The sequence below is a fragment of the Bartonella eidoli genome (assembly GCF_036576145.1).
Lineage (GTDB): Bacteria > Pseudomonadota > Alphaproteobacteria > Rhizobiales > Rhizobiaceae > Bartonella.
The window spans coordinates 1-57,671 of sequence record NZ_JBAFWX010000004.1; the positions used below are offsets into that span (position 1 = coordinate 1).

The 57,671-nt window shown below is 36.1% G+C and carries 47 protein-coding genes and 3 pseudogenes (1 of these 50 running past the window's edge); 31 read left to right on the plus strand and 19 right to left on the minus strand.

What is annotated here, in order from left to right; genetic code table 11:
• The first annotated feature begins 390 nt into the window (after positions 1-390).
• From V5N68_RS03620 to V5N68_RS03685, 14 genes are all read left to right on the plus strand, one after another.
• Positions 391-987, plus strand: a complete 597-nt coding sequence (locus V5N68_RS03620) for an invasion associated locus B family protein (protein WP_332065826.1) — start codon at positions 391-393, stop codon at positions 985-987.
• Positions 988-2,525: 1,538 nt separating this feature from the next.
• Positions 2,526-3,251 (plus strand): RlmE family RNA methyltransferase, encoded by a 726-nt coding sequence (locus tag V5N68_RS03625; protein WP_332065827.1) that lies wholly within the window; start codon positions 2,526-2,528, stop codon positions 3,249-3,251.
• 160 nt (positions 3,252-3,411) lie between these two features.
• Positions 3,412-4,425 (plus strand): GTPase ObgE, encoded by a 1,014-nt coding sequence (gene obgE / locus V5N68_RS03630; protein WP_332065828.1) that lies wholly within the window; start codon positions 3,412-3,414, stop codon positions 4,423-4,425.
• 11 nt (positions 4,426-4,436) lie between these two features.
• Positions 4,437-5,576: a glutamate 5-kinase gene (gene proB, locus V5N68_RS03635; protein ID WP_332065829.1), complete on the plus strand. Its 1,140-nt coding sequence runs from the start codon at positions 4,437-4,439 to the stop codon at positions 5,574-5,576.
• A gap of 39 nt (positions 5,577-5,615) precedes the next feature.
• Positions 5,616-6,872 carry a glutamate-5-semialdehyde dehydrogenase gene (locus V5N68_RS03640; RefSeq protein ID WP_332065830.1) on the plus strand — a complete coding sequence of 419 codons (1,257 nt, stop codon included), beginning with the start codon at positions 5,616-5,618 and terminating at the stop codon, positions 6,870-6,872.
• Between the two features lie 35 nt (positions 6,873-6,907).
• Complete coding sequence (locus tag V5N68_RS03645; protein ID WP_332065831.1) at positions 6,908-7,501, plus strand: nicotinate-nucleotide adenylyltransferase; 594 nt, start codon at positions 6,908-6,910, stop codon at positions 7,499-7,501.
• Between the two features lie 62 nt (positions 7,502-7,563).
• Positions 7,564-8,007, plus strand: a complete 444-nt coding sequence (rsfS, locus tag V5N68_RS03650; protein ID WP_332065832.1) for a ribosome silencing factor — start codon at positions 7,564-7,566, stop codon at positions 8,005-8,007.
• Between the two features lies 1 nt (position 8,008).
• Positions 8,009-8,491 carry a 23S rRNA (pseudouridine(1915)-N(3))-methyltransferase RlmH gene (gene rlmH / locus V5N68_RS03655; protein ID WP_332065833.1) on the plus strand — a complete coding sequence of 161 codons (483 nt, stop codon included), beginning with the start codon at positions 8,009-8,011 and terminating at the stop codon, positions 8,489-8,491.
• A 156-nt stretch (positions 8,492-8,647) separates the two neighbouring features.
• Positions 8,648-9,868, plus strand: a complete 1,221-nt coding sequence (locus V5N68_RS03660; protein ID WP_332065834.1) for a murein hydrolase activator EnvC family protein — start codon at positions 8,648-8,650, stop codon at positions 9,866-9,868.
• Positions 9,858-11,168, plus strand: coding sequence for a S41 family peptidase (locus V5N68_RS03665; protein WP_332065835.1), 1,311 nt, complete (start codon positions 9,858-9,860; stop codon positions 11,166-11,168). The genes V5N68_RS03660 and V5N68_RS03665 overlap by 11 nt, the downstream gene beginning before the upstream one ends.
• 40 nt (positions 11,169-11,208) lie before the next feature.
• Positions 11,209-11,730 (plus strand): RNA pyrophosphohydrolase, encoded by a 522-nt coding sequence (locus V5N68_RS03670; protein WP_332065836.1) that lies wholly within the window; start codon positions 11,209-11,211, stop codon positions 11,728-11,730.
• 108 nt (positions 11,731-11,838) lie between these two features.
• Positions 11,839-12,405: an invasion associated locus B family protein gene (locus V5N68_RS03675; protein WP_332065837.1), complete on the plus strand. Its 567-nt coding sequence runs from the start codon at positions 11,839-11,841 to the stop codon at positions 12,403-12,405.
• Between the two features lie 348 nt (positions 12,406-12,753).
• Complete coding sequence (locus V5N68_RS03680) at positions 12,754-13,047, plus strand: YggT family protein (RefSeq protein WP_332065838.1); 294 nt, start codon at positions 12,754-12,756, stop codon at positions 13,045-13,047.
• 23 nt (positions 13,048-13,070) lie between these two features.
• On the plus strand, positions 13,071-13,400 hold the full coding sequence (locus V5N68_RS03685; RefSeq protein WP_332065839.1) for a DUF167 domain-containing protein: 330 nt from the start codon (positions 13,071-13,073) through the stop codon (positions 13,398-13,400).
• Here V5N68_RS03685 and ppa read toward each other — a convergent pair whose 3' ends face one another.
• The 3 genes from ppa to mgtE form a co-directional block, all read right to left on the minus strand.
• The gene (gene ppa / locus V5N68_RS03690; protein WP_332065840.1) at positions 13,401-13,931 is read right to left on the minus strand and encodes an inorganic diphosphatase; all 531 of its coding nucleotides are present in this window, start codon (positions 13,929-13,931) and stop codon (positions 13,401-13,403) included.
• A gap of 63 nt (positions 13,932-13,994) precedes the next feature.
• Entirely contained in the window at positions 13,995-15,821 is a 1,827-nt protein-coding gene (gene typA, locus V5N68_RS03695; protein WP_332065841.1) for a translational GTPase TypA, read from the minus strand.
• Positions 15,822-16,106: 285 nt separating this feature from the next.
• Positions 16,107-17,483 carry a magnesium transporter gene (mgtE, locus tag V5N68_RS03700; RefSeq protein ID WP_332065842.1) on the minus strand — a complete coding sequence of 459 codons (1,377 nt, stop codon included), beginning with the start codon at positions 17,481-17,483 and terminating at the stop codon, positions 16,107-16,109.
• Positions 17,484-17,826: 343 nt separating this feature from the next.
• On the opposite strand from mgtE, the gene V5N68_RS03705 reads away from it, so the two are divergent.
• The gene (locus V5N68_RS03705; RefSeq protein WP_332065843.1) at positions 17,827-19,854 is read left to right on the plus strand and encodes a M3 family metallopeptidase; all 2,028 of its coding nucleotides are present in this window, start codon (positions 17,827-17,829) and stop codon (positions 19,852-19,854) included.
• A gap of 146 nt (positions 19,855-20,000) precedes the next feature.
• Here V5N68_RS03705 and V5N68_RS03710 read toward each other — a convergent pair.
• A pseudogene (locus V5N68_RS03710) lies at positions 20,001-21,021 on the minus strand (SGNH/GDSL hydrolase family protein).
• Between the two features lie 15 nt (positions 21,022-21,036).
• The gene (locus tag V5N68_RS03715; RefSeq protein WP_332065844.1) at positions 21,037-22,293 is read right to left on the minus strand and encodes a lytic murein transglycosylase; all 1,257 of its coding nucleotides are present in this window, start codon (positions 22,291-22,293) and stop codon (positions 21,037-21,039) included.
• Positions 22,294-22,525: 232 nt separating this feature from the next.
• On the opposite strand from V5N68_RS03715, the gene galU reads away from it, so the two are divergent.
• Both galU and V5N68_RS03725 read left to right on the plus strand, forming a co-directional pair.
• Positions 22,526-23,416 (plus strand): UTP--glucose-1-phosphate uridylyltransferase GalU, encoded by an 891-nt coding sequence (galU, locus tag V5N68_RS03720; protein ID WP_332065845.1) that lies wholly within the window; start codon positions 22,526-22,528, stop codon positions 23,414-23,416.
• Positions 23,417-23,455: 39 nt separating this feature from the next.
• Positions 23,456-24,457, plus strand: a complete 1,002-nt coding sequence (locus V5N68_RS03725; protein WP_332065846.1) for a KpsF/GutQ family sugar-phosphate isomerase — start codon at positions 23,456-23,458, stop codon at positions 24,455-24,457.
• Positions 24,458-24,601: 144 nt separating this feature from the next.
• On the opposite strand, the gene omp10 is transcribed toward V5N68_RS03725, so the two are convergent.
• Positions 24,602-24,961 (minus strand): outer membrane lipoprotein Omp10, encoded by a 360-nt coding sequence (gene omp10, locus V5N68_RS03730; RefSeq protein ID WP_332065847.1) that lies wholly within the window; start codon positions 24,959-24,961, stop codon positions 24,602-24,604.
• Positions 24,962-25,200: 239 nt separating this feature from the next.
• On the opposite strand from omp10, the gene V5N68_RS03735 reads away from it, so the two are divergent.
• The 3 genes and pseudogenes from V5N68_RS03735 to guaB all read left to right on the plus strand — a co-directional run bounded on the left by V5N68_RS03735 (position 25,201) and on the right by guaB (position 30,197).
• On the plus strand, positions 25,201-26,583 hold the full coding sequence (locus V5N68_RS03735) for a sigma-54-dependent transcriptional regulator (RefSeq protein WP_332065848.1): 1,383 nt from the start codon (positions 25,201-25,203) through the stop codon (positions 26,581-26,583).
• Positions 26,584-26,980: 397 nt separating this feature from the next.
• A pseudogene (locus tag V5N68_RS03740) lies at positions 26,981-28,551 on the plus strand (phospholipase D family protein).
• Positions 28,552-28,697: 146 nt separating this feature from the next.
• A complete protein-coding gene (gene guaB / locus V5N68_RS03745; protein WP_332065849.1) occupies positions 28,698-30,197 on the plus strand; it encodes an IMP dehydrogenase in 1,500 nt (499 codons plus the stop codon).
• 159 nt (positions 30,198-30,356) lie between these two features.
• Here the strand turns inward: guaB and V5N68_RS03750 are convergent, their stop codons facing one another.
• A complete protein-coding gene (locus V5N68_RS03750) occupies positions 30,357-30,506 on the minus strand; it encodes a hypothetical protein (protein ID WP_332065850.1) in 150 nt (49 codons plus the stop codon).
• A gap of 489 nt (positions 30,507-30,995) precedes the next feature.
• Here V5N68_RS03750 and V5N68_RS03755 point away from each other — a divergent pair, with 489 nt between their 5' ends.
• From V5N68_RS03755 to V5N68_RS03765, 3 genes are all read left to right on the plus strand, one after another.
• Positions 30,996-32,282: an RsmB/NOP family class I SAM-dependent RNA methyltransferase gene (locus V5N68_RS03755; RefSeq protein WP_332065851.1), complete on the plus strand. Its 1,287-nt coding sequence runs from the start codon at positions 30,996-30,998 to the stop codon at positions 32,280-32,282.
• A 132-nt stretch (positions 32,283-32,414) separates the two neighbouring features.
• Positions 32,415-33,971: a glutamine-hydrolyzing GMP synthase gene (guaA, locus tag V5N68_RS03760; RefSeq protein WP_332065937.1), complete on the plus strand. Its 1,557-nt coding sequence runs from the start codon at positions 32,415-32,417 to the stop codon at positions 33,969-33,971.
• A 995-nt stretch (positions 33,972-34,966) separates the two neighbouring features.
• Positions 34,967-35,689, plus strand: a complete 723-nt coding sequence (locus tag V5N68_RS03765) for a glycerophosphodiester phosphodiesterase (RefSeq protein ID WP_332065852.1) — start codon at positions 34,967-34,969, stop codon at positions 35,687-35,689.
• Between the two features lie 122 nt (positions 35,690-35,811).
• On the opposite strand, the gene V5N68_RS03770 is transcribed toward V5N68_RS03765, so the two are convergent.
• The 7 genes from V5N68_RS03770 to V5N68_RS03800 all read right to left on the minus strand — a co-directional run bounded on the left by V5N68_RS03770 (position 35,812) and on the right by V5N68_RS03800 (position 42,971).
• Positions 35,812-36,849, minus strand: coding sequence for a sn-glycerol-3-phosphate import ATP-binding protein UgpC (locus tag V5N68_RS03770; RefSeq protein ID WP_332065853.1), 1,038 nt, complete (start codon positions 36,847-36,849; stop codon positions 35,812-35,814).
• Between the two features lie 2 nt (positions 36,850-36,851).
• Positions 36,852-37,703, minus strand: coding sequence for a sn-glycerol-3-phosphate ABC transporter permease UgpE (gene ugpE / locus V5N68_RS03775; RefSeq protein WP_332065854.1), 852 nt, complete (start codon positions 37,701-37,703; stop codon positions 36,852-36,854).
• A gap of 10 nt (positions 37,704-37,713) precedes the next feature.
• Positions 37,714-38,598 (minus strand): sn-glycerol-3-phosphate ABC transporter permease UgpA, encoded by an 885-nt coding sequence (gene ugpA, locus V5N68_RS03780; RefSeq protein WP_332065855.1) that lies wholly within the window; start codon positions 38,596-38,598, stop codon positions 37,714-37,716.
• A gap of 104 nt (positions 38,599-38,702) precedes the next feature.
• Positions 38,703-40,028 carry a sn-glycerol-3-phosphate ABC transporter substrate-binding protein UgpB gene (gene ugpB / locus V5N68_RS03785; RefSeq protein ID WP_332065856.1) on the minus strand — a complete coding sequence of 442 codons (1,326 nt, stop codon included), beginning with the start codon at positions 40,026-40,028 and terminating at the stop codon, positions 38,703-38,705.
• A 389-nt stretch (positions 40,029-40,417) separates the two neighbouring features.
• Positions 40,418-41,332: a metal ABC transporter solute-binding protein, Zn/Mn family gene (locus V5N68_RS03790; RefSeq protein ID WP_332065857.1), complete on the minus strand. Its 915-nt coding sequence runs from the start codon at positions 41,330-41,332 to the stop codon at positions 40,418-40,420.
• A 1-nt stretch (position 41,333) separates the two neighbouring features.
• Positions 41,334-42,173 carry a metal ABC transporter permease gene (locus V5N68_RS03795; protein ID WP_442879690.1) on the minus strand — a complete coding sequence of 280 codons (840 nt, stop codon included), beginning with the start codon at positions 42,171-42,173 and terminating at the stop codon, positions 41,334-41,336.
• Positions 42,174-42,218: 45 nt separating this feature from the next.
• The gene (locus V5N68_RS03800) at positions 42,219-42,971 is read right to left on the minus strand and encodes an ABC transporter ATP-binding protein (protein WP_332065859.1); all 753 of its coding nucleotides are present in this window, start codon (positions 42,969-42,971) and stop codon (positions 42,219-42,221) included.
• A gap of 660 nt (positions 42,972-43,631) precedes the next feature.
• Between V5N68_RS03800 and nrdH the strand changes: the two genes are divergently transcribed.
• From nrdH to nrdF, 4 genes are read left to right on the plus strand one after another with little or no spacing between them, the layout of a single operon-like run.
• A complete protein-coding gene (gene nrdH / locus V5N68_RS03805) occupies positions 43,632-43,856 on the plus strand; it encodes a glutaredoxin-like protein NrdH (protein ID WP_332065860.1) in 225 nt (74 codons plus the stop codon).
• On the plus strand, positions 43,856-44,254 hold the full coding sequence (gene nrdI / locus V5N68_RS03810) for a class Ib ribonucleoside-diphosphate reductase assembly flavoprotein NrdI (RefSeq protein ID WP_332065861.1): 399 nt from the start codon (positions 43,856-43,858) through the stop codon (positions 44,252-44,254). Before nrdH ends, nrdI begins: the two co-directional genes overlap by 1 nt.
• A complete protein-coding gene (nrdE, locus tag V5N68_RS03815; protein ID WP_332065862.1) occupies positions 44,236-46,386 on the plus strand; it encodes a class 1b ribonucleoside-diphosphate reductase subunit alpha in 2,151 nt (716 codons plus the stop codon). The genes nrdI and nrdE overlap by 19 nt, the downstream gene beginning before the upstream one ends.
• Before the next feature lie 11 nt (positions 46,387-46,397).
• Positions 46,398-47,372: a class 1b ribonucleoside-diphosphate reductase subunit beta gene (gene nrdF / locus V5N68_RS03820; RefSeq protein WP_332065863.1), complete on the plus strand. Its 975-nt coding sequence runs from the start codon at positions 46,398-46,400 to the stop codon at positions 47,370-47,372.
• Here the strand turns inward: nrdF and prmC are convergent.
• The 4 genes and pseudogenes from prmC to secA all read right to left on the minus strand — a co-directional run bounded on the left by prmC (position 47,369) and on the right by secA (position 52,635).
• Positions 47,369-48,235, minus strand: coding sequence for a peptide chain release factor N(5)-glutamine methyltransferase (prmC, locus tag V5N68_RS03825; RefSeq protein ID WP_332065864.1), 867 nt, complete (start codon positions 48,233-48,235; stop codon positions 47,369-47,371). The two genes, nrdF and prmC, sit on opposite strands and share 4 nt — an antisense overlap.
• A 3-nt stretch (positions 48,236-48,238) precedes the next feature.
• Positions 48,239-49,312: a peptide chain release factor 1 gene (gene prfA / locus V5N68_RS03830; protein WP_332065865.1), complete on the minus strand. Its 1,074-nt coding sequence runs from the start codon at positions 49,310-49,312 to the stop codon at positions 48,239-48,241.
• Between the two features lie 176 nt (positions 49,313-49,488).
• Positions 49,489-49,982 (minus strand): annotated as a pseudogene (locus V5N68_RS03835) (Fur family transcriptional regulator).
• Positions 49,921-52,635, minus strand: coding sequence for a preprotein translocase subunit SecA (gene secA / locus V5N68_RS03840; protein WP_332065866.1), 2,715 nt, complete (start codon positions 52,633-52,635; stop codon positions 49,921-49,923). The pseudogene V5N68_RS03835 and the gene secA overlap by 62 nt, the downstream one beginning before the upstream one ends.
• Before the next feature lie 385 nt (positions 52,636-53,020).
• Between secA and V5N68_RS03845 the strand changes: the two genes are divergently transcribed.
• The 4 genes from V5N68_RS03845 to V5N68_RS03860 all read left to right on the plus strand — a co-directional run bounded on the left by V5N68_RS03845 (position 53,021) and on the right by V5N68_RS03860 (position 57,591).
• Positions 53,021-53,977 carry a peptidylprolyl isomerase gene (locus tag V5N68_RS03845; RefSeq protein WP_332065867.1) on the plus strand — a complete coding sequence of 319 codons (957 nt, stop codon included), beginning with the start codon at positions 53,021-53,023 and terminating at the stop codon, positions 53,975-53,977.
• Positions 53,978-54,088: 111 nt separating this feature from the next.
• Positions 54,089-55,327, plus strand: a complete 1,239-nt coding sequence (gene argJ / locus V5N68_RS03850) for a bifunctional glutamate N-acetyltransferase/amino-acid acetyltransferase ArgJ (protein ID WP_332065868.1) — start codon at positions 54,089-54,091, stop codon at positions 55,325-55,327.
• Between the two features lie 130 nt (positions 55,328-55,457).
• Positions 55,458-55,871: an 8-oxo-dGTP diphosphatase MutT gene (mutT, locus tag V5N68_RS03855; protein ID WP_332065938.1), complete on the plus strand. Its 414-nt coding sequence runs from the start codon at positions 55,458-55,460 to the stop codon at positions 55,869-55,871.
• Positions 55,872-56,235: 364 nt separating this feature from the next.
• Complete coding sequence (locus V5N68_RS03860; protein WP_332065869.1) at positions 56,236-57,591, plus strand: L-cystine transporter; 1,356 nt, start codon at positions 56,236-56,238, stop codon at positions 57,589-57,591.
• 14 nt (positions 57,592-57,605) lie between these two features.
• Here the strand turns inward: V5N68_RS03860 and V5N68_RS03865 are convergent, their stop codons facing one another.
• Positions 57,606-57,671, minus strand: the 3' portion of a protein-coding gene (locus tag V5N68_RS03865; protein WP_332065870.1) for a methyltransferase domain-containing protein. It continues 819 nt past the right edge of the window; 66 of the gene's 885 nt are visible here — the last part of the coding sequence; the start codon falls outside the window, past its right edge; its stop codon occupies positions 57,606-57,608.

The window sequence follows — 57,671 nt, forward strand, 5'->3', positions numbered from 1 at the left end:
TAGTATGGTTGATGAATATTTATATGTAGAGAGAAATAAATTTCTCTAGAAATAATTAATTATAAATTAAATAATAATACTTAGATATAGATAAAATAAATATAAATATTTTTTATGGTATAAAAATTATATATAAAATAATTATATATGTAATATTTAATTTTAATAATGTATTTACATCTTATATAGAATTAATGTTGAAATAAAAATTTGCACTATATTTAGTAATAATATGAATTTAATTAAATAGTATCATTAATAATGATGGTTTTTTTATTAAATTAAATATAAGGATACTTATAAGTTATGATTAGTTTTGGTTGATTATACCAAAAGGTAGAAAATAGAGAGTTAAAATTCTATGGGAGCGGGAACTATCTTGAAACTAAAATGGCGATAAAAAGAGTTATTAAAGCTATAAAAAAAAGAAATTTTTTGGCAAAGGCTTTGTTTATCTTTATTCTTTTTTACATGAATGAAGGTTTTGCTAATGAAAAAAACAGTACTTATACGGTACACCCGCCACGATTATCTATTCCTAAAGGACCTCCTGGTGAGACACGTCGAATTATTATGCAATTTTATAATTGGACTTTAATTTGTGATGAAAAAGAATCACTTCACCAAGGCATATGTAATGTAACACAAACTGTTCATGATAAAGAGGATAATACTATTTTTAGTTGGTCTCTTGTTTCTACAAAAAGTGGTCAAGCTGTGATGCTTTTTCGAACACTACCAAAAGCTGATAAAAATGTTCCTATTAAAATATTTATGGATGGTATTAAAAAGCCTATCCTTATTCATTATACACAGTGTAATCAAAATATCTGCTTAGCACAACTTCCTGTAGGACCAGTTTTGAGTAAGCAAATAGAACAGAATAAAAATGTATGCATTTCTTATAAGGTTAAAGAGGGAAAAACATTTTCTTTTGTTGCACCATTTAAGGGGCTTAGTGCAGCACTTTATTCTTTACAAAGATAACATATAAACTTTAAAAACTATTATCTATCCCTGTATAAACAGGTTATCTTACTTCGATAAGATACTTTTATATTAGTTGTAAAATAATAATTTTAGATATTTTCTAAATATATTTCATTAGTGCTCGTAGTAGGTTTTTAGAGGGGTTGTCCCATCATAAAACAATTATTAGCACAAATGGCTAGTTTATAATGCTGGCTTTATAAATGAAATGCGCTACTGTTGTTGATAATTTCAACAATCAAGTTTTTGAATAAAATAGTTTAATTGATATTGGTAATTTGATACAGTATTTTGCGTTTCATTTTTTGTTTAAATGAAAAAGTGAGGGATAAGAATAAAAATTCTTTTTAATATGAAGCGCAAAATTTAGGAAAAGATATGATGCACACTATCAAAAAGTTATCATGTTTTGATTGTAATAATGCGATAAGTAATTGCTTTCATTGTTAAGAATTCTGAATATGCTCTCTATGCTCTCTATGCTCTCTATGCTCTCTATGCTCTCTATGCTCTCTATGCTCTCTATGCTCTCTATGCTCTCTATGCTCTCTATGCTCTCTATGCTCTCTATGCTCTCTATGCTCTCTATCCTTGAAACAAATAATGGTAAAAAGAGTTCTATAAAGAGGAGTAATTTTTTATTTATATTGAATATATTTTGTAGGTTTTTTATTAGAAAAGTAAATAAGTATTTTTTATTCTACGGTTTATTCAATTAAAATTTTTATATATGTGCGGTGTGTCCAGCTTTTGTTTAAAACTATTGTCCTTATTTAGCATTTTTTCAACTATATAATTGAAAGAAAGTGTGGTAGGTGATGGGAAGTCACTGCAGTTGTATGATTAAATAAAACGTCAGAGACTTGTTTTTTAAAACTAAAAAAGGCTATTTAGTGTTATTGTTTAACTACGATTAAATATTGCTGTTGTACCTATCATCTAAATAATAAATATTTTTCTCTCATTGAGAGTTAAATTGGTTGCTAAGTTAGAAGTCATTGATTGAAAAACATTTTGTTTGTAGCGAAGACTTTAATATAGTTTGTTTTTTATATAGAAGGTAGGCATAGAAATTGCTCTGTGCACTTAGTTAAATGCAGATTACAGTGTAAATTTTATTCTTTTAAAATCCTGTGGAGAAGTCATTATAGCTTAAATGATTTTAAAAAGACTAAAAGCGATGCGCCGGGAATAAAAGTAATTTTCTAAGACATCATGAATTGGAAAATAAAGCTTCTTTTTTATGATTTATATAAGTGATGTAGTTACTATATTTTATGCTGGAAGATTTATCATTACAGAGTGCAAAAAATACTAATCAGTTCTAGTAAGCATGTCAAAGGAACAGATTTAGTTTAAGTTAATTATACAATTGAGAAGTGTTGCTTGAGAATTTGTATATACTCAAGAAATTAGGGATTGTTGGTTGTAGAGTAAGACAAAGTTTTTTAGAGATAGTGTGTGATATCGTTGTAGAAACAAGAGGAAAGGTTTCAAGTATTGGTAGTTTCATAATGTGGAGTCAATAAATAATTATGAAAAAAAAAACAAGGTCACCAACTGGCGGATATGGTGGTGCGGGATCGCATGAATTATATCAGCGTGTGAAGAAAAAGGCAGGAACCATTAAGTCGTCGTCTCGTCGATGGTTAGAAAGACATTTGAATGATCCTTATGTTCATCAATCAAAAGCAGATGGTTATCGTTCACGTGCTGCTTATAAATTAATTGAAATCAATGAGCGCTACAAATTTCTGAAAAAGGGACAAAGAGTTATTGATTTAGGGGCAGCTCCTGGGGGTTGGTGTCAGGTAGTTGCTCCTATAGTAGGAACAAGTGATCGGAAGCCTAGTGTGGTTGGTATTGATTATTTACACGTTGATCCAATTCCTGGAGTCGTAGTGCTGGAAATGGATTTTTTGTGTGCAGAGGCGTCACAGAAATTGATCGATTCTTTGGGAGGAAAGCCAGATGTAATTCTTTCTGATATGGCTGCGCCAACAACGGGGCATCGGCAGACAGATCATTTAAGAACGATCCACTTATGTGAAGTTGCTGCTGATTTTGCTCTTTCAGTTCTTAAACCTGGAGGGCATTTTTTAGCAAAGGCTTTTCAAGGAGGTGCAGAAAATATTCTTCTTACTACATTGAAAAAGAACTTTACAACAGTTCATCATGTTAAGCCGCCTGCAAGTCGAGCAGAATCAGTTGAGCTTTATCTTTTAGCACGTGCGTTTAAGGGAAGAGCAGGACTTCAATGATAGCTTCTTCTTTTCAAAGGTTTGTATTTATGTCATAGGGCTATTTAAAAGCAATTTGGTAATATTATTGATGGCTTTCCTTTTGTAGATGATGAAAAATTGGTAAAATTGATGCATTATCTATAGAGGTAAAAGAGTTGATTCCTCAGAGAGTGTTCCCATGAAATTTTTAGATCAAGCTAAAGTCTATATTCGTTCCGGCAATGGCGGGGCAGGAGCAGTATCTTTTCGTCGTGAAAAGTTTGTTGAGTTTGGTGGACCAGATGGAGGCAATGGAGGGCGTGGTGGTGATGTTTGGGCGTTGGTTGTTGATGGGCTTAATACGCTTATTGATTATCGTTATCAGCAGCATTTTAGAGCAAAAACAGGCGAGAATGGTAAAGGACGTAATATGACGGGCGAAAAGGGTGATGATATCATTCTTAAAGTGCCGGTTGGAACACAGATTTTTGAAGAAGATAATAAAACTTTAATTTGTGATTTAACGGAAGTTGGACAACGTTACCGTCTTGCAAAGGGAGGTAATGGAGGTTTTGGAAATCTTCATTTTACAACATCTACAAATCGAGCTCCTCGTCGCAAAAATCCGGGTTTGTCTGGGGAGGATCGTACTCTTTGGTTGCGTTTAAAGTTAATTGCTGATGGAGGAGTTATTGGTTTACCAAATTCTGGGAAATCAACTTTTTTGGCATCAGTAACAGCTGCAAAACCAAAAATTGCAGATTATCCTTTTACAACTTTGTACCCTCATCTTGGGGTGGCATGCATTGATGATCGTGAGTTTGTTCTTGCTGATATCCCTGGTTTAATTGAAGGGGCTCATGAAGGTGTAGGGATTGGAGATCGTTTTTTAGGACATATAGAACGTTGCCGTGTTTTATTTCATCTCATTTCTGCTCAAGAAGAAGATGTAACAAAGGCATATCAGATTGTTCGTGATGAATTGAATGCATACGGAAATAATCTAAGTGAGAAGATTGAGATTGTTGCTTTAAGTCAGATAGATACTCTCACCAATGAAGAATGTGTAGCTAAACAAGCGGCTTTGGAGAGAGTAACTGGAAAATCTGTTATGATGTTTTCTGCGGTTAGCCGCAAAGGTTTAAAAAATGTTTTGCGCATCGGTGCACATATTATTGAAAGAGTACGTAAGGGGGAAAGCGATGGATATTAGAGTTAGGTGAGATGACAGTAGGACTGCAGAAACTTGCACATTACAAACGCATTGTTATCAAAGTTGGATCTGCACTTTTAGTCGATCCTCAAAAGGGTTTGCGAACTGAATGGCTGAATAGTTTGGTTAGTGATATTTCTCGGCTGTATCGAGACGGTGTTGAAGTTTTATTGGTGTCTTCAGGAGCTATTGCTTTAGGAAGAACATTATTACGTTTCCCTAAGGGTTCTTTAAAACTAGAGGAGAGTCAGGCATGTGCTGCTTTAGGACAAGTAGAGTTATCTAAAACATATGGTGATGCACTGGCTCAATACGGAATAAAGGTTGGTCAGGTTTTACTTACTTTATTTGATACGGAAGAGAGACGGCGTTATCTCAATGCGCGTGCTACAATGAATGCTCTTTTGCGCTTTGGAGTAGTGCCTGTTATCAATGAGAATGATACTGTTGCAACAAGCGAAATTCGCTATGGTGATAATGATCGTTTAGCGGCTCGTGTAGCAACGATGATGGGAGCAGATCTTTTAATACTTTTATCAGATATTGATGGTCTTTATACAAAATCTCCTCACCGTGATCCAACGGCTAAATTTATACCCTTCATTGCGTCAATTACAAGTGACATCGAAAAAATGGCAGATATTACTACTTCAGAGTTTTCTCGGGGAGGGATGAAGACTAAGCTTGATGCTGGAAAAATTGCTAATTCAGCTGGGACTGCTATGGTTATTACTTCAGGAAAGCGTATGAACCCTCTTTTTGCTCTCGATAGAGGGGAGCGTAACAGCTTTTTTGCAGCTAACGAAAAGCCTGTTAATGCTTGGAAAATTTGGATTTCTGGTCATTTAGGTCCATCTGGTATTTTAACAATTGATCAGGGAGCAGTTAAGGCTCTTGAATCTGGGAAATCATTATTAGCTGCAGGAGTTATGGCGGTTGAAGGGGTATTCCATCGTGGGGATACGGTTGCAATTATTGATGAAAATGGAACTGAAATTGCTCGTGGTCTTGTGAGTTATGGCAAAGATGAGGCTGTACGCATTATGGGGTGTAAAAGTGAAAAAATTGAATCTATTCTTGGGTATGAAGCACGTTCTGCTATGGTGCATCGGAATGATATGGTTTTACGCCGTCTGGTTGACTGTTCTTAAAAAAGTTATCGGAAACTTATTTATTGGAGTAGAGGTTACATGACTTTAGAAGAACAGATGAGGAATATGGGACGAAAGGCACGTCATGCAGCTTCAACGTTGTCTGTAGTTTCTTCTGAACAAAAAAATAAAGCATTAGAATTGATAGCTTTGAGTTTAGAAGATCAGTCAGATAAAATTTTACAAGCTAATCGTCAAGATTTAGAAAATGCCGAGAAAAATAATTTGAAGGCATCAATGATTGACCGGCTTAGGCTAGATGAATTGCGCTTGCGTGCAATCATAGATAGTGTCCGCCAAATTTCTTATTTGCCTGATCCTGTTGGAAAAGTAACAAGCGAATGGACTCGCCCTAATGGACTTCATATTAGCCGTGTTTGCACACCTCTTGGTGTAATTGGGATCATTTATGAAAGCCGACCAAATGTTACAATTGATGCAAGTGTTTTGTGTTTAAAAGCTGGAAATGCCGCAATTTTACGTGGTGGTTCGGATAGTTTTTATTCTGCACATGCGCTTCATTCAGCTTTAGTTATGGGACTGGAGAAGGCTGGATTTTCTAAAGATGTTATTCAAATGGTTGAAACGACAGATCGCGCCGCTGTTGGGGAAATGCTTAAGGGATTAGATGGAACAATTGATGTTATCATACCTCGTGGTGGAAAGAGTCTTGTTTCACGTATTCAGTCTGATGCACGTGTTCCCACCTTTTCTCATTTAGAGGGGTTATGCCATATTTATATTGATTGCTCGGCAGATTTGGATATGGCGCGTGATATTGTTTTGAATGCAAAACTAAGGCGGACAGGCGTGTGTGGTGCTGTTGAGACAGTTTTAATTGATCGCCAATCATTAAAAAAGTTTCTTCCTGTTTTGACTGCTTTACAGGAAAAGGGATGTGAAATTCGTGCGACAGAAGATATAGTTTTTCTTTTATCAAATGCTAAATTAGCCTCTGAAGAAGATTGGGCGTGTGAATATCTTGATGCAGTTCTTTCAGTCAAAACAGTTGATGGTATTGAAGGTGCTATTGCGCACATTAAGCGTTACTCATCTGGACACACTGAATCGATTATTGCTGAAGATATGAAGATAGTGAATACATTTTTTAATCGCTTAGATTCAGCTATTTTACTTCATAATGCGTCTACACAATTTGCTGATGGAGGTGAGTTTGGTTTTGGAGCAGAAATGGGTATAGCAACTGGGAAGATACATGCGCGTGGTCCCATTGGTGTGGAGCAATTGACGTCATTTCAATATCATATTAGAGGAAGTGGACAGGTTAGGTCTTGAAAAAAGTTGTATTTCCGCAAATATGGAAGAGTCGCATGCCGCTTGTTAAAAGATCTAATGTTGTAGGTCTTTTTGGTGGGTCTTTTAACCCACCGCATTCAGGGCATCTTATGATTGCAAAAGCCGCAATTCGGCGTTTGTATCTTGATCAGTTATGGTGGATGGTAACTCCTAGAAATCCTTTAAAGGATTGGGTTCATTTACCATCTTTAGATGAGAGAATGCAATTAAGCCTTGAGCTCGTTGATCATCCGAAGATTCGTATAACAGGTTTTGAGCAGACTATAGGGAGTACGGTGTCAGTAGATACTATTTCTTATATTCTTTCTCGTTACAGTGGTGTGCATTTTGTGTGGATTATGGGCGCAGATAGTCTTGCAACAATTCATCATTGGTATCGATGGCGTGATATTATATCCATGCTGCCTATTGCGGTTGTTGATAGACCTTCAATTGGGCTTCCAGCACTTTCTTCTCCTATGGCACATATTTACCGCTCCTTTCGTTTGGATGAAAAGGAAAGTGCACGATTACCTTTTATGAAGCCACCGGTTTGGACTTATTTACATGGGCCCTTATCTTTTCAATCTTCAACAAATCTCCGTCTTAAAGAGAATAATTTTTCTTGAATATTTTATAAGATTTTGCAAATCTCTTTTAAAGAGAAATTTCTCTTTTTTCTTTATTTAAAATGATAAGAAAGGATATTAATCTGAAAAACTCTTCACAAAAATGCTCTTATAGTACTGTCCCTTTAGCAGAAAAAAAGGTCTTTTCGGGAGATGAGATTCTTGAAATTATTCTCAAAAGTTTAGAGGCTATGAAGGCGGAAGATATCATTTCTATTGATCTCTATGGTAAGTCATCTTTAGTTGATTATGTGGTTATAGCTTCAGCGCATTCACAGCGTCATATTTCTGCTGTTTCTGAATATTTATTATCTGTTTTAAAGAATAATGGATGTTGTGGTGCAAGTGTAGAGGGACTTGCTAGAGGTGATTGGGTATTAATTGATACAGGTGATATTATTGTTCATCTTTTTCGTCCAGAAGTTCGTCTCTTTTATAATTTGGAAAAAATGTGGCTCACTCCGGATTTGGAAAATGCGCAGTCTGTTCTTTTCGGAGATTATTAATATGCAAATTTCTATTTTTGCTGTTGGCCGCATGAAAAAAGGGGCAGAACGTGAGTTGGTTCGTCATTATTTGGACCGTTTTTCTAAAATCTCTGGAGCCATCGGCTTTCATTTTAAAACATTGCAAGAAATACCAGAAAGTCGTGCTCAAACTGCATGTCAGCGTATGGAAGAAGAAGGGAAGAAACTTATTGAGTTTTTGCCTGAAAAGTGTCAATTAATTGTGTTAGATGAGCGTGGAGTATCTATTTCATCATCTGCTTTTACAAAAAAATTGATGTCTTATCGTGATGAATGTGTTCGTGATGTGATAATCGCTTTAGGAGGCGCTGATGGGCATAATGAACAGGTAAGAAGTCGTGCTGATTTTCTTTTGTCTTTTGGTTTTATGACGTGGCCGCATCAAATAGCACGTATACTGATTGTTGAACAACTTTATCGAGTCGTAACAATTGCAACTAACCATCCCTATCATCGTATTTGAACATTTTTGTACAATTTTTAGTACTTATTTATGCATTCATTAATATTGTTTTAGGCGACATCATTTAAAGCATGTCTAGTTTATACGTTTGGGCTTAATGGTTTTGCAATGAAGGCGCTTCTTCATAGAACGATGCAATATTTAAATGAGGAGTGCATGATGTTTATTGTACTCCTGCTAGGTATGGTGTTTGTTTTCTCTGTATCTCATGCAGAAGATACAGTTGGAAGTGCGGCGACGCATAAAGAGTTGGCAGAAATTCGCCAAAATATCTCTGTTTCGCGTGAACGTATTGCTTTTCTTGCTAGTCAAGTTGAGCATTTAAGAAAAGATCAATATATTTTGACTGATGAGTTAATAAAAGTTGCTAAAGCAGAGCGTATAATAGCAGACGAAATTGATGAAAAAGAAAAAAAACTTGAAAAAATGATAGAAAAACAAGAAAAAGTTTATCAAAACTTTAAAAGCCGTAGAGAAAAATTGGCAGAGATTCTTGCTCTTTTAGAACGTATTGGGTTGGAGCCGCCTCCTGCTCTTATGGTGCGGCCTGAAGATGTGTTATCTTCTATACGCAGTTCTGTTTTATTAGGGTCTATTACTTTTAAAATGAAAGAAAAAACACGGGTTTTGGCAGAGAGTTTAAAGGAATTAACTAACTTGAAAAACTCAATTGCAACAGAGTCTTCAGCTTTAAAGATTAAAATGCAAAATCAAGCAGAGAAGAGAAAGCATTTGGAACTTCTATTGGCCAAAAAAGCTGAATTACAAAAAAGATCAGAAGAAGAACTTACAGAGCAAAAGAAAAACAATATTGATCTTGCTAAAAAAGCTCATTCTTTGGAAGAATTGATTTTAGAACTTGATCGTCAGTCACAACTTAGCTCTAATGTACCGGTACAAATACAAAAAAAATTACAATTGTTAGACAAATATAGTTTTGAAAGTCGAAAAGGCTCTTTACTTTTTCCTGTTTTTGGAAAAAAAATTCGACGCATTAATAATAATTCCCATATAGCTCGCTTTGGTGAAATAGTTGAAACAGAATCGGAAGCTGTTGTTATAGCACCTTCTGATGCTTTTGTTGCTTTTGCTGGGCCATTTCGCTCTTATGGCCAGTTAATTATTCTTAATGTTGGGAGTGGTTATCATATTATTCTTATAGGGATGTCCAGGATTAATGTCGCTCAGGGACAATTTGTTCTTTCAGGTGAACCTCTTGGTATGATGGGGATGAAATTTATTGCAAACAGTGTTGCATTGGATATAGGAAAAAGTGCTCCAATGCTTTACATTGAGTTTCGAAAGCAGGGAAAATCTGTAAATCCAACCCCTTGGTGGCGAACAAAAAAATCGAGAAGGAACCAAAATGATTCGTAAAGTTATTCTTTTGGTCGCTGGGGCATTGCTCGGCGCCAGTTCAATGATTATGGTGCAGTCTGTTGCTGCAAATAATGAAAGTGATATTTATAAACAGCTGGCCATATTTGGCGATGTTTTTGAGCGGGTACGTGCGCAATACGTAACAGTTCCGGATGATAAAAAGCTGATTGAAAATGCTATCAATGGGATGCTGACATCGCTTGATCCGCATTCATCTTATATGAATGCTCAAGAAGCTAAGGATATGCGTGATTCTACTAAGGGAGAGTTTGGGGGTCTTGGTATTGAAGTGACTATGGAGAAAAATTTACTTAAAGTTGTTTCTCCGATGGATGATACACCCGCTTCAAAAGCAGGTATTTTAGCAGGCGACATCATTTCGAAAATTGATGGTGTCCAGATGAATGGGCAGACTTTGACTGAAGCTGTGAATAAGATGAGAGGAGCTGTTGGAACACCTATTACACTGACAATTCTTCGTTCTGGAGTTGATAAGCCACTTGAAATTAAGGTTATTCGTGATATCATTAAGGTGAAGGCGGTCAAATATCGCGTTGAAGGTGATATTGGGTATCTAAGACTCATTCAATTTTCAGAGCAGACTTTTGTGAATCTGCAGGCTGCAATTAAAGATATTCAGTCCAAAATTCCTCAGGATAAGTTAAAGGGGTACGTTCTTGATTTGCGGCTGAACCCTGGTGGTCTTTTAGATCAGGCGGTTAGCGTTTCTAGTGCTTTTCTTGATAAAGGTGAAATTGTATCAACTCGGGGGCGCAGAAAGAGCGATGTGATGAGATTCGATGCTAAGCCGGGTGATATTATTAATGGTAAACCTCTCATTGTTCTCATTAATGGTGGTTCTGCAAGTGCTTCTGAAATTGTTGCGGGTGCGTTGCAAGATCATCGTCGTGCTACAATTTTAGGGACACAGTCTTTTGGTAAAGGATCTGTTCAAACAATCATTCCCTTGGGGGAAAATGGGGCTTTACGTTTGACAACAGCACTTTATTACACACCAGCTGGCACTTCAATTCAAGGAACTGGTATTACACCAGATATCATCGTGGAACAGCCATTGCCTGAAAAATATAAGGGTTATGATATAAAGCTTGGTGAATCTGAGTTGAGAGGGCATATTAAAGGGAAGCGAGAAAGCAATAAAGGTTCAGGGTCAGCAGCTTTTGTTCCACAACATCCTAAGGATGATATTCAGTTAAACGAGGCTTATAAGCTTTTAAGGGGTGAAATGGCGCATGCTGCATTTCCACCAAATACCAATCAAGATATTTTAAAATAAAAAGGAGTTTGTAAAGCTTATGTTTTTGAGAGATAATTGAATGGATACAATTGTTAATTTAAAAGCTCTTCCTTATCGAAAAGGTGTCGGAATCCTTGTATTTAATCATGAAAGCAAGGTTTGGGTTGGGCGCCGTTTAGGGATAACATCTTATGCAAATACTGAAATGTCTAATTGTTGGCAGCTTCCTCAAGGAGGAATTGATGAAGATGAAGAGCCTTTAGATGCAGCACGTCGTGAACTTTATGAAGAAACAGGTATTCGATCTGTTAAGTTAATTAAGGAGGCAACGGATTGGTTCCATTATGATTTTCCACAAGAACTTGTTGGAGGCGTATTAAGCCGTAAATATCGTGGACAAATGCAAAAATGGTTTGCTTTTCAATTTACAGGGGAGCTCTCTGAAATCATGATCAATCCACCACCAGACGGAAATACAGCAGAGTTTGATCAATGGAAATGGGTTGATTTAGAAGTTTTACCTTCGATGATTATTTCTTTCAAGAAGAACGTTTATATAAAAGTCGTAAACGAATTTCGAGGTAGCCTTAAAAGTTTATAAAAGCTATATGATTATTAAAACCTATTTTTATTAAGATACTTTATCATTGTGTAATATAAGAGAATAATAAAAATAATTCTATTTTATGTAAAGAACTGGAAATGTAAAATGAAAAAGTTATTTAATTTAGTTATAATGTTTACTCTTTTGAGTATTTCTTCTACTGCATTTGCAGCTGTAGATTCAAAATCTACGGCAACGCCAAAACCAGCAGCAGCTACATTACCAAATGGTGCTTCTTCTTTAACGGAAACCTACGGTTTGTGGAGCATTAATTGTGGAATACAAGACGGAAAAAAGATTTGTTTTATGCACCGTCAGGAAGTAAACGATCAGAATCGCGTTGTGGTGGCTATGACCATTATCCTCAATTCTGATGGTAATATATCTGGCAGCTTGACGGTTCCTTTCGGTATGCTTGTTTCAAAGCCTGTTCATTTACAAGTTGATGAGGGAAAAACTGTGATGGATACCAGTATTCGTACTTGTATGCCATCAGGTTGTGCGGTGCCAGTGACTTTTGATAAAAACTTTGTAGCAGCTTTGCGTGCTGGAAAAAAATTGAAGTTGTCTATGACAATTGCTGCTCCAGATGAACCTGCTCTTAATGATTTATTTGTTCAGCTAAATGGTTTTAGTAATGCACTTAATCGTTTGACTGCGTTGCAAAAATAATTTCTACATAAAAATAGACGGCCTTTTTAGGCCGTTTTAATTTTTAGCAGCAGGCTTATATAGGTTTATAAGAGAAAGATTATTGTGTAAGGAATATTAACAATTTTAGATTGTTGATTGTTAATTCTATTTTGATTATTCATCTTTCATTTTAATATTTGTTTATGGAGAGTAGTTATTCATATGTATTTAGAGATGAAAGTTTAGGATGTTTTTATTTTCTATCTCATACTTATGAAAGACGAACAATGAATGTATCGGAGTGTAAATCATCATCCGGTAAATGGTTTTAAGAATGAGTTGTTTATATGTTATCTTCTATTCCATTAATTAAAAGAGGGATAAAAAATGGTTTACGCATTTTTGAAAGCGATAGATCTGATTTTCAATATTTATATTGATATTTTAGTTGCAAGTGTTATTTTTTCTTGGCTTTGTGCGTTTAATATTGTGAATACACGCAATCGCTTTGTTTTTTTAATAGGAGATTTTCTCTATCGTGTTACGGAACCAATTTTAGGTTATATCAGAAGATTTTTACCAAATCTTGGAGCAGTTGATATCTCACCCATTGTAGTATTTATAATCATATATTTTATTCGCATCTCTATGTGGCGCACTTATGCTTATATGTATTTATAAAACACTACGTTAGAAAAATGAAAATGTTTTATCAAGTTAATTCTAATGGTTTGATTTTATTTGTATATATAATCCCGAAAGCATCATTGAATAAAATCACAGGAATTGAATACAGGAACGACGGGAAGAAGCATTTGGTCATACGCCTTCAAGCTGTTCCTGAGGATGGAAAAGCAAATAAAGCATTAATTAAATTTTTGTCAAAGCAATGGAAAATCCCTTCTTCTTGTATTTTTCTTAAAAGCGGCACGACATCTCGCTATAAACAGCTTCATTTTTTTAAACATTTAGAAGAGCTTCAGAGCATATTACAATCTTTAGAAGAAAATTTTAACTTTGAAAAAATTAAATAGTTACATTCTTTTATTGCGGTCAATAGCTTGTTTAATTAAATCATGTGCAAAGTTTTTATCGCGCCAGCCTTCAATTTTTGCCCATTTCCCAGGTTCAAGGTCTTTGTAATGTTCAAAGAAATGTTCAATTTTCTTTAGTGTGATTTCAGGAATATCGGTATAGTCACGGATGTTAACATATTGTTTTGTTAACTTTGGAGTAGGGATAGCAATAATTTTTTCATCCTTACCGCCATCATCTTCCATAATTAGAGCACCAATTGGACAAACATTGATAACACAACCAGGAAGCAATGGACGTGTATTACAGATAAGAACATCAATTGGATCACCATCCTCAGAAAGAGTATGCGGTACAAAACCATAATTTCCAGGATAAACCATGGATGTATAAAGAAAGCGATCAACAAATAATACGCCAGATTTTTTATCCATCTCATATTTTACTGGCTGACCACCGAGAGGGACTTCGACAATAACATTGATATCTTCTGGAGGGATATTACCAATGGGTATTTCATTAATATTCATATCAAATATCCTTTTAAGAGTATATTGAAGTTTAATAGGTGAAACCTTTGATTAAGAATAAGGTTAGGTTAAAATTGGTGAGCGTGTTTTTTCAAAACGTTTTCGTTCATTCGGGTCTAGATAAAGTTTTCGTAAACGAATATTTTTAGGAGTGACTTCCACAAGTTCATCATCTTGTATCCATGATAGAGCACGCTCTAGTGTCATTTTAATTGGAGGAGTTAATTTTACAGATTCATCTTTTCCAGAAGCGCGCATATTTGTTAGCTTTTTTCCCTTTAGAACATTTACTTCTAAGTCATTATCTCGTGAATGGATACCAATAATCATACCCTGATAAACTTTAACACCAGCATCAATAATCATGGGGCCACGATCTTCAAGGTTAAAGAGAGCATAAGCAACAGACTCGCCATTATCATTGGATATCATCACACCATTAACACGACCACTGATATCTCCTTTATAAGGTTCATAGGCGTAAAAAAGGCGATTCATAATTGCTGTGCCACGTGTGTCAGTTAAAAGTTCAGATTGATAACCGATAAGCCCTCGGGTCGGTGCGTAAAAAACGAGGCGGACGCGATTACTTCCTGAAGGGCGTAGCTCAACCATTTCTCCTTTACGCTCGGACATTTTCTGGACGACAACTCCAGAATATTCTTCATCCACATCGATTACAACTTCTTCGATTGGCTCAAGAGTCGTTCCGTTTTCGTCTTTTTTCATCACAACACGTGGACGTGAAACACTAAGCTCAAATCCTTCACGGCGCATATTTTCAATAAGAACTGCAAGTTGTAATTCTCCTCGCCCTGAAACATAGAAAGAATCTTTATCTGCTGATTCTTCAATTTTAAGAGCTACATTACCCTCTGCTTCTTTTAATAAACGGTTACGAATGACACGGCTTGTAACTTTGTCTCCTTCGGTTCCAGCGAGAGGGCTATCATTAACTAGAAAGCTCATTGTAACAGTAGGAGGGTCAATTGGTTGAGCAGTAAGTGGTTGATTGACCGAAATATCGCAAAAAGTATCTGCAACGGTACCTTTTTGTAAACCAGCAATCGCTACAATGTCACCGGCAGTGCCTTCTTCAATGGATTGTCGTTCTAGTCCACGAAATGCCAAAATTTTTGAAATACGTCCAGTTTCTAAAAGTGTGCCATCTTGTCCAAGAACTTTGACACTTTGATTTGGTTTTATAGAGCCTGAATGAATACGGCCTGTAATAATTCTTCCCAAAAATGGATCTGCTTCAAGAATAGTTCCAATCATACGGAATGGCCCTTCTCCTACGATAGGAGAAGACACGTGGCGAGTTACAAGATCAAATAAAGGGCTTAATCCTTGATTTTTAGGTCCTTCAGGGGTTTCCGCCATCCACCCATCGCGGCCAGATCCATAAAGAATAGGAAAATCAAGCTGTTCATCAGTTGCATCTAAAGCAGCAAAAAGATCAAAAATTTCATTGATAACTTCATTAGCACGTGCATCAGGTCGATCAATTTTATTAACAGCAACAATAGGGCGTAACCCTACTTTTAGTGCTTTTCCAACAACAAATTTTGTTTGCGGCATTGGACCTTCAGCGGCATCAATCAGCACAATTGCTCCATCTACCATGTTCAAAATACGTTCAACTTCTCCACCAAAGTCAGCATGACCCGGTGTATCAACAATATTAATTCGGGTATCTTTCCAAACAACAGATGTCATTTTTGCTAGAATTGTGATTCCACGTTCTTTCTCGATATCATTTGAATCCATCATACGTTCACTGATGCGCTGATTATCACGGAAATTTCCTGATTGCTTGAGAAGTCCGTCTACAAGCGTCGTTTTTCCATGATCAACATGGGCAATGATGGCAATGTTGCGCAGTTGCATAAATTCTCTTCTTTTCTTTTAATGAAGCTCCATTTTAGGCAGAGCTTTTGTATCTCTTTATGTATCTACCAAAAAATCTTTTACACGTTTTTTGTAGTTTTGGAAGAGGAGTAAATGTTTTTACAAAAAATGTCTATAAAGGTTCTTAGTATTTTCTTGAATTGATAGAGTTGTACTTTCTCAAAAATTGATAATTTGAAGTGTTGATATGGATTAAGTAACACAATTTTTTCTTTTTATAAAAAATATTTCAGACTGCATAAAAATGTATTTTAGGTTAACCTTTTAAAGTAAAGTTCCAGATAAAATAAGAGAAGCCATAGAAAAATAAATTACAATACCCATGACATCTACTAAAGTTGCGACAAAGGGGGCAGAAGCACTTGCTGGATCAAATTTTAAAACTTTAAGAATAAAAGGAAGCATCGAGCCAGATAAAGAACCGAATGTGACGATTCCTACCAGGGTTGTGCCTACAGTTAGAGAAACAGCAACCCAATGTTCACCATAGTTATAGATACCTAACTGTTGCCAGATAAAAATACGCATAATTCCAATCATTCCAAGTAATATCCCAAGAGACAGTCCTGTTGGAATCTCCCTAATTATGACTTTCCACCAGTCTTTAAGTGTAAGCTCGCGTAAAGCTAATGCACGGATAATCAGCGATGTTGCTTGTGAGCCAGAATTTCCTCCTGAGCTCATAATAAGAGGAATAAATAGTGTGAGGATAATAGCTTTTTCAAGTTCTGTTTCAAAGTATTGCATGGCACTGGCTGTTAGCATTTCACCGACAAAAAGTAAGGCAAGCCATCCACCACGTTTTTTCATCATTTCAAAAAAATTGATTTGCATATATGGTTTACTGAGAGCTTCCATCCCACCAAACTTATAGGCATCTTCACTCATTTCATCGACCATAGTATCAAGGACATCGTCTACAGTTACAATGCCAATGACATGATTGCTTTCATCAACAACTGGAACAGAGAGCAGATCATGACGTTGAAAAAGACGAGCAATATCTTCATGATCAGTGAAAGGCGATATTGTAATAGGGGTATCACGTGTAGGGACATTAAGAATTTTCTCATCAGATGGAGCAAGAATGAGGTTACGAAGTGAAACAGCCTTGAGAAGAGTGCCCATTTGGGGATCAATAACATAGCTTGTGTAAACTGTTTCGCGTGTTCGTTCTACAGCACGAATGTAATTTAGAGTTTTTTTTACAGTCCAGTTTGCTGGAACTGCTATAAACTCAGTCGTCATTAATGCGCCTGCTGTGTGGTCAGGATAACTAGTGAGCTTTTTTAGTTCAGATCGAGTTAAAGGTTTGAGTAAAGCAAAAAGCCGTGTTCGAGTTTCTTTATTCATCTCTTGAAAGACATCTGCAGCAGCATCTGCAGACATACCATCAAGAATTTCAACAGAGCGATTTACAGGCAAAAGTTCAAGAATAGCTGCAGGTTGTTCGAGCTCTGGTTTATCAAAAAGTTCAATAGTATAATCAAGAGGTAGAAGACTAAGAACAGTTACGCGTTCCATAATATCGAGATCATTAATAATATCAATTGAATCGGCATAATGCCGTTTTTTTAACTCTTCAGAGAGAGCCTCAGGAGAAAAATTTTTGCAATCGAAGGCTGTTTTGATTTCAGTCATGATAAAGCACCTTCCGAAGGGTTTGAGAATTATAAATTCAGATATATGGATAAGATGAATAAAAACTATGGAAGGTTAAAAGTCCCTCCCACCTATGTTTCAAGTTAATATTTAAATAAAGTCAAGGATAAATCATAGGCTATAAACAGTTTCATGAATTAAACGAGTGGGAATTTTTATTTTCATTTATCTCCTTCATGGTAAAGCCTTAATATTTCTGATACGAGTATATGGGTGCAAAAGATTTTTTAGAGCATATTAAATAATTTCACAGTATTATCAATTTTTACCGTGAAGACAATTGTTAAGCCTTTAAATTTATTAATTGGAGATGTGTAGCATTATGACAAAAGAAGCAGTGCTGGACTGGAAGGGATTTTCAGGACTTCCTGATTTTTCTTCAATAAGTGATGATGATTTTAAACCCGCTTTTGAGCAAGCACTTCAGGAGGCGGAAGAGGAAATGGAAGCAATTGCAGCGGTAAAAGAATCGCCAACGCTTGAGAATTTTTTGCAACCTTTTGAACTTTCTGGAAAAGCATTGGATCGTGTATGTTCAGTATTTTTTTTACGTTCAGGTGCTCATAGTAATGCGTTGATTCAACAGCTAGAACAACAGTTTGTTGTGAAACTTTCGCGTCATTCTTCAAGAGTTATGATGGATGCTCGGATATTTGAGAAAATAGAAGTGCTCTACAAACAGTCGCAGCAAAATATATATGACAGTGAAACAACACGTGTACTTGAACTGTGGTGGAAAAAATTTATTCATAACGGTGCAAAACTTGATGACAAAGGTAAAAAGCGTTTTGCGGAAATTAATGAAAGGCTTGCTTTTTTAAGTGCTACGTTTGGGCAAAATGTTCTTAAGGATGAAGCCGAGTGGGTATTATTTTTAGAGAAAAAAGATTTGTCTGGTTTACCAGATGATCTTATTGCTTCAATGAATGAAATCGCTCGTGAAAGAGGAAATGAAAAAGCTTATGCACTCACGTTGGCACGTTCAATTGTAGAACCATTTTTAAAATTTTCTCATCGTCGCGATTTACGTAAAATAGCATTTCAAGCTTGGTCAAAGCGTGGTGAAAATAATAATGATAATGATAATCAGTCGATTATTGTAGAGATTATTCAACTTCGAAATGAACAGGCTAAGTTACTGGGATATAAGTCTTTTGCAGATTTGAAGCTTGATAATAATACTATGGCTAAGAGTGTAGATGCAGTTATGGATTTACTTCTGCCTGTATGGGAAAAGGCTAAAAGTAAGGCTGATAGAGAACAGATTGAATTACAAAATTTTGCGAACAATCAGGGAAGAAATGAGTCTTTAGAAGCTTGGGATAGGCGCTATTACACTGAAAAGCTGCGTGGTGAAAAAATTTCTTTTGATGAGTCTGAAATTAAATATTATTTTCAGCTTGATCGCATGATTGAAGCGGCTTTTTGGGTTGCAAAAAAACTCTTTGGGATTTCATTTGAGGAAAAAAAGGCTGTTGCATTGTGGCATCCTGATGCACGTTTGTGGGAAGTCAAAAAACCTGATGGAAGCTTGCTTGGGCATTTTATTGGTGATTATTTTGCACGTTCTTCAAAGAGATCGGGTGCGTGGATGAGTAGGCTACAGCCGCAGTATAAATTGGATGGTGGACAAAAACCTATCATTTATAATATTTGCAATTTTGCTAAGCCTCCAAAAGGAGAGGTAGCTCTTTTATCCCTTGATGATGCATATACACTTTTTCATGAATTTGGGCATGCATTACATGGTTTGCTTTCTGATGTGATATGGCCATCTATATCAGGAACATCGGTTTCGCATGATTTTGTTGAACTTCCTTCTCAGCTTTATGAGCATTGGTTAATTGTTCCAGAGGTATTAAAATCGTATGCAACACATCTAAAAACAGGGCTTCCTATGCCGCAGGAATTGATGGATAAGATTACAACGGCACAAACATTTGATGCAGGATTTTCTGCGGTTGAATTTCTTTCATCAGCTTTAATTGATATGGCTTTTCATCAAAGAGAAACAGTACCTGACCCAATAAGGTTTGAATATCAAGAGTTAAAAAAGTTGCAAATGCCTAGTACAATTATCATGCGTCATCGTCTGCCACACTTTATGCATATATTTTCAGGTGATAGCTATGCTGCAGGTTATTATTCTTATATGTGGGCAGAGGTACTTGATGCTGATGCCTTTCAAGCTTTTGAAGAAACGGGTGATGTTTTTAATTCAGAGCTTGCTGATCGATTAAAGCGTTTTATCTATTCTGCTGGGGGGAGCCGCGATCCAGAGGAGCTTTATAAAGCCTTCCGAGGACGGTTACCAGCTCCAGAATCAATGATTAAAAAGCGTGGATTATGATTTGAGATAACGATATGGTTTTGCACCATGTCGTTATACATCTTTTAAAAGTTGAAATTTTGAGAAACCACTGATTTAATAAAATTATATAAAATAGGCTTTCATTGTTATTTATTCTTAACTTGTAAAGAAAGGTATATAGGAATTTACGGGAAATAAAAATTATCAGCTCGATCTATTTGATGTCCATTCGAATCCGACCATGATTTTTTTATGGAGTTCGGATTTGTTTTATCCGGTAATCGAGTATTCTTTTGTGCCATTTCATAGAGACTCATTGGAGGTTGTTGCTCAATATGATTTAATTTCTTTTGAAATTGTTTAATATCATTGCTAATATATCTGTTTTTATGGATGTATGGATAAGTATTGAAAATCATTTCTAATTTTTTCTCTAAATAAGAGGAAAGTTTTTTCTTTCCCTCGGAAGTAAAATTAGCTCCATCGTTGGTACGGAGTCGTACTGTTTTTCCATGGATATTAGAACCTAAAAAAGAAAATTGACTTTGCGCATCAATAAAGAAAGTCATCCAAAATATCAACAAAATATCCTTTTGCTACTTTTGTTGCATTTTGATATAATTCGTTAAAGGTCCGCATTTTTTGTGTTAAGTTACTATTTTTAAAAGGAGGTTGACAAACCCATATCCATGGTATTTCTGAGTTATAAAGGATTTCAGTAATTCTTTTTTTGTAGGTATTGATCCATTCTGGTTGTGCCGTATTAACTATGTTGTGGTATGTTATGATTGGTTGATTATCATTTGCTCCTATCATCATGATAATAACATCAGGTTTGTTATTATTAATAAGTTCAGAAATGTTTTTTTCCAGGAATAGTGATCTATTCTCACTAATCCAGAATACGTGACTGTATTATCTATTACAATAATATTGTTGATTATCTCTAAAAAGCTCATTGAGTGCATTTGCAATAGAAGAAGCTACAAAATCTCCTATTACAAGAATGTATTTTGCATTTTTTTCTTTTAGTTCTTGTATAGTTTTTTGTTCTATAATTTGCGATGGTTGTTGTTTTTGCTTTTGAGGTTTTAGCGATAACTTAAAGAAGTTTTCTGCTTTGCTCGGGATATGCTGTAATATAGTAAAGTAAGGGTAGGAACAAAAAAGCAGGAAAATAAAATATATTAGGTAAAGGCAAGACAAACATTATACTCCAGGTTATTTTTTTCGAAGAAGAAAAAGAATTTCAGGAGATGGGTATCCAGTAGCTTTTAAATTATGGCGTAGCTGAAAAGCTTTAATTGCTTTTTTAGAAGCAGTTCCAATTTTTCCATCAATTTTTCCAGTATAATAACCAAGTGTAGCTAAGTGATGTTGCAGCTCTTTGCACTCTTTGAAATTAAGGGATTTAAATGGTCTATTCCAATCTTTAACTAACCCTGGTTCTCCAGAAATGCGGTTAGCTAAAAGGGCAACGGCGAAAGCATAACGATCTGCATTGTTATAACGTTTAATAACAAAAAAGTTTTTTGTTACTAGGAAGATAGGTCCTTCTGGCCCGTCTGGATATTTTAACATTGCTAATTCAGATGTTAAAGGAAAAGGATGACCAGTTGCACGTTTTACACCTAAACTTTTCCATTGTTCAAAGGAGCGCCAATCGTTGGAAAAGTGTTTATTTTTTGGTAATTTGACCTCTACTCCCCAAGGGAGGTTAGATATCCAACCATTCATGTGAAGGAGGTTAGCGGCGGTAGCAAGAGCGTCTGGAATAGAGGTCCAAATATCACGCCGTCCATTCCCATCCATATCAACTGCATAGGCGAGATAACTACTTGGGATAAACTGTGTATGTCCCAATGCACCAGCCCAAGAGCCAGTGAGCTGAGAGCGTTTAATTTCTCCACTTTGTAGGATTTTCATGGCAGCAATTAGTTGTGTACGTGCATATTTTTCGCGTTTTTTATCAGCATAAGCTAAGGTTGCAAGTGAACGAATGGTATCACGCATGATATTTTTATTTTCTAAAACTTTTCCATAATTGCTTTCCATTGACCAAATGGCGAGGAGGATATGACGGTCAACACCAAAACGTTTTTCAATTTGTGGAAGCCATTTTCCCCATTTTTGAGCTTGGTATCGTCCTTCCATAATCGCAATATCATGGATGCGTTTATCGAAATAGTTCCATGAAGGATCTACAAACTCTGGTTGGTATGCAGCTCTTTTTAAAACTTCTGGATCAATTGCATTGACGCTTTTAAAAGCCATCTCAAATGTAGATGGTAAAATATTATTGGCTAGAGCCGTTTTTTTAAACTCTTTAATCCAGTTTTTAAAGCCGTCATCGGCATATGAAATAGCTGAAAAACACATTAAAAAAGTATAAAAAATAACGGATAAAGCAATAATCATCCTATTGCAATTTTTAGACTGCTCTGAAGAAGAAAAAGTTTGAAATTCCGTTTTTTGCATTTTTTAATTTCCATTAATGTTTAAGTATTTTATATGCTATAACTTCATTTTTTCATTTGTATTAATTGGCTATTTGAAAAATAATAAGTAAATGTTGAATTAAATTATGTATTTTTATGGAATATCGTTAATATATTAATTTTATTTATTTTAATTACAATTAAAACAGTTAATTAATACATATGGTAAATAAAACAAGAAAATTATGCCTTTTACGGTCAGGAGGATAGGAGTGCGTAAAATTCGGAAAGCAGTATTTCCTGTAGCAGGTCTTGGTACTCGTTTTCTTCCTGCAACAAAAACAATTCCTAAAGAAATGCTAACTGTTGTTGATAAGCCTGTTATTCAATATGTTGTAGATGAGGCACGTGAAGCAGGTATAGAGCATTTTATTTTTGTTACTGGACGTAATAAAGCAGTCATTGAAGATTATTTTGATGCGCAGGTAGAGTTGTATACAGCATTGGCTGAACGTGGGAAAAGAGAAGAGCTTGAGCATTTACAGAATTTACAGCCTTTACCTGGCACGACTTCTTTTACTAGACAACAGAAACCTTTGGGGTTAGGACATGCTATTTGGTGTGCACGTGAATTGGTTGGAGAAGAGCCTTTTGCTTTGCTATTACCAGATATGCTCGTACAAGCTAAAAGAAGTTGTCTTGCTGAAATGATCAGTCTGTATAAGAGGGTCAATGGAGGAAATATTGTAGCGGTTCAGGAGTGTTCTCCTCGAGAAGCACATAAATATGGGATTGTTGGAAAAGGAAAACAGATTGCAAACGGTTTTGAAATTACACAAATGATAGAAAAACCAAAAAAAGGGACAGCTCCATCGAATTTATATATTAATGGACGCTATATCTTACAACCAGAAATTTTTAATATTCTTTCTAATCAAAGACGGGGAGCAGGAGATGAAATTCAATTGACAGATGCAATGGTACGGCTTTCAAATGAGCAGGATTTTTTTGGTTTCCAGTTAGAGGGGTTTACTTTTGATTGTGGTTCTAAAACGGGTTTTATTGAAGCTAATATTGCGTTTTCATTGGCTCGTTCTGATATGCACAGACAAATTTATTCTTCATTAAAAAATTTACTTAAAGTTATTAAAGTTGAAAAATGATATAGACCTCTTGTTTAATTTCGTCTATCAGGGTAGTTTATGACAAGACGACCTTCCCCTCATAGAGTAGCGCCGCAGCAAGGAGCTGTAATATCTGCGTTGAAGACCATTGCAAGTGAAAAACAGGGGCTTGAAGCTCTTGAGGAAGCTCTTCTTGGAAGTCTTTCTTCTTCTTTTAAATCAGCTGTCCAGACTATCTGGAATGCTAACGGTCATGTGGTGATTACTGGTCTTGGTAAAAGTGGTCATATAGGTGCAAAAATTGCTGCAACCTTAGCTTCGACGGGAACGCCTGCTTTTTTTGTGCATGCTGCGGAAGCCAATCATGGTGATCTTGGTATGATCGGATCTGATGGTGTTATTCTTGCTTTGTCATGGTCGGGAGAAACATTAGAATTAAATGGCGTTATAAGTCATGCCGCATGCTTTCGCATTCCACTTATTGCTATGACATCGGGTGAGAACTCTGCATTGGGGCGGCAAGCCGATATTGTTCTGTTGTTGCCAAAAATAGAAGAGGCTTGTCCACATGGACTTGCCCCTACGACTTCAACAATTATGCAATTGGCTGTGGGAGATGCACTAGCTGTTGCTCTTTTAGAAATGCGAGGCTTTACAGCAACGGATTTCAGAACTTATCATCCTGGTGGCTCCCTTGGTGCAAGTCTTAAATACGTTCGTGATGTTATGCATTGGGGTGAGAGTATTCCCTTAGTTATGCAGGGTACCGCTATGACTGAGGCTATGAATATTTTGGTTGAAAAACATTTTGGTTGTGTTGGTGTTTTGAATCAAAAAGGTGAGTTAATTGGAATTATGACTGACTGTGATATGGTTCGCAATCTTCACTCTAATTTTTCGAAATGTATTGTTGATGAGGTCATGACAAGAAATCCGAAGGTCGTTGGTCCAGATACATTGGTTGGTGCTGCAACAGCTTTTATTCATGATCATCATATAAGTGCCTTTTTCGTAGTTGAAGATAAGAAGCCCATAGGTATTGTGCATTTCCACGATCTTTTGCGTATTGGTGCTGCCTGAATTGTAAGAAATGCATTTAATAAAAAAATTATACGGGTATTTTGATACATTTGAAAATAAAGTTGAACGAAAAAAGAGGTGGTTTGTACTTCTACTACAAAATACCCCTTTTATATGTGTTTTTTCGGTAAAGCTTATATCTGTCTAAATTTTCCTTTTAAGAGAAAATTGTAGACCATTACGTGACGTACAAAAAAGCTGTGTTTTATTGTATAAAACCACACAACTTACTCGAGATATTGTGCCACGGAGAATTGAATGTATTTCAATTTCCACCTGTTGAGCACTAACATATTTATAAGTACCTTCTGATAATTTTTCTTCTGTATCTGCTGCTCTTGTTTCAAAAGCACCATTGTGAAAAGAAGAAATAATACCGTTTTCATCAACCCATATACCATCAATTCCTGCCGATGTATTTTGTCGGGAATACTGCAAAAAGTCACAGGATGTCAGAGTGATAGCGGCAATTATAAGACAGAAAATATGGCAAATAATTTTCATTTATTTGACTTAATCCTCAATTTTTACCACATCATTAAATTATTCCATCAGTTAATAAGATAATTTAAATGAAAAGCAATAAAAAAGCAAAAAAATTGGAAAAAAATGTTCTTAATGTTGTATTTAATTGACAACTTGATAGAGCTTGTACGTAAAACACAAGAGGTGAGATATATTCTCATGGTTGGCAGCAGTTCTTATATTAAGCCACTTAATATCTTAAAGGAAATTATTAAGCTATGGTTGGTCCCATTCTTATTGCAAGTGAAGATTACGGGAAACGTGTAGAGCTTTCTGTTATGCTACGAAGCCTTGGTTATCGTGTTATTGAAGCAGAAAATAGTCTACGTACTGTTGATCTTTTACATAGACGTAAAAATATTGTCCTTGCACTCCTTGATATTGTAATGAGTGATTTGAGTGTAAGTGATTTGATCAAAATGATTAGAGCTGCTGGTGTTTTTGTTCCTATTGTTGTGATGGCACAACAAGATAATCAGGAATTGCTCCAGAGAGCTTTAACGGCTGGAGCTATTGACTATTGGATTCATCCAATTACACCACTGCGCTTGAGGGTTACTTTGGATACACTTTCTTTCCTTGCTGCATTGGAGCGCGAAGTTCATTATATCCGGCGGGACAATGAAAATCATTTATGTTTTTCTGATCTCTGCGTAAAGAGTAAGGTGATGCAGGCAGTTTTAGAACAGTCAAAGAGGGCAGCATCTTCTTTACAGAATCTTTTAATAGAAGGTGAGGCTGGAACGGGTCGTGAAACATTAGCGCGTATCATTCATCATGAAAATTTGTTATCTGGGAAGGATTTTATTCGCTTTCAGTGTGTCGCTATTTCTAATTCGAAAGAAGAAAATCGCCAATGGCTTGACAAGTTTTTACCATTAGTTTCTTCCCTTAAAGAGGGAACACTCTGCCTTTGTGATGTTGATCGACTCGAACCTATACAGCAGAAACGCTTTTCATGCTATCTCAAAGAAAGAGAAAAAGATACAAGGAAAAAAAAACCTCCTTTTCGGATTATTGCTATTTCAACGTCGCGTCTTACGGATATGGTTAAAGAGGATTTTTTTTCACAAAGTTTATTTGAGCAACTTTCCCAATTATCCATTAGTGTTCCGCCTATACGAGAATTAAGGGATGACTTTCCAGAGCTTACACAACGTATAATTGATCGAATTGTCGTTGAAACAGGGCGATCGCATGTACATGGTTTGGCAGGTTCAGCTCTTTCCTTGCTTATGCAGTATGATTGGCCTGGTAATCGGGATGAGCTTGAGAATTGTCTATTTCGTGCTGTTTTGCTTAGTGAAGGGCCGTTGTTAACCGTTCGTGATTTTCCACACTTAATGGGAAGTTCGTTAATGAGGGATTCAAATATTATTGATGATGTTCAAGAACATTATGAAAAAGAATCGATACAATTTCTTGATACTGATGGGCATGTCCGTACTTTTGCAGAGATGGAGCGTGATATTATTGAGAAAGCGGTTAAGCACTATAAAGGACGTATGAGTGAAATCGCACGTCGCCTTTGTATTGGGCGTTCTACTCTTTACCGTAAAATAGATGAATTGAAAGCATTTAACAGGCAAGAACAAAAGTAATATCCACAACGAATCTTTATTTAGAATAAGTATGGCTTTCCAAAAAAAATAATTTAGAATAAAATAAGATGAAGGAAGTTAGGTTTTGAAAAGAACATCATCATTAAATGAGAAGTTGCTCTAAATTCCATATAAATTTCATATAAGATTCATTTATTAAATTTTATCAGCCCCTTTTTTTATGTTTTTAAGACTTTATTTCAATTACATAAATAACAGCGATTTTTATGTTCTTTAGAAACCGGAGAAAAAACTTTAATATTACTAAATAATTATTCTTTTCTGAAGTAAAGGATGGATTTTATTTTTTGCATGATTTAAGATAGACATCTATTTGTTCTAATATCATAGTTTGTACTTTTAATAGAAGAATTGTTTGAAAGAGAAAGTATCTTCTTTGATTTTATTAGAAATTGTTACCGATTTTATTATATTTTTTTTGTTTCGTCTATGTTGGCGATTTATACATGTGGTCGTTTTGTGAAAACTTTCCAAGTAAAATGTTCTTACGCATTTACTGTGAAAAAAGATGAAACTAAGCTTGATCGTATGGTAAGTCAGTTAGCGGAAGAAATGGATGGGTTAGGAGTTGATAAAGATGCTCTTTCACTCATTATCAGCAATTTGGATGCTTTTTATGTTCGGGCAGTAACAGCTGCACAGGCGGAGCGCAGCCTTGATCTAATGTATTATATTTGGGATGATGATTTAACGGGTCGCTTGTTGTTAAGTGAAATAGTAGAGGCTGCTGATCGTGGTGTTCGGGTTCGTCTTCTTTTAGATGACATTAATGCTCAAGCACTTGATTTGGTGTACATTGCGCTCAATAAACATCCTAATATTGAGGTTAGAATGTTTAATCCAAGACGAGTACGTAAGGGGGGGATACGCCGTGGCTTGGAGATTATATTGCGAGCGATTAATATAACGCGTAGAATGCATAATAAAGCTTTTATTGTGGATGGTCGGGTAGCTTTTGTAGGAGGAAGAAATCTTGCGGATTCCTATTTTGATGCAGGAAAAAAATCACGTTTCCGAGATTTAGATTTAATGTTGATTGGTCCATCTGTTAAAAAAGTAGAAGTTGTTTTTGATGATTTTTGGAATAGTGCTGTAGTTTCACCAATTCATACTTTGGTTGCTGTGAAAAGTGCAAAAAGCCTTTCATACTGGAGAGATAAACTACAAAGATTTCGTGATTCGGATATTGCTAAAGTTTATTTGAACTATGTCAGTGAGCATATTAATTTGGGGTGTTTTATTAAGACAGGAGAGCAATTATTTTTAGCAAATAAGGTTGTTGTTCTTTCCGATCCTCCAGAAAAAGCATTGAGAAAAAAAGCAGAAAATTGGATTGTGAAAGTACTTTCACAGATTATTGGAGATGCCAAGAAAACAGTTCAGATTATATCGCCTTACTTTATTCCTGGGAAGGTCGGCACACGAAATTTGAGTAGTTTGGTTTCAAAAGGTGTTGATGTTAAAATTTTAACAAATTCCTTAGCAGCTACGGATGTAGCTCTTGTGCATGGTGGTTATGTGCCATATCGTAGAGCATTATTAAAAAGTGGTGTTAAGCTCTATGAGTTAAAACCAGATGGAGGCTCTCATAGATTGCGATTATTTCGATCAAGCAGAGCAAGCTTACATGCCAAAGCTTTTTTAATTGATCATAAAACTGCTTTTATTGGATCTTTCAATTTTGATCCTCGGTCATTTGCATTGAATACAGAAATGGGTATCCTTTTTGAATGTGCGCCAATTGTTGAAAGGTTGGATTTGCTTTTTTCTGAGGAAACGGCTGGTGAAATGAGTTATCGCCTCCGTCTTGGTGAAAATAATCGAATTTATTGGGATTTTATTAAAAATGAAAAACTGTGCAGTATTGATTATGAGCCAGAAAGTAATTTGAGGCGACGTGTATTGGCAAAAATAATGAGTTGGTTACCTATTGAGTCACAATTATAGGTAGGTGACATTCAAAAAATTATTTTATTCTTCTTTTCATTTTGTTTATAACATGGCATAATTTTTCGCCAATCCACAATTATAGAAACCGTAGTTGTGTCATTTTAGGGCTCCTTGCGGTGCTGTGTTATTAAAGGAATTTGGATATGGCAAAGATTATTGAAACAAAGACCGGTGCGATGGCATTAACTTTTGATGATGTACTTTTGCAGCCAGGTCATTCTCTTGTCATGCCTAACCAAGTAGATATCAAAACACGTATTGCGGCTGATATTGAGTTGAATTTGCCATTGCTGTCTGCTGCAATGGATACTGTGACAGAGGCTCGTTTGGCGATTGCTATGGCTCAAGCTGGTGGTCTTGGTGTTATTCATCGTAATATGTCTCCTGCAGAACAGGCAGAAGAGGTACGCCAGGTAAAAAAATTTGAATCTGGTATGGTTGTCAATCCAGTGACTATTGGACCAGATGCAACACTTGAAAAAGCGAAAGCTTTGATGCGGTTTCATGGTATTTCAGGGATACCAGTTGTTGAAAGTGGTGATAATGGTGAAACTGCGGGTCGGCTTGTTGGTATTTTGACGAATAGGGATGTGCGTTTTGCATCAGATCCAAGGCAGAAAATTTATGAATTAATGACGCATGAAAATTTGATCACAGTACGTGAAAATGTTCAGCTAGATGAAGCGAAGTGTCTTTTGCATCATCACCGTATTGAAAAATTATTGGTTGTAGATGCACAAGGTCGCTGTGTTGGTTTGGTGACTGTCAAAGATATTGAAAAAGCACAATTAAATCCAAATGCTGCTAAAGATTCCCAAGGACGTTTACGTGTTGCTGCTGCAAGCAGTGTGGGGGATGATGGGATTGAGCGGGCCGAAAGGTTAATTGATGCTGGTGTTGATGTACTAGTGATTGATACGGCTCATGGACATTCTCAGCGTGTCCTAGAAACGGTTGAGCGTATAAAGAAAATGATGCTTTCTACAGTGGTTATTGCTGGGAATGTTGCAACTCCGCAAGCAACGCAGGCTTTGATTGACAGTGGCGCAGATGCTGTAAAAGTTGGTATTGGTCCTGGTTCTATTTGTACAACGCGAATTGTTGCCGGTGTCGGTGTTCCTCAGCTTGCAGCTATTATGGGGGCTGCAGAAGTTGCGGATAAAGCAGGTATTCCTGTAATTGCTGACGGAGGTATTAAAGCTTCGGGTGATTTTGCTAAAGCCTTAGCGGGTGGAGCTTGTGCTGCGATGATAGGTTCTCTTTTAGCAGGTACCGAAGAAAGTCCTGGAGAAGTTTATCTTTATCAAGGTCGATCTTTTAAAGCATACCGTGGAATGGGATCAGTTGGTGCTATGGCACGGGGATCAGCAGACCGTTATTTCCAGGATGAAGTTCGTGATGAGCTTAAATTGGTTCCTGAAGGTGTTGAAGGTCAAGTTGCTTATAAGGGGGCTATAGCATCGGTGTTGCATCAGCTAGCTGGTGGATTACGCGCTTCGATGGGGTATGTTGGAGCAAAAAATTTGGCAGAGTTTCGTGAAAAGGCAACGTTTGTTCGTATCACTAATGCCGGACTCCATGAAAGTCATACACATGATGTTTCTATTACACGGGAGAGCCCAAATTATCAGAGGCCTATTTAATCAGTAAAAGCCTGAAATTATTTTACAAGTGTTGAGGTCTCAAAGGACATATAGAAGTTAATATTTTGCGTTGTAATTTTATAATAATCTTAGCTCAAAAAGGTAAAGAGAGAATTGGAGGCTAGCACTCCAATCCTTTTGATAGGTAAGTTATAGGAATCAACGTTTTGTAGTTTTTTGTCCTGTCTTTGATGCGCGTTGGCGAGTATGAGATTGATCGCTGTGAGAGGATTTCTTCCCATTAGTTGAGGACGCTGTAGTGTGACAACTTTTAGACGCTGTTGTTTTCCCATTGTTATGAGTGTTCATTATTTTCTCCTTTTAAATTATTCTGGTGTAGAACCAGTATAATAAAAACGGCCTTACCGAATACTGGTTCCAAGCCCTTATAAAAAATTACACTGTATATTTATTATAAACAAAATGAATTTTTTAGATTTTGGTGAGGTAAGTGCAATTTTCTCTAAAATTCGAGGTGTTGGATGTTGAGGTTTATTTAGATAAGGGTATTAAATATCGGTTAAAACGAATTAGCAGAAGCTTTACGATTCTTGCGTTTATAAATTGGAAAATAGATTTTATGGATAGCAGTGTATTTTTAGCATCAAAGTAAAGGTATGAAATATGTACTTTAAAATGACAGATAATATGAACGAATAAAATACAAAATTTTTGGCTACAAAAATCATTAGCTTTAAATACACATTTTTGATGATTTTTAATCAAATGTACTAACAGTGATAAAGACAATTTTTTTACTTAAATTGTTGATAATCTTAAAATTTAAGGGAAAAAATAATGCGATTGGGTGGACGTTTACAAGCAGCAATCGATGTTTTAAAAGAGATAGAAACTCGGCATTGTTCTGCGGCCGAAGCTTTAAGAGATTGGGGACTTTCTCATCGCTTTGCTGGAGCCAGTGATCGAGCGGTGATTGGTACAATCATTTATGATGTTTTAAGGAGACGTTATTCTTTACAATGGCGTATGGATAGTGATGATATTCGGGATATTGTTTTCGGTGTTTTATTAGATACTGGAAAAATGACTATTGAACAAATTGATGGTGAGTTAGAAGGGGATCGATTTTCACCTCAGTTGTTAAATATTAAGCAGCGTGAATCATGGCAAAAACGGCAGTTAATTAATGCGCCAGACTATATCCGTGCTGATATCCCCCAATGGTGTCAAGCTCATTTGTTTCCTGTATTTTTAGATAATTGGGTAACTCAAGCTGCGGCATTAGCAACACGGCCTTCTTTAGATTTACGTGTGAATAGTTTAAAGGCAACACCAGAGAAGGTGCTGAAAAATTTAGCTAAAATTGAAGTGCAGTCTTTATCATGGTTTCGACAAGCTTTAAGGATTGCACCAATCGAAATGTTTAGCCGTCATCCTAACGTACAAATAGAATCTTCTTTTCGTGAAGGGCAATTTGAAATACAAGATTTAGGGTCTCAGATTGTTGCTCACTTGATCGAAATAAAAGCAGGTATGCAGGTATTGGATTATTGCGCTGGTGCTGGTGGAAAAACATTGGCTTTAGCTGCTGATATGAACAATCAGGGGCAGATTTATGCTTATGATTTAGATAAAAAGCGTTTATCTCCTATCGTTGACCGTCTTCGACGAGCAGGTGTTCGTAATGTGCAGTTACGGAAGCATACTGAAGAATTAAAGCCTTTAATAGGGAAGATGGATGTTGTTTTATTAGATGCTCCGTGCAGTGGGACAGGAACATGGCGTCGTCATCCAGATGCAAAATGGCGCTTGACAATGGAACAGGTTAAAAAACGTCAAAAAGAACAAAATAGTATTTTAAATACAGTATTGAGTTATCTCAAGTTAAGTGGACGCTTAGTCTATATTACATGTTCTCTTTTTGTAGATGAAAATGAAGAACAAATTTCTCATTTTCTTCAGCAGCATCCTAATTTTCATCCTATAAATATGCGAGATTTATGGAAGCGACATTTTAATCTTTCGACTGTAAAGCCAACATTTTCAAACTATGGGATGACTTTATCTCCAGCAACAACAATGACGGATGGCTTTTTTTTATCTATTCTACAACAAGAACATTAATTTATATTTTTATGCTTTTTACTTAAAATTTTGCAATAATAATATTTTTCTCATGTTAAGTGGGTTGTGAAAAATGAAAGATTGGATAATAAAACTCGTTTAATAATTTTGGCAATGATTGATTGGTTTCCTATGCATACATCTCGTTCAGGTATTGTTCTTATTATTGATTTTGGTTCACAGGTTACACAATTGATTGCTCGACGAGTACGGGCAATGGGTGTTTATTCTGAAATTGTTCCATTTCAATTGGCTTCAGAGTGGATGAAGAAAATGAAACCTGATGCTGTTATTTTATCAGGCAGTCCTCATTCGACAATTGATAATGATTCACCACGTGCTCCGATGGAAGTTTTTGAAGCTGGTATTCCTGTTCTTGGAATTTGTTATGGTGAACAAGTCATGTGTGTTCAGCTTGGAGGAAAAGTTGAAGTTGGGCATGAGCGTGAATTTGGGCGCGCTTTTTTGGAGATTAAAGAAGATAGCGCACTTTTTAATGGCTTTTGGAAAAAGGGGCATTCTTATCAGGTATGGATGAGCCACGGAGATCGTGTGACGTCTTTACCCAAAGGTTTCCGTGTCATCGGAACATCAAAAGGCGCTCCTTATGCTGCTATTGCTGATGAAGAACGTCGTTTTTATGCGGTACAGTTTCATCCTGAGGTTGTTCACACGCCAGATGGCACAAAATTGTTGCAAAATTTTGTTCATAAAATTTCCGGTCTTAAAAGTAACTGGTCAATGGCAGCTTATCGTGATCATGCAATTGCTGAAATACGCAAAAAGGTTGGAAAAAGTCGCGTAATCTGTGGTCTTTCAGGAGGTGTTGATTCATCGGTTGTTGCTGTACTTCTCCATGAAGCAATAGGAGATCAATTGACATGTGTATTGGTAGATCATGGGTTAATGCGTAAAAATGAAGCTGAAGAAGTTCTTACTCTGTTCAGAGATCATTATAATATAAAGCTTGTTCATGTGAATGCTGCCAATATATTTATCAAGGCCTTAGAAGGTGAAACAGATCCAGAGAAAAAGCGTAAAACAATTGGCCGCCTTTTTATTGAAGTTTTTGAAGAAGAAACTAAAAAGAGGGGAGGAGCAGAATTTTTAGCGCAGGGAACACTTTATCCGGACGTTATTGAGAGTGTATCCGCTATTGGTGCATCAGTAACAATTAAAAGCCACCATAATGTAGGTGGATTGCCAGAACGGATGAATATGAAGCTTGTAGAACCATTACGTGAGCTGTTTAAGGATGAAGTTCGTTCCTTAGGGCGAGAACTAGGGATACCTGAGCAATTTATAGGCCGCCATCCTTTCCCGGGGCCCGGTCTTGCAATTAGGTGTCCAGGTGCAATTACACGTGAAAAATTAGAAATTTTGCGTGAAGCGGATGCTATTTATCTAGATGAAATTCGTAAAGCTGGTCTCTATGATGAAATTTGGCAGGCTTTTGCTGTCCTTCTTCCTGTTCAGACTGTTGGTGTTATGGGTGATGGACGCACTTATGAGTTTGTTTGTGCTCTTCGCGCTGTAACGTCTGTAGATGGTATGACTGCTGACTTTTATCCTTATAATATGGAGTTTTTGAGTAAAACAGCAGCACGTATTATTAATGAAGTTCGGGGTATTAATCGTGTCGTGTATGATATTACTTCAAAGCCTCCTGGTACCATTGAGTGGGAATGATCATTAGCAGATATTAGTCTAATGTAGAGGTGGTAAAGATTAAAGTGATGGTGAGTGTCTATTTAAGAGCATAATTGGAGAAAAGTTAATTAAAGAGATTTTATTGCCCGATTGTAATGACTATTTTAGAAGCTCATTGGGTTATTGTGATATAGAAATAGATATTTATTACATATAACTATAATCTTAGATACGTTGAGCTTTATCATTAGATGAGGCAATTTATGTGATTATTTTTAGGATAAAGTTATGGGTATTTTGTACTGCTATGCTTGATAATAGAAGTTCATTTTAGATATTAAACTTTTAAATAAGGTTGTATTTAAAACAGCTTTAATAATGGAATAAATTATTAAGGTAATTTAGAGTTTTGAATTATATTTTGTAAGAATGTTTTTTATATAAACAGTCAGGTTTATTTATTTATTAACTAATATTAATTGCTAGGTATAATGGTCGGTGATGCAGTAGAGTTGTGTAAAAGTTTTCTTGTCCTGTATATTACCGTGATATTTTGTTTTTGACTAAAAAAGTTTTTTACAGTTTATAGATTAAAAAGAAGCCATTTTTCTTAATAGTCATCTGCTTGAGTAAAGTTGGAGACAGGTGTGCGTTTTCTGATTATTGGTAAAAATTTCTTGAGATGTTGTGGTAGTATTTAGCGAAGGGACTAATTTTTGCGCCATTTGAGTTGAAATAATGAAAAAGTGTAAAAAGTAAGATAATCTCTGAATATGGTATTGTTATCGTAAAGGTGATTTTTAAACTTCATGATTACAAAGGGTTTTATTTATATCGCACTTTATAAGTGGTAATGACTAGTTTTAAGTGCAAATATTTTAAGAATAGTGCTATTTGTAATTGAATACTAAAGTGATTGGACAAAAGAAAGAAAGATTTTTAGATAATTGTTGTATGTTTGATATGGATTTAGAAAATATCATCTGATTGCATATTATTTACTCTCATTTAAAATTTAGAAGTGTGAAATTTTTATGTTTGAAAAAAAAATTGTTGCGCATCGTGGTGGAGCTAATCTTTCTCCTGAAAATACACTGTCAGCATTTCATAATGCGATTGCATTGAAAGTAGATGAGATTGAGTGTGACGTTCATCTTCTTAAAAGTGGTGAAGTGGTTGTATTTCATGATTTTTATTTAGAACAATTGGTTGGAAAAAAAGAATATATTTATGATGTTGATAATGAAACACGCAAAAAACTTTGTGTGAAAGGAAGCACTGAAGCTCCACCTTTGTTAGAGGAAGTTCTTGATATTTTGAAACCTAGCAATGTTGCACTGCATCTTGAAATTAAAACATGTGGTAACGTTGAGCGCGAATATCTTTTATCTGAAAAGGCGCTTGCATTGATAAAAAGCAGAAATTTAGTAGAACGGGTTTCAGCAATTAGTTTTGATCCTTCTTGTCTTCGCCCCTTCATTGAAGAAGGAATACCATCTGGGCCGTGTATTGATAGTTTTGAAGGTGATATACGAAGTTATTTTTCTGAATGGAAACAATTAGGGTACCGTGATTTAAGTGTGAACGGTTCTGTTGCTTCACAGGATTTTGTTGAATCTGCATTTAATGCTGGATTTACTGTGGGAGTGTGGACAATTAATGGACAAGCTCGATTATCGTATTGGCTTGATATGCCAGTCCACTATATTACAACAGATCAGCCTGACCTTGCTTTACGACTGCGTTCGCAAAAATAAAAACTATTATATTATTCCAAAGACAAACTTCATATTTTTATTAAGATAGTGAGCAGAAGATCAATTGCTTGTTAATATTGCTTACTACGATTTATGAAGTTTGAACTTTACCATAATAATCATTACGTGCGCTTTCCTGTGTTTTTGTTAAATGTGTGAAAGCTGTCATGCGCAACAGTAAAGCTTAATTCTTGGCCATAGTCATTCATAAGACGCTCTTTTGTTTCTATGGTAAATATAATGTCATTCCAACGTGTTAAAATGTGGCACCCTGTTCCTACAGGTTTGATAAGTTCAATTTTTGTATGGAAAACAGGCCCTTTATCTGGGTATTTCCCTAATAAAACTGCTTCAGGTCTAAATGCTAAAAGATCAGTTTCTTTACTACAAGCAAATGGATTGCCCAAATGTTGTTCTAATATTTGACGATTCAAAAAGTTCATCGGGGGAGAACCAATAAACTCAGCAACAAAAGTTGTTGCAGGACGATCATAAATCTCCATAGGGGTTCCAATTTGTTCGATACGCCCTTTATTAAGAACAACTATCCTATCAGCGAGTGTCATTGCTTCTAATTGATCGTGGGTAACATAGAGACTGGTTGTTCCTAAAGAACGCTGTAGCGTTTTAATTTCGATACACATTTGTGCACGTAATTTTGCATCAAGATTGGAAAGTGGCTCATCAAAAAGAAAAACGCGTGGTTGACGTACAATAACACGCCCCATTGCAACACGTTGCCGTTGTCCTCCTGATAATTGTCGCGGTTTACGATCTAGAAATGGCTCTATTTGTAAAAGTTTTGCAGCATGTGCAACACGTTTTTTTATTTCTTCTTTGGGAGTTTTACGATTTTTAAGGCCATATTCTAGGTTACCACGTACTGTCATATGGGGGTAGAGTGCATAATTTTGGAAAACCATAGCGATATCGCGATCAGCAGGTTCACGATCATTAACGCATTCATGATCAATATAAAGCTTACCTGAGGTAACTTGTTCAAGTCCAGCGATAATGCGCAATAAGGTTGATTTCCCGCACCCTGAAGGACCAACAAGGACAAGAAGTTCGCGATCAGCAACGTTTAAATCCAGATCATTAATAATCAAAATGCCATTGTCATATTGTTTTGTTATATTTGACAATTGAATTGTTGCCACAATTATTTCTCCGTTTCAATGAGGCCTTTAACAAAAAGCCGCTGCATAAGAATAACAATTAGAACAGGTGGTATCATGGCAACGACTGCTATTGCCATAAGGATATTCCATTGAGGGTCATGTTGAAGAGATTCTACTATAAGCTGTTTTAATATCACGAGAATAGTTTGGTGGTTTTGATCTGTTGTCACAATAAGAGGCCAGAGATATTGTACCCATCCATAAATGAACATGATGATAAATAAAGCAGCAATATTACTTTTACTAAGGGGTAAAAGAATATCTTTAAAAAACTTAAATGGTCCTGCGCCATCAACACGTGCAGCTTCTAAAAGCTCATCAGGAACAGTTAAAAAAAACTGACGAAATAGAAATGTAGCAGTTGCTGATGCAATGAGTGGAATAATCATTCCGCTATAGGTGTTTATCATTCCCAATTTTGCAATTACAACATATGTTGGAATGATGCGGACTTCGACAGGAAGCATCAATGTGATAAAAATAAGAGCAAAAGCAGTTTTTCGGAAAGGAAAGCGCATATAGACGATTGCATAAGCAGAAAAAAGTGAAATAAGAATTTTTCCAATACTAATGCCAAACGCCATAATAAATGAATTCATTAAAAGTGGCCCTAGTCGTGGAAGACCAAGCTGTGCGAGTTTATCACCAAAGATTACTGTATAGTTTTCTATAGCATATTTCCCCGGCAGGAGAGGAAGTGCTCCTGCGTTAAATGAAGCTGAACTATGGGTTGAAGCAATAATGGCGACATAAATTGGAAAGCAAATAACGATAATACCTACAATTATGATAAGGTGAGTCATAAACTTTAAAATAGGACGATTTTCAACCATAACGTTCTTTCTAATATTGTACGCGACGTTCAACCCAACGAAATTGTATGAATGTTAAGATAATAACCATCAGCATTAATATTACGGATTGCGCTGCTGATATACCAATCATTTGATTTTTAAAGCCATCCTCATATACTTTATAGACGAGGGTGTTTGTAGCGTTGGCTGGTCCTCCAGAAGTTATATTATCGATGATACCAAATGTATCAAACATAACATAGTGAATGTTTATAATGAGAAGAAAAAAGGTTGTTGGTGAAATTTGCGGAAATATTACGGTCCAAAATCGTTTAAAAGGGCCAGCACCATCTATTGCTGCTGCTTCTATTTGAGAACGTGGAATAGATTGAAGACCTGCAAGGAAGAAAAGAAAATTGTAAGAGACTTGTTGCCAGCTAGCAGCAATTACAATAAGAATCATTGCTTGAATGCCGCTAATACGATGGTTCCATATGATGCCTATTTTTTCCAGGATAAAAGGAAAAATTCCAATAGTAGGGTGAAAAATAAACAACCACAATACACCAGATAATACAGGAGCAATTGCATAAGGTAAAAGCAAAAACATTGTATAAGTCTTTTGTGCACGAATAACACGATCCACAGAAACAGCCAAAAGAAGGGATATTGCCATTGTAACAACAGTGACAGAAACAGAAAATATTATGGTTGTAAGTAATGACTTCACATAAATAGGATCAGAAAAGATCGCTACATAATTTTCAAAGCCAACAAATGTCTTAATAAGACCAAAAGTGTCTTCACGCTCAAAAGACAACTTTACTGTTTGAGCTGCAGGCAGCAGAAAAAATAGAAAAGTAACAGCGAGTTGAGGAAAAAGCAGCCAGTAAGGGAGTAGGCTATTTTTAAAGTATGCATGTTTTTCTTGCATTTTAAAAATTCTTTAACACGAGTGTATGATCAAAATAATAAAAGAACTTTTAAAAACTCAATTTTTAGATTGAGTTTTTTCATGTTAAATAGCAATCATAAAATTTAACGATGTGCTTTTTCAAATTCACGGAGAAGTTTATTACCACGCTTAACTGCTGTATCTAATCCTTCTTTGGGAGTTTTTGAGCCATTAAGAACGGCTTCCAACTCTTGATCAAGAATAGAACGAATTTGTGGTAAATTACCAAATCTTACTCCTTTTGAATTAATCGTTGGTGGATTAAGATTGATCTGTTTGATAGCTATATCTGAGCCTGGATTTTGATCATAAAAATGATGTTCTACACTTAATTTATAAGCAGCCTCTGTAATTGGAAGATAACCCGTTTTTTGATGCCATTTTGCTTGATTATCTGTTCTCGCAAGAAATTTAAGAAAAGCCGCTGCTCCTGCATATTCTTTCGGAGTATGACCTTTTAATGCCCAAATAGAAGCACCTCCAATAATTGAATTTTGTGGCGCACCTTCAATATTGTTGTAGTAAGGTAGCATACCAATCCCAACATCAAACTGAGCTTCAGAAAAGATACCATTACGAGATCCTGAGGATTGTATAAAAATTGCACAGTTTTGTGCCATAAACATTGATGTTGCATCTAATGCACCAGCGGGGCCACCATAGCGAAAAATATTTTGATCAGACCACTTTTTTAGATCAGTCCACATACGCACTTGTAGAGGTCCATTAAATGCGAGTTCTGAATTAAGTCCACCAAAACCATTTTCTTTTGTCCCAAAGGGAATATTGTGCAATGCCGAAAAATTTTCTATACCGATCCATTGAGCTGCGTAAGCCATTGTAAAACCACAACTCGCTGCTTTAGATTCAAGAATTTTTTGGGAAAAACTTTCAACGTCCTGCCATGTTTTAGGGGCTTGTTCTGGATTAAGCCCCGCTTTTTTAAAGATATCTTTGTTATAATAAAGGATTGGAGTTGAAGCGTTAAATGGTAGCGACCACATGTGACCCTGAGAATCCGAATAATAATCTCTGATAGCAGGTAAGTAATCCGTAGGGTCAAATTTCTGTTTTGTATCTGCCATAAGTTGATAAATTGGATAAACTACATTTTTTGTAGCCATCATAGTTTCGGTACCAACTTCATAAATCTGAGCGAGAACGGGTTGTTGTTTCCCACGAAATGCTGCGATGAGTGAAGTCATACCCTCTTCATACTCACCACGAAATGAGGGAACGATTTTATATTCAGATTGGCTTGCATTAAAGTCGTTAATAAAATTTTCAGTTTGTTTTCCCAGCTCACCACTCATAGAGTGCCAAAAGCTAATTTTTGTTTGTGCAAAACCTGCTGTTGTTCCGATGATAGTAACCATAAACATCACTATGGAAAAATAAAAGCGACTCATAATTCACCCTTTCTGAAGTGATAGAACACAGATTCCCCTCCTCATAATATTACACATGCACTGCCTCGAAGGTTCCGTTTCAAAAATATATCAAGCCCATTTAAACAGGAACCATCAAAAGGTCAAACGAATTTGTTTATATTGTTGTTAGTTTTCTCTTGGAGATTGGCAGTGTATGTTAATAGGATTGTTGCGGATATTTAATAACAAATGATTTGAATACGGAGCGTATGAAGGGAACTCAGAGGCAGAAGCAGTAATTGCTGGTAATTGAAAAAATATGGTGTATCTGAATTTATAATTTTATGGTTTATAAATTGTTCTTTCGTACATTGTGAGCAATGATATTTGAAAAGTTATTTTCATTCCACTACTTATGATCATGTATTTTAGTGTTTTACTATCGCATCAATGATAGTGGTAACATTATGCTTCATCATATCAAGATACGTTGCAGCGGGGCCATTTTCGTTTGATAATGCATCAGAATATAATGTTCCACCGATTTTTAAACCTGTTTCTTTTGATATTTGTTTTATGAGATGAGGCTTAGAAATATTTTCAACAAATAATGCTGCTGCTTTATTTGTTTTAATTTGTTGGATAAGTTTCGCTACATCAGCAGCGGTAGCTTCAGTTTCTGTTGAAGCTCCTTGGGGGGCGAGAACAGTAAAACCATATTCTTGAGCAAAATAGTTAAAAGAATTATGAGACATTATAATAATACGCCTATCTTTTGGAATGGTAGAAATTTTTTCTGAGATAATTTTTTGCATTTTATTGAGCTTTTGGGTGTAGGCATTGGCGTTATTCTTGTAGATTATACAAGACTTTTGGTCGACTTTGCAAAGAGCAGTCGTGATATTTTTGATATAAATTTTCGTATTAGGAATAGTTTGCCAAGCGTGTGGATCAATTTCGTTTTGATGATGATAGTGTTCGATACCATGTCTTTGATTTTTTATTGTGAGAGGGGGAACATTAGCGCTGACTTCTACAATAAGTGCTTTTGTATCGCTTGCTGTAATGAGTCTATTCATAAAACCTTCTAAATGAAGACCATTGATAAAAATAATATCGGCATTTTTTAGAGCTTGGGCATCATGGGGGATAGCTTCGTAAGTGTGCATATTAGCATTTGGTCCTATAAGGGTGATAATAGAAATATGATTTCCTCCTACATTTTTGACTAAATCTGCAAGAATAGAAAAGCTTGTCACAACCTTGATTTTATTATGAGCAGAAGCAGAAAATGGAAGAAGGGTGAACAACAAGAGAATTCTAAGCAAAACAAATTGAGGCACATTATTTCCTTAAAGTGAGAGGAAAATATAGGAAAAGGCGAGGAAAGCGTGTGACAATAAAACCCCGTGGGCTTATGAGGTAAGAAAAAAGGTAAATAATTCCTGCTACAATAATGATAGAGGGGCCAGAAGGAAGTGATAAATGAAAAGAAAGCAGCAAACCACATGTGCTAGCAATAATTCCTAAAAAAATAGAGAGTATACAAATGGCTCCTAAGCGTGCAAGCCAAAAGCGGGCTGTAATAGCTGGAATCATCATAATACCGACGGAGAGTAATGTTCCTAGTGATTGAAAACCGCCAACGAGATTTAATATCACAAGCCCGAGTAATAATACATGAATGTATTTGCCTAATGGCGAGAGTAGTTTAAAAAACAAAGGGTCGAAGCTTTCCATTACAAGAGCGCGCCAGAAAATACAAAGGCTACATAGTGTGATTAACATTATAGTCATAATTAGCCAAAGAGCCTGTATATCAATAGCAAGCACTGAGCCAAATAAAAAGTGAAGCAAATCAACTGTTGAATCTTTCAGTGAAACAATAATTATCCCTGCAGCTAGTGCGATAAGATAAAATACTGTCATTGATGCATCTTCTTTTTGAATGCTATTTCTTGAAATTAAAGCAGTTGCTGTTGCTACAATTACGCCAGCCAAGATACCGCCAAGTGTCATAGAAATGAGAGAGAAGCCACAAAAAAGAAAAGAAGTTGCAACACCCGGAAGAATAGCGTGGGATATAGCATCTCCTGTCAGACTCATCCCACGCAGCATCAGAAATACACCAACTGGACAGGCGCTAATTGATAAAAGAATCGAACCGATTAAAGCATTTTGCATAAAGTGAAAATCAATGAAGGGAGCAAATAAAAGTGAATACACGTATTATGCTCCAATATAATTACAATCATTGATGGAAGGAAATTTTTCTTGCGATTTGATCTCAGGAGGGGTGGATGAAAGAGGCGATATAATTTGATGAGGAATGTGATTAAAAAACTCTTTTGTTTTTCCAAAAGAAGCATTTTGTTTATTAATTTGTATCATTTTTGGAAAATATTTTTCTACAATGAGGGGGTCGTGTAGTGTTGTAAGAATTGTTCGCCCTTGTTTTTGCCAGTGGGTAATTAAGGCTAAAAGGTCTTTTTGAGTATGATGGTCTACACCATTGAAAGGTTCATCAAGTAAGATAGTGTCAGCATCTTGTATAATAATCCGTGCAAAAAGTGCACGCTGCAATTGACCGCTTGATAGCGTATCAAGTGGTTGTGTAGCAAGTGCTGTAAGCCCAACCATTTCAAGTGCATTTTGTACTTTATGTTGATAGGAACGTTGATTTTTCCACAATCCACAAAAAGACCATAGACCTGTTTTTATAAGTTCTTTTACATCTAATGGAAATGTTTTATCAATTTCGCATTGCTGGGAAAGATAAGCAACACGGTTCTTTTCAGGTTGTATGATTTTACCGCTAATGGGTTTAATTAAGCCAGCAATAGCTTTAAGGAGGGTAGATTTCCCAGAACCATTATCACCAGTTATTGCAACCAATGAACCAGCCACTAGTTTTGCCGAAAAGCCCTTTATAACTACTCTGCTCACGTAACCTAATGTTGCATCGTCGAAATGCAAGCCCATAATTCATACCACCATCATTAGAGGAATACTTTTGCTTCAAATTTTATCTAAGATAGTTATGTTATATAGTTACATATGTCAATAAAATGTTATATTATTACATTTCGAAGCTAAAAAAATTAGATTTTGATAAATAAAAAGATCGTGGAAAGTTCAAAACAAGAGTTGAATTTTTGTAATGAAATATTAAAAATATTACAGAGTTGTAAAAACAAAGTTGTAAAAACAAAATGAGTGTATGTGCGTTTTGTTTGGTATCTGAGCTATTTCAGCAGTGGAAAGTAATTAATTTAATATAAAGTGGTATTTTCACTGAAGTATTTTAGTAAAGATTCTTTTTTATATTTTGTAATTATTATGTCATGAAGGGGAAGATGTTTGGAAACAGCTGCTTAAGGCGTTATCGTAGATCGTTGATTTTTTTGTAAGACGACAGGAGGGAAATGCAATTCAAGCAGGCTATAATTAGGAAAATTCATTATAAGTTATTGAATAATCATATATTCTCACCGTGTTTTTAAATTAGTCAGTTAAGGATATGGGGATTTCGGTTATGTTTGAGAAGCTGTGTATTGCTTGAATTAGGGTATAATTGCACGTATTTGTACACTCACGTACTTGCGTATATTTTCTTGTTTTAGGGATTGTGGAAGTTTTAAAATGTCGATTACTATTTATAGTAAGCCATCTTGTGTCCAATGCGACGCTACACGACGTGCCTTTGATGCTAAAGGTATCGATTATAATGTCGTTGATATTTCTTGTGATGAGCGAGCATATAATTTTGTTCAATCTTTGGGGTATCGTCAAGTTCCTGTAGTTGTTTGTGGTGAAAATCATTGGTCAGGTTTTAGACCAGATATGATTAGTGGTCTTTGTGACTAATGGGGCTTATTGTTTATTACTCAAGTAAAACGGGCAATACTGAGCATTTTGTTTCTCAAATTGACCAACGGCTTTTAAAAATTGATAAAAAAAAATCGTGTGTGTTGGTTAATGAGCCCTATATATTAGTTGTTCCCACATATGCAGATGGGGAAGGGAGAATGGCTGTGCCGAAAGCGGTTATTCGTTTTCTCAATGAGACCGAAAACCGTAGATTAATTCGTGGTGTCATTGGTGGTGGAAATCGTAATTTTGGTCGCAATTATGGTTTAGCTAGCAGGATCATTTCCGAAAAATGCTGTGTGCCTTGCCTTTATCGTTTTGAGCTGCGTGGAACTGATGAAGATGTTATTTGTGTAAAAAAGGGATTGGAGAGATTTTGGAAACAATCGGTATAGAACGGCTGAAAAATCCGGATCAAGTTACGGATTATCATGCACTAAATGCAATGCTTAATCTTTATGATGAAAATGGTCGTATTCAATTTGATATGGATCGGCTTGCAGCACGGCAGTATTTTCTCCAGCATGTTAATCAAAATACAGTTTTTTTTCATAATCTCAAAGAAAAAATAGATTATTTGATAGAGGAAGGCTACTATGAGGAAGCTTTGTTGAGGCTTTATGATTTTTCTTTTATCAAAAGGCTTTTTAAACGTGCTTATGCATTTAAGTTTCGCTTTCCTACTTTTTTAGGTGCATTTAAGTATTATACTAGCTACACGCTAAAAACTTTTGATGGAAAGCGCTATCTTGAACGATATGAGGATCGAGTTTGTCTTGTAGCTTTATATTTGGCGCAAGGGAATAAGGTGCTTGCTGAGAGACTTGTAGATGAAATTATTACAGGGCGTTTTCAGCCTGCAACACCAACATTTTTAAATGCTGGAAAGAAGCAGCGTGGTGAATTGGTCTCGTGTTTTTTGTTGCGTGTTGAGGATAGTATGGAATCAATAGGCCGTTCCATTAATTCGGCTTTACAACTTTCAAAACGCGGTGGAGGTGTGGCGCTATGTTTAACTAATTTGCGAGAAGCAGGGGCGCCAATAAAGAAAATAGAAAATCAGTCTTCAGGTGTTTTGCCTGTAATGAAGCTTTTAGAAGATTCTTTTTCTTATGCCAATCAACTTGGTGCGCGGCAGGGAGCCGGTGCTGTTTATTTGCATGCGCATCATTTGGATATTATGAAATTTTTGGATACAAAGCGCGAAAATGCTGATGAAAAGGTTAGAATCAAGACGCTTTCGCTTGGTGTTATTATTCCTGATATTACTTTTGAACTTGCGCGTAATAATGAGGATATGTACCTATTCTCACCTTATGATATAGAGCGTGTTACAGGGAAACCTTTTAGCGACATTTCTTTAACGGAGCATTATCGGTCTTTTGTTGATGACGCAAGGATTCGTAAAAAGAAAATAAGTGCGCGCGTCTTTTTCCAAACTTTAGCAGAAATCCAATTTGAGTCAGGTTATCCATATATTTTATTTGAGGACACCGCCAATCGAACTAATCCAATAGCTGGTCGTATAAGTATGAGCAATTTATGTTCAGAAATTTTGCAGGTAAGTGAAGCCAGTGAGTTAGAAATTGATTTAACTTATCGTACTATCGGGAGTGATATATCTTGTAATCTTGGTTCCATGAATATTGCAAAAGCAATCGAAGGCAATGATTTAGGGAAAACGGTGGAAGTTGCTATTCGTGCTCTCACTGCTGTTTCAGATATGAGCAATATTGCTTGTGTTCCTTCTATTGCGAAAGGCAATGCGGAAAGCCATGCAGTTGGTTTAGGACAAATGAATTTACATGGTTTTTTAGCGCGAGAACAGATTTATTACGGGTCTCCCGAAGCAATTGATTTTACCAATATCTATTTTTATACTGTGACATACCATGCAATACGTGCTTCCAATTTAATTGCGCGGGAGCGCCAAGCAGCGTTTGCAGGGTTTGAAAAATCTGCTTATGCAGATGGTCGTTTTTTTGAAAAATATATTGAAAAAGAATGGAAACCACAGTTTTCGGTTGTGCAAGAGATTTTTAAACGTAATAATATTGGCATACCTAATCAAGAAGATTGGCAGGAACTTAAAAAATTGGTTGCTGAATACGGTCTTTATAACCGCAACCTTCAGGCTGTACCACCTACAGGGTCTATCTCTTATATTAATTATGCGACATCTTCGATTCATCCTATTGCGTCAAAGATTGAAATTCGCAAAGAAGGAAAAATTGGACGCGTTTATTATCCTGCTCCTTACATGGATAATACAAATTTAAATTTTTACCAAGATGCTTATGAGATTGGTCCTGAAAAAATTATTGATACTTATGCTGCTGCTACGCAGCATGTTGATCAAGGTCTTTCGCTAACATTATTCTTTCCTGATACAGCAACTACACGTGATATTAATCGTGCACAAATTTATGCTTGGAAAAAAGGAATAAAGAGTATTTATTATATACGGTTGCGGCAAATGGCGCTAAGTGGGACAGAAGTGGATGGCTGTGTTTCGTGCAGTTTATAGGAGATAGTCATATGACAAAGATTTCAACAAAGAACCCTGTTGTTAGTGCTGTTAATTGGAATAGATTACATGATGAAAAGGATCTTGAGGTTTGGAACCGCTTAACTGGAAATTTTTGGCTTCCTGAGAAAGTTCCTCTTTCTAATGATATTCCTTCATGGGCGAGTTTGACAGAAGAAGAACGGAAGTTAACGATTCGTGTTTTTACAGGATTAACTCTTTTGGATACAGTGCAGAACACTGTGGGAGCTATTTCTCTTATGGCTGATGCGATAACAGAGCATGAGGAAGCTGTGTTAACAAACATTGCGTTCATGGAGGCGGTTCATGCGCGTTCTTATTCTTCTATTTTTTCAACTTTATGCTCAACAGCAGAAGTTGATGATGCTTTTAGATGGTCAGAAGAAAATATTCATTTGCAAAAAAAGGCCAGGTTAGTCCTTGAGCGTTATGAAGCACATAATCCATTAAAGAAAAAAGTTGCTTCGACTTTGCTTGAAAGTTTTTTATTTTATTCTGGTTTTTATTTGCCTATGTATTGGGCGAGTCGTGCTAAATTGAGCAATACAGCTGATTTAATCAGACTCATTATTCGTGATGAAGCCGTACATGGTTACTATATAGGCTATAAGTTTCAATTGGGATTTGCAAAACTTGATGAAGATAAAAAGAAGGAAATGAAAGATTTTGCCTTTGAATTACTCTTTGATCTTTATAATATTGAATGCAAATATACTGAAGATCTTTATGATAATATTGGGCTAACAGAAGATGTTAAAGTTTTTCTTCATTATAATGCAAATAAGGCTTTAATGAATCTGGGGTTTGAAGCTCTTTTTCCACCTGAAGTTTGTCGTGTTAATCCAGCGATTTTGGCAGCTTTATCACCAAGCTCAGATGAAAACCATGACTTTTTTTCAGGGGCTGGTTCTTCCTATGTCATTGGCAAGGCTGTTGCTACTACAGATGATGATTGGAAATTTTAAGGATTATATGCAAAAAGAAGCGCACGAGGTATATTATTTAAGTCTCTGCGCATTTCTATACATTGAAAGCTATTTTTTTCAAATAAGTTACAAACTTTTTTTTCTTGAGAATAGCCGATTTCAATGGCTATATGACCGTTTTCTTTTAAGTAGTGTGCTGCTTTATATGCGAGTTTGCGATAGAAATTAAGACCATCTTTTCCACCGTTGAGAGCATGCAATGGATCATAAAGGCGTACTTCTTTTGCAAGGTTTTTGATATCTTTTTCTGGAATATAAGGTGGGTTAGAAATAATGAGGTCAAATCGACCTCTTACAGAATTAAACCAATCACTGAGAAGCGGTGTAAAACGGTGTATTACTTCCGCATTTTTTGCATTTTTTGTAGCTGTTTTGAGAGCATCTTTAGAAATGTCGACAGCTACTGCATGCGACTGAGGGATTTGTTTAAGAATTGCAACGGCAATGGCACCGCTTCCCGTTCCCATATCAAGGAATGATATTTTTTTTGACTTTTTTACTTGTTTTTTTAGGAGCGGTAAAACGATATCCACTAGCGTTTCTGTATCAGAGCGTGGTTCTAATGTATCTTGAGATAATGTAAAAGGTATACCATAAAAATCTCGAACTCCTATAATACGGTGAACAGGCTCTCCAGCAATACGTCGTTGAATAAGTTGCTCTAATTGTAAAATTTGTTCAGAAGATAGGCAAAAATGTGGTTTGCAAATTCTATCAGATGCGTTTGTGCCTGTTATCCATTCAACAAGTATTTTTGCATCAAGATTGGCTTCAGGAATTCTTTGAGAATGTAATCTCTCTTGAGTTTTTCGTATGATATTACTGAGAGAATGTTCATTCATTCATTATTTATCCCTCTCTGTAAGAAGGGTAGTCTGGTAGTCGGAGATAAGTGCATTAACAAGTTCATGAAGGTCTCCTTCTAGAATACGATCAAGCTTATATAATGTAAGATTAATTCGATGATCAGTGATACGTCCTTGTGGAAAGTTATAGGTGCGAATACGCTCTGACCGATCACCAGAGCCAACTTGGTTCTTACGGGATGTTGAACGTTCATTTTCTGCTTTTTGCCGCTCAATATCAAATAAGCGTGCACGTAAAATTTGGAGTGCACGTGCTCGATTTTGATGTTGCGACTTTTCTGCCTGCACAACCATAATCCCTGTTGGAATATGTGTAATACGAACAGCTGAATCAGTTGTATTAACATGCTGTCCTCCCGCTCCAGAGGCACGCATCGTATCGATGCGGATATCTTCTGGGCGGATTTCAATATCAATTTCTTCGGCTTCTGGGAGTACCGCAACGGTAGCTGCAGACGTATGAATGCGTCCACCTGTTTCTGTTTCAGGGATACGTTGCACACGGTGAACGCCTGATTCAAACTTTAATTTAGAAAATACACCTTTTCCTGAAACGGTAGCAATAATTTCTTTATATCCACCAACATCACCCTCGTTAAGAGAAACAACTTCAACCTTCCAGTTATGAGTACTGGCATAACGCTCATACATACGAAAAAGATCGCCAGCAAAAAGTGCTGCTTCTGATCCTCCTGTCCCTGCTCGAATTTCAATAATGGCGTTTTTTTCATCAGCAATATCTTTTGGTAAAAGAAGAATTTGAAGCTCTTTTTGAAGCTGTTCCATTTTTTGAAATAACGGTGGTAATTCTTCTTGAACAAGGTTACGCATCTCTACATCCGTTAATTTATCACTGATTATAGCTTCTAGTTCTGTGATTTCTATATCAAGGGCATTTAATGCTCGTATAGATGTGACAATTGGCTGTAACTCTGCATATTCAGAAGCTAATTTTACGTAAGTCTCAGCATTTGGGCCTTTAGCCATTTGACTCTCGATTACTTCAAAGCGCTTTTCAAGCTGTCTCATACGATCTTGTGGTAAAGAAACCATGATGATATTGGCCTAGTTTGTTATAATCGTTGATTGATGACTTTTTAGTATCATATAATAAAGGGTAATAAAGCAGAAAGATTTTATTGCCAACGAAAACTGTAGATTTTTACAGTAAATTTATTGTAACATTCAGTTTGTATGCAGAACTTTTTGATTATATTAAAACAGTATATCTAAGGATGGCGTTTTTTTCCGTAAAGTTCAAGACGATGATGTATGACATCATAGCCAAGTGATTTAGCAATTTCTGTTTGCAATTTTTCAATAACCTCAGATTGAAATTCAATGACCTTACCCGTTTCTACATCAATGAGATGATCATGATGTTTTCCATCTGCTTGCTCAAAACGGGATGGTCCACCACTAAAAGTATGGCGATGAATTGTTCCACTTCCCTCTAATGTTTTCATAGTTCGGTAAACAGTTGATAATGAAATACTCGGATCTATTTTGTGGATGCGCTGAAAAATCTCAAACGCATTTGGATGGTCATTGGTCTTTGACAGAATATCAAGAATAATGCGTCTTTGGCGTGTGACTCTTAAACCTGCAGTGCGTAATTTTTTCTCATAATTCTGCTTTTTATTCATTTTAATGTCTACTTTTCAGATAAAGGCCCCATGGCAGTGTTTGTATTTTTTTTCTGAACCGCAAGGACAACGCTCATTGCGTCCAACCTTTCCCCATGTTGTTAAATCATTAGGGTTTCGGTCTTTAGGGTCAATTATCCTATTGTCTTTTGGCTGAGTTAACAAAGTGGGGTTATTTTCCTGATCTTTACTAATGGGAGCTTGATCTGTCTTCACCTGCAAAGATGTGAGCGATTCTATAGGCTGTTGAGCGATTTCAAAACACATTACCTTAGAAGAAACATTTTTGCGTAAGTTTTTAAGCATATTTTGAAAGAGTTCAAATGATTCTGTCTTATATTCATTAAGAGGATCCCGTTGTGCATAACCACGAAAGCCAACAACAGAACGCAAGTGATCTAAGTTTACTAGATACTCACGCCATAATGTATCAATAGTTTCAAGTAATATAGCTTTATGGAAATAAGCCATAATTTCTTGAGGGTAGCGTTCAGAACGTTCATTTTCAAATTTTACAATAGCATCTGATATGCGCTCTAAGATGATTTCTTTAGATATCCCGTCTTCTTTTGCCCATTCCTCTACTGAAAGTTCGAGGTTAAAGAGCTGATGAAGTTCTTCTTGTAGGTTTTTTACATCCCATTTTTCAACATATGTTCCAGATGGAATATAGGTTTCTACTAAATCTTCAACTACTTCATCACGCATTTCAAAGATCATGTCAGTTAAATCATCTGCCTTCATGATCTCCATACGCTGCTCAAAAATAACTTTACGTTGATCATTCATTACATCATCGTATTTTAATAGGTTTTTACGAATTTCAAAGTTTCGTGCTTCGACTTTTTTTTGAGCTTTTTCGAGAGCTTTGTTAATCCATGGATGGATAATGGCTTCATTTTCTTTCAATCCGAGCTTTTGTAGCATGCTATCCATGCGGTTTGAGCCAAAGATACGCATAAGGTCATCTTGAAGAGAAAGAAAAAATTTAGACCGTCCCGGATCGCCTTGGCGACCAGAACGTCCACGAAGCTGGTTATCGATACGGCGACTTTCGTGACGTTCAGTTGCAATGACATAAAGGCCACCAACAGCTAATGCTTTTTCTTTGAGTTTTTGAACATCTTTTTTAATCTCTTCAATTTTAGTGTTACGCTCTATCCCCTCGGGAACATTATGCAATTCTTGCCGAATACGCATTTCAACATTACCACCAAGCTGTATATCAGTGCCACGACCGGCCATGTTTGTTGCAATGGTTAAAGCGCCAGGAACTCCTGCTTGTGCAATAATATATGCTTCTTGCTCATGATAACGAGCATTTAACACTCTAAAATCAGTAATACCCTCTTTTCGTAAACGTTCTGCCAATAGTTCTGATTTTTCAATAGAGGTTGTTCCAACAAGGATAGGCTGCCCTTTTTCATGTGCTTGACGAATATCACGCACAATAGCCCGGTATTTTTCTTCTGTTGTTCGATATATCTCATCATCTTCATCATGGCGCTGTATTGGTAAATTTGTAGGGACTTCAACAACATCAAGATCATAAATACTGCTAAATTCTTCAGCCTCTGTTGCGGCAGTACCGGTCATTCCAGATAACTTTTCGTACATACGGAAATAGTTTTGAAAAGTGATAGAAGATAATGTCTGATTTTCTGGTTGAATAGCAACATGCTCCTTGGCTTCTAATGCTTGATGAAGCCCTTCAGAGTAACGTCGACCTGGCATCATACGACCCGTGAACTCATCAATTATGACAATTTCACCATTGCGAACAATATAATCTTTATCGCGAATAAATAATTTATGGGCTTTTAAAGCATTATTGACATGGTGGACGATAGAAACATTTTCTATATCATAGAGACTTTCACCTTTAAGATAATCAGCTTGTTTGAGCATTTTTTCAATTTTTTCAGTACCGATTTCAGTGAACGTCGTTGTTTTTTGTTTCTCATCTATTTCATAATCTTCTGGAATTAACGTAGGGATAAATGTGTCAATGAGATTATAGAAATCGGTGCGATCTTCTAGAGGTCCAGAAATGATAAGGGGAGTACGCGCTTCATCGATGAGAATCGAATCAACCTCATCAACGATCGCATAATGATGTCCGCGCTGAACCATTTGACTCTGATCAAAAGCCATATTGTCACGAAGATAATCAAAACCGAGCTCATTATTTGTTGCATAAGTAATGTCACATGCGTAAGCTGATCGACGGGCATCATTATCAAGATCATGGAGAATTACGCCTGTTGTGAGTCCTAAAAAGCTATAAAGTTTTCCCATAGTCTCAGCATCACGGCTGGCAAGATAGTCATTAACTGTAACGACATGAACACCTTTCCCTTCCAATGCATTGAGGTAAACTGGTAGCGTTGCCATTAATGTTTTGCCTTCACCGGTACGCATTTCAGCAATGCCTCGGTCATGAAGAACCATTCCACCAATGAGCTGTACATCAAAAATGCGCATATTATAAACACGTTTTGCTGCTTCGCGAACAGTTGCAAAAGCCTCTGGTAGAAGTGAATCGACAGTTTCACTTTCTGCTAATCGTTTACGGAACTCATCAGTTTTCTGGCAGAGTTGCGCATCACTTAATTTTTGAAACTGCTCTTCTAATGTATTAATTTTTATGATTTTTTGGCGAAAAGCTTTGAGGCGGCGCTCATGAGTTGAGCCAAAAAATTTACGTACAAAAACGCCTAAACCGACCATTCCTGGCCCTTTCTTTTATTTGTTGTCATTATAGTTGGGTACTGCATATATTACCCCTATATTTTGCATCTTCCAAGGGACTTACTACAACTAAATACAGATAATATTATTATATGCGCAATCTTTAACTTCAATTATTTGAAGTAGAAATAAGGGGATAAGTGCGTTGTGTCAACTTCAGTAATGCTCTTTAGTTAGCACATTGTAGAGTAATTTGGAGTATAATATGGCATTTTTTTGTTTTCATGAATTTGAGTATGATAAACTAAATAAAAAAAATTTATATTTTTTTAACGAAATTATTCATTTATCTATGTTTAGAGATTTTAAATGCTATGATAGAAAATTAACATTGGACGTGCACTCATCTTTAAGGAGTATATTTATGAAATTCAACTTTATCACGCTGCTTTTGGCATCTACTTTATTGGTGAGCACAAATTTAGGAGTAATGGCTCAAGAGAAAGTAAAGTCTGCATCGAATGATTTAAAGGCTTTGGAGAAAGATTCTGCAAAAACAGTTTCTCCTTCTCATGTTATGGCGGTTATTGATGGGAAAAACATCACGGCGGGACAGTTAGATGAGTTGGCGCTTGAAATAAATCCAAATTTAGCAAGTATTCCTGAGGAACAACGTCGTATAACGGTTTTGAAAGCCTATATAGATATGCAAGTATTGACTAAAGAAGCAATTAGCAAAGGTATAGATAAGACTGAAGCTTATAGTAAGCGTATGGCAATTATGCGCGATAATGTTCTTCAGCAGCTTTATTTCAAACAAATGGTTGTTGATAAGATTTTAGATACTGATTTGATAGCCTTGTACGATAAAGAAGTTGCGGCTTTACCTAAAGAAGATGAAATTAAGGCTCGCCATATTGTAGTTGGAACAAAAAAAGAAGCAGAAAATATTATTAAGCAATTAAATAAGGGAAAGAACTTTGAAGAGATTGCGAAAAAAAGTTCAATAGATGGTTCTGCATCTGTTGGGGGTGATCTTGATTATTTTAGTCATGGACAAATGGTTAAACCTTTTGAAGATGCTGCATTTAGTTTAAAAGTTGGAGAATATACTAAGCATCCTGTTGAAACCCCTTTCGGTTGGCATATTATAAAGGTGGAAGATCGTCGTTTAAAACAGCCTCCTGTCTTTGATGATGTAAAAGAGATGTTGCGTACGCAGCTTATAAAAGAGCGCTACCAAAAACTTATTACTGATTTGCGTAGCAAAATGGATGTAAAATATCCTGATGCGCATGTTGCAGAGCTTATGAAATCACTTAATAAAAATGGTATATCGTTGTTAGGTGATACATCTAACGAAGAGGAAGACGCAGAATAGTACTTTAATAAGCTAGGCGATTTGTACATTTATTTTACTCAAAGAGCCTGGCTATTATTTTGAGATATAATACAATATGCGGGGCTTCTTTATTTTTATGGGAAATATGCTGTGGCTTTTAAAATGTTGCCTTTATTCCCTCCTGATATACAGGAGCTTCCGTCATTATCTGGTGTACGGATAGCAACAGCTGAGGCTGGGATTAAATATACAGGTCGTACAGATCTCCTTTTTATTATCTTTGATGAACCAGCAAGTGTTGCAGGTGTTTTTACGCGTTCAAAATGTCCTTCTGTTTCTGTTGATTGTTGTCGTGCATCGCTTTCCTATGGAGTTGCTCGGGGTGTTGTTGTTAATTCCGGAAATGCAAATGCTTTTACGGGACGTAAAGGGAAGCAAGCGGCAGATGCAATAATCCGCTCTGCAGCAGATACTTTGAAGGTTAAAGAACAAGAGATTTTCATAGCGTCGACAGGTGTTATAGGGGAGCCGATGGATGCATCTTGTATTGTAAATCTTTTACAGCATATGGAGAAAACAGCAAAAGAAGGCAATTGGTTGGAGGCTGCTAAAGCTATTATGACCACCGATACATTTCCAAAGCTTGCAACACGCAGTTTTAATTGTGGAGGAGAGATTGTTACCATTAATGGAATTGCTAAAGGCGCTGGCATGATTTCACCAGATATGGCAACCATGTTGTCTTTTGTGGTAACTGATGCGGCGATTTCTTCAGATATGCTTCAATCCATGCTCTTGGAAGCAGTTCAGAACTCTTTTAATGCGATTACTGTTGATAGTGATACCTCAACATCAGACACACTAATGATGTTTGCTACGGGAAAAGTGAGGGGAAATTTCTCCTGTCTTACCAGTAAGTTTGATCTGCGTTATAAGGTATTTTTGCAGAAATTGAGTGAGCTTTTGCACGAACTTGCGTTAAAAATTGTTTGTGATGGTGAGGGAGCACAGCATTTAATTGAGGTTAATGTTATTGGTGCCACGACAGATAATGCTGCCAAAATTATTGCTCAATCAATTGCAAATTCACCTCTTGTAAAAACAGCTATTGCTGGTGGAGATGCTAATTGGGGACGGGTGGTTATGGCTGTTGGTAAAGCAGGTGTTGAAGTCGATCGTGATTTATTGGCTATTTGGTTTGGTAAACATCGAGTCGCTGTCAATGGTGAGCGTGATCTTGGTTATAGTGAGGAGGCAATTAGTGCTTATATGCGAGGTAAGCATATTTCAATTTGTGTTGATATCGGTTTGGGCAAAGGGAAAGCGACAATTTGGTCTTGTGATTTGACAAAGGAGTACGTTATGATAAATGCAGATTATAGGAGTTAATTAGATTCATTATAAATTAAATATCAGGTGTCTGTAGAGTAAAAAAATAGGCAAAGAGTTGTATTTTACATCTTGGAAAGGACAATCTGATAAAAAGATTATCATTGTTACTTCCATGTTAAAGGGTAATATGCATATAAAAAATTCACTCCTTCTTGTTGTTGCGTGTGCGCTATTGAATAAAGATAATTGTGTTTTGCTTGCAGAGCGTCCTCAAGGAAAGCCAATGGCTGGTTTATGGGAGTTTCCTGGTGGAAAGGTTGAGCAAGGTGAAACTCCAGAAGCATCGTTGATCCGTGAGTTAGAAGAAGAGATTGGTATTCAAGTTCTGCAGAATAATTTGTTGCCTTTAACTTTTGCAAGTCATAGCTATGAAACATTTCATCTTTTAATGCCGTTATATCTTTGTTACCATTATAGTGGTGTGGTACGAGGGCGAGAAGGACAAAATTTAAAATGGGTTTTCGTTGGCGATTTGGATAATTACCATATGCCTGATGCCGACAAGTTATTGATTAGGGTATTGAAAAATCTTTTTTTATAGTGTGTTTGTAGGATAGGAGTAATGCTTTTAGGTGGAAGTGTTTTCTTTTTTAGTAGAAAAAGTTTACAGGAAAAGTAATTTTTACACAGTAAATTTTGCATTATTTATGCAGATTTTTGCTTATCCCTTCATTTTAATTTCAATAAAATCTCTTTGTATTTCATATTTTACCGTATGTGTTTAAGCGTAGAGTAAATCTTGTGAATCTTCGAAAAATAATTTCATTTTTAAAAACTGCTAGTAGTGTTTAAATTAAGGCTTTTAAAATAATTTTGTTAAAAGTGCGGTACGCCTTATATTTCTTCTAGATATTACATATTATTTGCAAGCCATATACGTTAAGTGCAAGGCAGTGGGAGAACCAATGACATTTAAGTTTTTTATCAATTTATTTCTGTTTGTTATATTGTTGATATGGCTTGTACAGAGTCAGAAAATGAAATGGAGTCTTTCGCTACGTGTTATGTTAAGTCTTGTTCTTGGCTTGGTTTTTGGGAGTATCTTGCAATTAATTTATGGTGAGGGTGACGTTATTCTACTAAAGTCTGTTGAATGGTTTAATATTGTTGGAGATGGTTATATCTCATTATTACAAATGATTGTTATGCCATTGGTTTTTATTTCTATTGTTTTAGCTGTCGCTCATTTACATTCTATTTATGATGTTGGTAAAATTAGTGTGGTGACAATTGCTATGTTGCTTGTTACAACTGCCATCGCAGCATTAATTGGTGTTTTTGTAGCCAACTTTTTTGGATTAACAGCGAATGGTTTGGTACATGGAGGAGAAAATGTTTCTACTCTTTTTTTGCCGCATTTTTCTCAATTAGAGAATATAAATGCACCAAAGATGATCTTATCTTTTATTCCTAAGAATCCATTTGCTGAATTAGGTGGGATAAAGAGGACATCTGTTATTAGTGTTGTCATTTTTTCAGCATTTTTAGGTGCTGCAGTTACCCTCTTAAAGAAAGATGATCCAGAAAAAGGGGAGAAAGCACTCTCATTTGCGCAAGTTGCACAGGCTTGGATTATGAGGTTGGTTCGTATTGTGATTTCTTTAACACCTTATGGTATTTTTGCACTTATGACAAAGTTAGGAGCAACTTCAAATATTGCAGATATTTTAAAGTTATTGCTTTTTGTTATTGCTTCTTACGTTGGCATTATATTTATGTTTGTTATTCATGGTATATTACTTAGCATATCGGGAATTAATCCGTTTCGTTTTTTCAAAAAAGTGTTGCCTGTTTTAACATTTGCTTTTAGCAGCCGTTCAAGTGCTGCAAGTATTCCTTTAAATATTGATGCACAAACACAGTGGATTGGTGTTCCACAATCTATTGCAAGTTTTGCAGCCTCTTTTGGAGCAACAATTGGGCAAAATGGTTGTGCAGGGCTTTATCCAGCAATGCTGGCTACTATGATAGCACCGTCAGTAGGAATTAATCCTCTCGATTTTACTTGGATTATTACGCTTGTTGGTGTTGTAACATTGAGCTCTATTGGTGTTGCTGGTGTTGGAGGTGGTGCTATTTTTTCTGCATTAATTGTTCTACCAATTATGGGGCTTCCCGTTTCTTTAGTTTCTGTGCTCATTTCTATTGAGCCATTAATTGATATGGGTCGTACAGCTTTAAATGTTAGTGGCTCAATGTTAGCAGGAACGATAACAAGTCAGATGTTGCGTACAACAGATAAGAAAATTTTTGATAAATAACTTTTATATAGAAGCTATGGTTTGGGGGATTGTTTTCCTAAAAAATCTGCAAGAGATATTTGAGCTGAGCCTGGTTGCAT

Excerpts from the sequence above, each read along its gene's own strand:
- V5N68_RS03620 (WP_332065826.1), top strand. The coding sequence starts at position 391 with ATGGCGATAAAAAGAGTTATTAAAGCTATAAAAAAAAGAAATTTTTTG.
- V5N68_RS03625 (WP_332065827.1), top strand. The coding sequence starts at position 2,526 with ATGAAAAAAAAAACAAGGTCACCAACTGGCGGATATGGTGGTGCGGGA.
- obgE (WP_332065828.1), top strand. The coding sequence starts at position 3,412 with ATGAAATTTTTAGATCAAGCTAAAGTCTATATTCGTTCCGGCAATGGC.
- proB (WP_332065829.1), top strand. The coding sequence starts at position 4,437 with ATGACAGTAGGACTGCAGAAACTTGCACATTACAAACGCATTGTTATC.
- V5N68_RS03640 (WP_332065830.1), top strand. The coding sequence starts at position 5,616 with ATGACTTTAGAAGAACAGATGAGGAATATGGGACGAAAGGCACGTCAT.
- V5N68_RS03645 (WP_332065831.1), top strand. The coding sequence starts at position 6,908 with ATGCCGCTTGTTAAAAGATCTAATGTTGTAGGTCTTTTTGGTGGGTCT.
- rsfS (WP_332065832.1), top strand. The coding sequence starts at position 7,564 with ATGATAAGAAAGGATATTAATCTGAAAAACTCTTCACAAAAATGCTCT.
- rlmH (WP_332065833.1), top strand. The coding sequence starts at position 8,009 with ATGCAAATTTCTATTTTTGCTGTTGGCCGCATGAAAAAAGGGGCAGAA.
- V5N68_RS03660 (WP_332065834.1), top strand. The coding sequence starts at position 8,648 with ATGATGTTTATTGTACTCCTGCTAGGTATGGTGTTTGTTTTCTCTGTA.
- V5N68_RS03665 (WP_332065835.1), top strand. The coding sequence starts at position 9,858 with ATGATTCGTAAAGTTATTCTTTTGGTCGCTGGGGCATTGCTCGGCGCC.
- V5N68_RS03670 (WP_332065836.1), top strand. The coding sequence starts at position 11,209 with ATGGATACAATTGTTAATTTAAAAGCTCTTCCTTATCGAAAAGGTGTC.
- V5N68_RS03675 (WP_332065837.1), top strand. The coding sequence starts at position 11,839 with ATGAAAAAGTTATTTAATTTAGTTATAATGTTTACTCTTTTGAGTATT.
- V5N68_RS03680 (WP_332065838.1), top strand. The coding sequence starts at position 12,754 with ATGGTTTACGCATTTTTGAAAGCGATAGATCTGATTTTCAATATTTAT.
- V5N68_RS03685 (WP_332065839.1), top strand. The coding sequence starts at position 13,071 with ATGTTTTATCAAGTTAATTCTAATGGTTTGATTTTATTTGTATATATA.
- ppa (WP_332065840.1), bottom strand. The coding sequence starts at position 13,931 with ATGAATATTAATGAAATACCCATTGGTAATATCCCTCCAGAAGATATC.
- typA (WP_332065841.1), bottom strand. The coding sequence starts at position 15,821 with ATGCAACTGCGCAACATTGCCATCATTGCCCATGTTGATCATGGAAAA.
- mgtE (WP_332065842.1), bottom strand. The coding sequence starts at position 17,483 with ATGACTGAAATCAAAACAGCCTTCGATTGCAAAAATTTTTCTCCTGAG.
- V5N68_RS03705 (WP_332065843.1), top strand. The coding sequence starts at position 17,827 with ATGACAAAAGAAGCAGTGCTGGACTGGAAGGGATTTTCAGGACTTCCT.
- V5N68_RS03715 (WP_332065844.1), bottom strand. The coding sequence starts at position 22,293 with ATGCAAAAAACGGAATTTCAAACTTTTTCTTCTTCAGAGCAGTCTAAA.
- V5N68_RS03725 (WP_332065846.1), top strand. The coding sequence starts at position 23,456 with ATGACAAGACGACCTTCCCCTCATAGAGTAGCGCCGCAGCAAGGAGCT.
- omp10 (WP_332065847.1), bottom strand. The coding sequence starts at position 24,961 with ATGAAAATTATTTGCCATATTTTCTGTCTTATAATTGCCGCTATCACT.
- V5N68_RS03735 (WP_332065848.1), top strand. The coding sequence starts at position 25,201 with ATGGTTGGTCCCATTCTTATTGCAAGTGAAGATTACGGGAAACGTGTA.
- guaB (WP_332065849.1), top strand. The coding sequence starts at position 28,698 with ATGGCAAAGATTATTGAAACAAAGACCGGTGCGATGGCATTAACTTTT.
- V5N68_RS03750 (WP_332065850.1), bottom strand. The coding sequence starts at position 30,506 with ATGAACACTCATAACAATGGGAAAACAACAGCGTCTAAAAGTTGTCAC.
- V5N68_RS03755 (WP_332065851.1), top strand. The coding sequence starts at position 30,996 with ATGCGATTGGGTGGACGTTTACAAGCAGCAATCGATGTTTTAAAAGAG.
- guaA (WP_332065937.1), top strand. The coding sequence starts at position 32,415 with ATGCATACATCTCGTTCAGGTATTGTTCTTATTATTGATTTTGGTTCA.
- V5N68_RS03765 (WP_332065852.1), top strand. The coding sequence starts at position 34,967 with ATGTTTGAAAAAAAAATTGTTGCGCATCGTGGTGGAGCTAATCTTTCT.
- ugpE (WP_332065854.1), bottom strand. The coding sequence starts at position 37,703 with ATGGTTGAAAATCGTCCTATTTTAAAGTTTATGACTCACCTTATCATA.
- ugpA (WP_332065855.1), bottom strand. The coding sequence starts at position 38,598 with ATGCAAGAAAAACATGCATACTTTAAAAATAGCCTACTCCCTTACTGG.
- ugpB (WP_332065856.1), bottom strand. The coding sequence starts at position 40,028 with ATGAGTCGCTTTTATTTTTCCATAGTGATGTTTATGGTTACTATCATC.
- V5N68_RS03795 (WP_442879690.1), bottom strand. The coding sequence starts at position 42,173 with ATGCAAAATGCTTTAATCGGTTCGATTCTTTTATCAATTAGCGCCTGT.
- V5N68_RS03800 (WP_332065859.1), bottom strand. The coding sequence starts at position 42,971 with ATGGGCTTGCATTTCGACGATGCAACATTAGGTTACGTGAGCAGAGTA.
- nrdH (WP_332065860.1), top strand. The coding sequence starts at position 43,632 with ATGTCGATTACTATTTATAGTAAGCCATCTTGTGTCCAATGCGACGCT.
- nrdI (WP_332065861.1), top strand. The coding sequence starts at position 43,856 with ATGGGGCTTATTGTTTATTACTCAAGTAAAACGGGCAATACTGAGCAT.
- nrdF (WP_332065863.1), top strand. The coding sequence starts at position 46,398 with ATGACAAAGATTTCAACAAAGAACCCTGTTGTTAGTGCTGTTAATTGG.
- prmC (WP_332065864.1), bottom strand. The coding sequence starts at position 48,235 with ATGAATGAACATTCTCTCAGTAATATCATACGAAAAACTCAAGAGAGA.
- prfA (WP_332065865.1), bottom strand. The coding sequence starts at position 49,312 with ATGGTTTCTTTACCACAAGATCGTATGAGACAGCTTGAAAAGCGCTTT.
- secA (WP_332065866.1), bottom strand. The coding sequence starts at position 52,635 with ATGGTCGGTTTAGGCGTTTTTGTACGTAAATTTTTTGGCTCAACTCAT.
- V5N68_RS03845 (WP_332065867.1), top strand. The coding sequence starts at position 53,021 with ATGAAATTCAACTTTATCACGCTGCTTTTGGCATCTACTTTATTGGTG.
- mutT (WP_332065938.1), top strand. The coding sequence starts at position 55,458 with ATGCATATAAAAAATTCACTCCTTCTTGTTGTTGCGTGTGCGCTATTG.
- V5N68_RS03860 (WP_332065869.1), top strand. The coding sequence starts at position 56,236 with ATGACATTTAAGTTTTTTATCAATTTATTTCTGTTTGTTATATTGTTG.